The following is a 55877-nucleotide window of genomic DNA, read 5'->3' on the forward strand; positions in this document are numbered from 1 at the left end:
GCCCAATGCGGCTCACCTGAGTTCATTCACGATTGGCCCGCAGTCGCGCATAAGAAGAAGTCCTTCCTCAATCTATATCTGTCTTCCAGGGTAGGTTCGACGCAAGCGACGATGCTGGACCTGCTTGACGATCACGAACTCACCCTCTGTCCAGCCTGTGGAGAGGCGGGACGCCCCAACACACTGGATCACTATCTTCCAAAGGGACGCTACCCGCACTTTTGCGTCACGCCGTTGAACCTCTTTCCCATGTGCGATGCATGCCAGAAGGAGAAGCTTGAGAAAACCGGAGATGCGAACTCCCCCCGCTTCTTTGTTCATCCCTATTTCGATGTCTTCGTCGCGCAGCGTGTCCTGGAACTAAGCATCCACCGTCCCTACGACAAACCAACGTTTGCATTGTCCGTACGTCCGGGCTTGACTGTGGCGCAGACCGCGCTCATAACCAGCCATGTTCGCGAACTCGCCATCGAGCAGAGGTATGCACACTTCTTTCGAGGGCAACATCGAAGGCTACTGAGGCTGGTGAACGAGATGCGATCAAACGACCAGAATGTGCAAATGAATCTAGCTGCATTCAGGGATAGTTACTCGGACCCTAGTGAAAACTCTTGGGAACACGTTTTCTATTGTGCTGTGCTGGCGGACGCAAACCTCCTCGACTACCTTGAAAACTCGCAACTGCCAGACTATCCCTAGCTGACCGTCTAGTTGTTACTTGCCGGCCTACAGAAACCGAATTGATCCGCCTGCAAGAACTCTGGTCAAAGCTTCTAACTTTTGACTGCGCTTTGGTCTTTATGCAATCACCAACCATCCTTGCCCTATCGGACCTATTTGCTGGCGACGTACTGCTTTGCTACTCCGGCCAGATGAATGAAGAACACATTGAGATTCGCGGCTATTCACATGTAGCGATCTGCTTGTCAAGCCACAGGGTTTTGGAAGCAGACTCCGGCGGCGTGAGAGTATCTATGGCCAACAACCTGTTGCACTCCTTCGATCACATTGCGGTCCTGCGCGACGATCGTCTTTGGGATGCGAGCCGAATTACTTCGCTTGAGAACTTCGCTAAAGATTGCGTTGGAAAGCCATTCGACATGCGCGGAATGAGGCGGGTACCAGAAAGGAAAGAAGCGCACAGAGACGACGTTATGCGGGAGGTCGAAGACTACTTTGCGGGCATGAAGAAGCCCAGGAACATGGCCTCATTCTTCTGTTCGCAACTGATCGCCGAATCATTCATTCACGTTGGAATTATTGATGAGTCGGCGGCTGTGGTCTTGGCGCCTGCAATCACATCTCCGAGAACCATTTCGGAAGACAGGATCTACGGCCAATTCATCGGCTATCTCGTATCGCATGCCGGATACAAGGTCCCCCACGAGGATCGGTTCAGGTGCCCATAGTCCCCTCTACCAACTTGGAATTTGTTGCGAGTTGTCGCGTGCGTTTCCTAATGCAATGCCCAAGCGAAAAGTGGCTGATCTGGATCGCCCTTTCAAAGGGCTCTTCTACATCTAAGCACAGCGCAACTTGGCTGCCAGTTACCCGTCATTGGCGCAGGTCGGCAACTGGCCCGAACCGACCCATGAATAGAAGGCGAGACCTGCCGGTATCGCTGCAATCCAGTCATCCGTCTGCATTTCTCAGAGTCCAGAAATCTGAATTGCAGCTCGCCGCCATCTATCCATATTCCCAACTCATCTAAGCAATTTCTTATCTGATTTGATTCGTTTTCATCACAAGGCCGCGTGAATAAAGTCACTCCATCGCATAAACATGGAGTGAGTGATGAACCGACGAATTGCCCTTGGGGCGTTGACTTTGGCCCTGTTGGGGGCCGCTGTGGTGCAGGCAGAAGTTGCCAAATCAGAGGGGCCTGCCGTGATCCGCATTGGCGTGGCCACCGGGGGCGTGGGCAACCCCATTCGACATGGCGGCACCAGCACTGCGCTGGCTTATGCCGACAAGGCGATTGAAGAGGAGTTCCGCAAGGACAGCATCAAGGTCGAGTGGATTTTCTTCAAGGGTGCAGGCCCCGCTGTGAACGAGGCGCTGGTCAACAAGCAGTTGGACTTTGCATGGCAGGGCGATTTGCCTTCCATCGTGCACCGCGTGGCGGGCGTCAAGACCAAGATCATCTTGGGCAGTGGCGTGCGCACGGGCTTGTATCTGGGCGTGGTGCCGGGCTCGGGCATTCAACGCATTGAAGATTTGCGGGGAAAAAAGGTGGCGGTGTTCAAGGGTACCAATTTGCATTTGGCGGCGGTGCGAGCGCTGGCCGATCACGGACTGAAAGAAAAAGACGTCAAGCTGATCAACCTGGATTTTGCGGCCACCAATGCGGCGCTGGCTTCGCGTGACATCGATGCCGCGTTTTCGTATGTGGGTTTGTTTGATCTGCGCGATCGGGGGCTCACGCAGATCGTCTGGTCGGCGCACGAAGACAACTTCAAGTACACCCGCCAGACGGCGCTGCTGGTCACCGATGACTTTGCTGCCAAATACCCCAAGGCCGTGGGCCGCGTGGTCAAGGTGGTGGTCAAAACCGCGCACCAATATTCGGATGAAAACCGCCGCAACGAACTTTTTGAGGCCTGGGGCAAAACCGAGTACCCCGAGAAAATCTGGCGCGAAGACTTCATTGGCCAGCCGCTGCGCGTGCGCCAGTCGCCGTTGCTTGATCCGTTTTTGGTGGCCCGTTACAAAGATGCGGCCAACGAGGCCTTTGACCTGAAGCTGACCCGGGGCAAGCCCGAAATCGACAGCTGGTTTGACCGCAACTACCTAAACGCCGCGCTCAAAGAGTTGAAGCTTGAAGGTTACTGGCCCGCCTATGCGGCCAATGGCCAGCAGGTCGGTCGTTGAGCGGGGTGGTTCATGCCTGCTGTTTTGAATCTGGTGCTGTCGGCGACTTTGCCTGCGCCCTTGGCCCCGTCGCCTGAGCTGGCTCAGACACACAAGCCTGCGCGCAAACAGCCTCATCCTCGTGGCGCTGTTGCATGGCAGGGTCTGCTGTCCTGGGCTGCCGACTGGCTCCTGGCTTGGGTGGTTCCCTTGCTCTTGCTGGCTTTGTGGGCGCTGAGCAGCCATTACGAATGGATTGCCTTGCAGGTGCTGCCCAGCCCGCAGCAAGTGTGGACCACGCTGGTAGACCTGACCCTTTCGGGCGAGTTGTTGGACAACCTGCAGATCAGCGCGGTGCGCGTGCTGTATGGCTTTGGCATTGGCGCGTCGGTGGGTTTGGCGCTGGGCGTGGGGCTGGGTTTGTCGCGCAGCTTCAACGCCTATGTGTTCCCGCTGTTCAAAGCCATCAGCCAGGTGCCGGTGATGGGATGGTTGCCGCTGCTCATGCTGCTGGTGGGCATTGACGAGGCGCTCAAGTTTTTGCTGATCGCCAAGGCGGCGCTGGTGCCGGTGGCGGTCAACACCTGCCAGGGCATTCAGGGCGTGGCCAACGCGCATGTGGAGGTGGCCAGGGTGTTTCGCTTCACGCGCTGGCAGTTGCTGAGCAAGGTGGTGTTCCCGGCCGCCACAGCGCAAATCTGGAACGGTCTGCGCTACGGCTTCACGCATGCCTGGCTGGCCCTGGTGGTGGTGGAGTTGCTGGCCTCGTCCGAGGGCATCGGTTTCATGATCGTCTATGGCCGCCAGTTGTTCCAGCTCGACATCGTGTTGGCCGCCGTGGTGGTGGTGGGTGTGTTGGGCTACCTGATCGACAAGCTGCTGGGCGCGGCTGAGTCGTACCTGCTGCGCTGGCGTAAGCCGGGTTTGTGAGGCATGGTCATGTCTGTTTTGAAATCAACTTCTTGGTCATTGGGCCGTGGGCGTGGGGCCGTGCTGCCGCTGCTCTTGCTGGGTGTGTGGTGGCTGGCGGTGGACCGCCAATGGTCCACATCGCCAATCCTGGTGTCGCCATTGGCGGTGTGGGACCGCGCTGTGCTGCAGGTCAGCAGCGGCGAGCTGTGGGACGCGCTGTCGGCCAGCTTGTGGCGCAACGCGCAGGGCTTTGTGATCGGCACGCTGGCGGGTCTGTTGTTTGGCTCACTGCTGGGTGGCTCGCGCTGGTTTGAAAAGCTGCTGGGCCCGAGCTTTCACACACTAAAACAGATTTCTCTGTTCGCGTGGATTCCGCTTTTGTCGGTGTGGTTTGGCCTGGGCGACAGCGCCAAGATCGCTTTCATCGCGCTGGCGGCGTTCTTTCCGGTGGTGCTCAACACCTTTGAGGGTTTTCGCAGCGTGCCGCGTGAGCTGATCGAGGTGGCGCGGGTGTTTGCCTTCACGCCGCTGCAACTCTGGCGGCGCGTGGTCTTGCCTGCGGCGGCGCCGTCCATCTTCACCGGCATTCACCTGTCGCTGATCTACACCTGGCTGGCCACGCTGGGGGCCGAATACCTGCTGGTGTCGGGCAAGGGCATTGGCAACACCCTGATCGACGGGCGCGAGCACTTCTGGATGGACCTGGTGTTGTTTGGTGTGCTGGTGATCGGCGCGGTGGGCTATGTGCTCAACCACGCGCTGTCGCTGATTGAAAAACGTTTGTTGGCATGGCGTCAAAAGACCATTGCCCAGTATTGAAGAAAGACGATCCATGGCACACGCCGGAACTTTGGCCATTGAAGGCCTTTACAAAAACTACCAGGTCAAGGGCGAAACCCTGCCCGTGTTGCAAGACATCAACCTGAGCATCGCGCCGGGCGAGTTTGTCAGCATTGTGGGCACCAGCGGCTGCGGCAAGAGCACGCTGCTGCGCCTGATCATCGGGCTCGAAGAAGGCTACGACGGCCAGATTGCCCTCGACGGTCAGCGCGTCAAAGGCACCAGCTTGCAGCGCGGCATCGTGTTCCAGGAGCACCGCCTGTTCCCCTGGCTCACGGTGGAAGAAAACATTGGTCTGGGCCTGCTGAACTCTGACCTGGCCGAGGGCCAGCGCCACCAGGCCGTGCGTGAACACATCGCGCTGGTGGGCTTGCAGGGCTTTGAAAAAGCCTACCCCTACCAGCTGTCGGGCGGCATGTCGCAGCGCGTGGCGATTGCGCGTGCGCTGGTCAATCGGCCCGAAATCCTGTTGCTCGATGAGCCTTTTGGCGCACTGGACGCGATGACACGCGCCCACCTGCAGCAAGAGCTCAAGCGCATTTGGCAGAGCGAGGGCATCACCATGATTTTGGTGACGCACGACGTGGAAGAAGCCGTGTACCTGGGCGACCGTGTGGTGGTGATGGAGCCGCGCCCCGGGCGCATCCGCCGCACCATCCCGGTAAAGCTGCCACACCCCCGTGACCGCGCCAGTTATGCCTTTGCGCAAGTCAAAGACCGCGTGCTGGCCGAGTTTGCCGAGCACACGAGCGCCGAACTGGCCGAGTCGCCGCTGCGCGAGCCCTTGCCCGAGCAGACCGCCATCCATGCGTGGCAGTTCGCTGTTTGATTGGTGTGCCCGGTAGGTCGGCACCTTCAGGTCCGACGTTGTGGGCTTGGCGCAGGTCCATGTCGGGGCTGAAGCCGCTGACCTACCAATGCCTTTTGCGCTGGTCGGGCCTTCTGGTCCGACATGGGCGAGATCGGCGCTAGATTGTTCGGGCGGAAGGCACCGGTCCATCTCACATCTGCCCCGTCTTCAAATACCGGCTGTGCCAGCTCAGTGCTTCGTCCAGCAGGTGTGGTGTGTGCAGGCCCGCGCCGCTGTGCTTGGCTCGGTCCATGTAGTCCCGCAGTTGCGGCCTGAAGCTGGGGTGGGCACAGCGTTCCACGATCAGCTGTGCGCGTTGCGTGGGGGCCAGGCCGCGCAGGTCGGCCAAGCCTTGTTCGGTCACGATGACTTGCACATCGTGTTCGGTGTGGTCGTGGTGCGAGACCATGGGCACGATGCTGGAAATTTGGCCGCCCTTGGCCACGGAAGGGCTCATGAAAATCGACAGGTAGGCATTGCGCGCAAAGTCGCCCGAGCCGCCAATGCCGTTCATGATGCCCGAGCCCATGGTGTGGGTGGAGTTGACGTTGCCGTAGAGGTCGGCCTCGATCATGGCGTTCATGGCGATCAAGCCCAGGCGGCGAATCAGCTCGGGGTGGTTGCTGATTTCTTCCGGGCGCAGCACGATGCGCTGGCGGTAAAAGTCGATGTTCGCGTTGAACTCGGCCAAGGCAGCCGGGCTGAGCGACAAGGCCGTGGCCGATGCAAAGACCAGCTTGCCCGAGCGCAGCATGTCCAGCATGCCGTCTTGCAGCACTTCGGTGTAAGCGGTGAGGTTTTTGAATGGGCCTTTGTTGAGCCCGGCCAGCACCGCGTTGGCCGTGTTGCCCACCCCCGATTGCAGCGGCAGCAACTCTGGCGGCAGGCGACCAGCTTTGACTTCGTGTTGCAGAAAGTCAATCAGGTGCCCGGCGATTTGGGCCGACACCTCATTGGGGGCATCAAAGGGCGAGTTGCGGTCCGGGTGATCGGTGATGACCACAGCAACCACCTTGGACACATCGCAGTGCAGGTAGGGCGTGCCGATGCGGTCACTGGGGTGGGTCAGGGCAATCGGCTGGCGGTGCGGCGGCATGGCCGTGTCGCGCTCAATGTCGTGCATGCCTTCGAGTGCCGGGTTCTGGTGCAGGTTGACTTCCAAAATGATGCGCTGGGCCTGGTCCAGCCAAGTTGGGTTGTTGCCCACCGAGGTGGACGGGATCAAACGCCCATCGGGCAGGATGCCGACCACTTCGACCACGGCCACATCCAGTGGGCCCAGAAAGCCCGCTCGGGCCATGGGCGCCACATGCGAGAGGTGCATGTCGGTGTAGCGCATTTGCCCGGCATTGATCAGCTGACGGCACGCAGGGTCGGACTGGTAGGGCAGCCGCATCTGGATGCCATGCGCCTTGGCCAGAACGCCGTCCAATTCGGGGGCGGTCGAGGCGCCGGTCCACAAGTTGATGCTGGCCTGGGTTTGCCCCGCTGCGTGCAGGGCCGCCAGGCGCTCGGCCAGGGCTTGCGGCACGGCTTTGGGGTAGCCCGCGCCGGTGAAGCCGCTCATGCCCACATTGACCCCGATCGGAATCAGCCGGGCCGCTTCGGCGGCAGACATGACCAAGGCGTGGAGGGCGGCAAGCTGGATGCGGTCAAGAAAGCTCATGAGGATTCCGAAGATGGTTGCGTGGCCAAGCTTGGCCAGCACCCTGGTGCTCAGTTTGAACAGGCCACAAAGTCTATCAGTCGCCTGACAAATCAACGGGTTAACCCTTGGTTTTGCGGCGTCTGGCGTGAGTGCCACTGCACAGGGCGGCGCAAGGCGTGTGGGGTGATGTTTTCTTTATGTTGAATAACGAATAAGCAAACTACAAATGATTCGTTTGTGATTGAACGCAATCCACCCACAATCGCGCCCTATGTCTTCACAACCCACCATCGTCATCGTGCCCGGTTGGCGCGATTCGGGCCCCGGCCACTGGCAAAGCCTGTGGGCCGATGCCCTGCCGGGCGCGGTGCGTGTGGTCCAGGACGACTGGATCACGCCGGTGCGCACCGCCTGGGTGGCGTCGATTGCCCGCACCATCCTGGCCCAGCCAGGGCCGGTGGTGGTCGTGGCGCACAGCCTGGGCTGCATTGCCACCACCCATTTGCCGCCCGAGGCGGCCCAACGCATTCAAGGCGCTTTGCTGGTGGCCCCGGCCGACCCCGAGCGCCGGGGGGTGTTGGCGGACTTTGCGCCCGTGCCTTACCAGCCTTTGCCCTACCGCAGCATCGTGGTGGCCAGCAGCAACGACCCGTTTTGCCCCGTGCGCACTGCAGGCGCCTATGCCCGGTCTTGGGGCAGCGAGGTGGTGCGGCTGCAAAACGCAGGGCACATCAACATCGAGTCGGGCTTTGGCGAATGGCCTTTGGGCCTGGCGCTTTTGCAATCCTTGACCGCATCGCTCTCGTGGAGCGGTACCCCTGAATCTCAATTGGAAACAGCATGAAAAAACTCACACACATCGCATTGGCCACCACCTTGGCCCTGTCGGGCCTGAGCGCCAGCGCCCAGACCTTGCTCAATGCCTCTTATGACGTGGCGCGTGAGTTCTACAAGGACTACAACGCGGCCTTTGTGGCGAACTACAAAAAGACCACCGGCAAAGACATCAAGATCGACCAGGCCCACGGCGGCTCCAGTGCGCAAGCGCGTGCCGTCAACGATGGTTTGGATGCCGATGTGGTGACCATGAACACCACCACCGATGTGGACTTTTTGGCCAGCACCGGTGTGGTGGCCAAGGATTGGCAAAAGCGTTTTTCCAACAACGCCTCGCCCACCACATCGACCATGCTGTTCCTCACGCGCAACGGCAACCCCAAAAACATCAAGGACTGGGACGACCTTACCAAGCCCGGCATCCAGGTGATCGTGGTCAACCCCAAGACCGGCGGCAATGGCCGCATGGCGTATTTGGCCGCTTGGGGCTACGCCAAGAAGAAGGGCGCCAGCGATGCGCAAGCCGCCGAGTTTGTGGGCAAGCTCTACAAGAACGTGCCGGTGCTGGCCAAGGGCGGGCGTGACGCGACCACCATCTTCTTGCAGCGCAACATCGGCGATGTGCTGGTGACGTTTGAGTCGGAAGTGGTCTCGGTGGACAACGAATTTGGCGCGGGCAAGGTCGATGCGGTGCACCCCTCGATCAGCATCGTGGCCGAAAACCCCGTGGCGGTGGTGGAGCGCACCGTGGCCAAAAAAGGCACGGCCGATCTGGCCAAGGCTTACTTGAACTACCTGTACTCGGACGAAGCGCAGGAGATCGCCGCCAAGCATGCCTTGCGTCCGCGCAACCCGGCCATCTTGAAAAAGTACGCCAGCACCTTCAAGCCGATCCAGCTGTTCACCGTGCAAGAGTTGTTTGGCTCTTTGGGCGAAGCGCAAAAAGTCCACTTCAACGATGGCGGTCAGTTCGACAAGCTGTACACCGTCAAATAAGTCTTTCCATCCATGACCGCATTGCCCATTGCGGCGCCTGCCAAACGGCGAGCGCCAGCCAAAGTGTTGCCCGGGTTCAACTTGACCCTGGGTTTCACGATTTTTTATTTGAGTTTGATTGTGCTGATCCCTTTGTCGGCGCTGTTTTTCAAAACCTTCACCCTGACATGGGACCAGTTCTGGGCCGCTGTGACCGGCCCGCGTGTGATGGCGTCTTACCGCCTGACCTTTGGCGCCTCGCTGATCGCGGCCCTGGTCAATGTGGTCTTTGGCCTCTTGGTGGCTTGGGTGCTTGTGCGCTACAACTTCTTTGGCAAAAAGATTGTGGACGCGCTGGTGGACTTGCCTTTTGCACTGCCCACCGCAGTGGCCGGCATTTCGCTCACGGCGCTGCTGGCGGGCAACGGCTGGGTGGGCCAGTACCTGGAGCCCTTGGGCATTCAGCTGGCCTTCAACCCCAACGGCGTGGTCATTGCGCTGATTTTCATTGGCCTGCCTTTCGTGGTGCGCACGGTGCAGCCGGTGCTGGAAGACGCTGAAAAAGAACTCGAGGAAGCGGCGACCTGCTTGGGCGCCACGCGCTGGCAGACCTTCACCAAGGTGATTTTTCCATCCATCGCGCCTGCGCTGCTCACCGGATTTGCCATGGCCTTTGCGCGAGCGATTGGTGAATACGGCTCGGTGATTTTCATCGCGGGCAACATGCCCATGATTTCCGAGATCACGCCGCTGATCATCATCGGCAAGCTGGAGCAATACGACTATGCCGGTGCCACCGCCGTGGCCTTGGTGATGCTGGTGTTTTCGTTCATCTTGCTGCTCATCATCAATGCCTTGCAGGCTTGGCAACGCCGCCACACAGGAGCCCCCGCATGAGCGCCGCTGCTTTGAAACCTTCTGCTCGCCGTGCCCAGGCCGGCACCACCGAGCCCGCATGGGTGCGCTACACGCTGATTGGCGTGGCGCTGACCTTCATGTTCCTGTTTCTGGTCTTGCCCTTGGCGGCGGTGTTCACCGAAGCCTTGCGCAAGGGCTTGGGCGCTTACCTGGAAGCTTTGCAAGAGCCCGATGCCTGGTCGGCGATTCGCCTGACCTTGATCACGGCCGCGATTGCGGTGCCGCTGAACCTGGTGTTTGGCGTGTGCGCTGCTTGGGCGATTGCCAAATACGAATTCAAAGGCAAGGCCTTTTTGACCACGCTGGTGGACTTGCCGTTTTCGGTCTCGCCCGTGGTGGCGGGTTTGATTTATGTGCTCATGTTTGGCGCACAAGGCTGGTTTGGCCCTTGGCTGCAGGCACACGACATCAAGATCGTGTTCGCCGTGCCGGGCATCGTGCTGGCCACGGTGTTTGTGACTTTTCCGTTCATTGCCCGTGAGCTGATCCCGCTCATGCAGGCGCAGGGCAACGACGAAGAGCAAGCCGCCATCGTGCTAGGCGCCACCGGCTGGCAGACCTTTTGGTACGTCACGCTGCCCAACATCAAGTGGGGTTTGATCTACGGCGTGATCTTGTGCAATGCGCGGGCCATGGGCGAGTTTGGCGCGGTGTCGGTGGTGTCGGGCCACATCCGTGGCCAGACCAACACCATGCCGCTGCATGTGGAAATTTTGTACAACGAGTACCAATCGGCTGCCGCTTTTGCCGTGGCCTCTTTGCTGGCACTGCTGGCCCTGGTCACCTTGGTGATCAAGTCGGTGATTGAGTGGAGGCACGAGCAAGAGCTGAAAGCCGCTGCCGACATCCCGCCTGAGCGTCCAGTCACGCCGACCCCTGACGCCCTCGTCTGAATCCGACGGAAAGCATTTGAACCATGAGCATCGAAATTCGCAACGTCCACAAACAATTCGGCGACTTCACCGCGCTGAACAACGTCAGCCTCGACATCGAGTCGGGTGAACTCGTCGCTTTGCTGGGGCCATCAGGCTGCGGCAAGACCACGCTGCTGCGCATCATCGCGGGGCTGGAGACGGCCGACAGCGGCACCATTGGCTTCAGCGGCGAAGACACCACGCATGTGCATGTGCGCGAGCGCCAGGTGGGCTTTGTGTTCCAACACTACGCGCTGTTCCGCCACATGACGGTGTTCGAGAACGTGGCCTTTGGCCTGCGCGTCAAACCGCGCAAAGAGCGGCCCAGCGAATCCGAAATCAAACGCAAGGTGCACGAGTTGCTGGGCTTGGTGCAGCTCGATTGGCTGGCCGACCGTTACCCCTCGCAGTTGTCGGGCGGTCAGCGCCAACGCATCGCGCTGGCCCGTGCGCTGGCGGTCGAGCCCAAAGTCTTGTTGCTGGACGAGCCCTTTGGTGCGTTGGACGCCAAGGTGCGCAAGGAGCTGCGCCGCTGGTTGCGCCGCCTGCACGACGAGCTGCATGTGACCAGCATTTTTGTGACGCACGACCAGGAAGAAGCCTTGGAAGTGGCCGACCGCGTGGTGCTGATGAACAAGGGCAACATCGAGCAGATTGGCTCGCCGCAAGACGTGTGGGACCACCCGGCCAGCCCCTTTGTGTATGGCTTTTTGGGCGATGTGAACCTGTTCCATGGCCGCGCCCACGAAGGCGAAATGCTGATCGGTGCCGACCAGCACGCCGTGCGCCTGGACAGCCCCGAGCACGGCTTGGTGCAGGACGCCAAGGCCTTTGCTTATGTGCGCCCGCACGACCTGGATGTGGCCCGCTACACGCCCGGTGGCGTGAATGCCGGCATCGTGGCCAAGCTGACCCGCGCCATTGTGGTGGGGCCGGTGGCACGGCTGGAGCTGGAACCGGTGGAGAGCCACTTTGGCAAGGACGCCATCATCGAAGCGCAGCTGTCGGCCTCGCAATACCGCCAGCAAGACTTCAAGGAAGGCGAGACGCTGGTGCTGACGCCGCGCAAGGCGAGGGTGTTTGTGGAGGGCTGAATGAGCCCAAGCGCCGTGCCGCTGCAGCGCATGAAGCGCCGCAGACGGCAGACCCTCAAGGCCGGGCCAGCACGCGACCCGGGTTGAGCAGGTTCTGTGGGTCCAGCGCTTGTTTGACGGCGCGCATCATGGCCAGGGCCGTGGGGTCTTTGTAGTCGGGCAGTTTGCCCACTTTGAGCTCGCCCACACCATGCTCGGCGCTGATCGAGCCGTCGAATTTGAGCACCTGGTCAAACACCAGGGTGTTCACGCGCTCTTCGTTGTCACGCAAAAAGGCCTTGCCATCCACGCCTTCGGGGGCTTGCACGTTGTAGTGCAGGTTGCCGTCGCCCAGGTGGCCAAAGTCCACCATGCGCACGCCGGGCACTTCACGCGCCAGCAGCGCATCGGTCTCGGCCACAAAGGCCGGGATGCGCGAGACCGGGATGCTGATGTCGTGCTTGATGTTCAGGCCCTCGGTGGCCTGCGCCAAGGTGATGCTTTCGCGGATGTGCCACAGGCCTCGGGCTTGGGTCAGGTTCTCGGCCACCACGGCGTCGCTCACGCAGCCTGCCTCCAGCGCGGCTTCGAGCAAGGCTTCGAACTGAGCACGCGCATGGGCTTCGTTTTCGCTGTCGGAGTTTTCCAGCAGCACGCACCAGGGGGTGTCTTTCCACAGCGGCACGCGCAGTTGCGGGTAATGCTTGTCCACCAAGCCCAGCGCAAACTGGCCCATGACCTCAAAGCCTGTCAGGCCCGGGCCCAGGCGCTGGTGGGCCAGGCCCAGCAGCTGCACGGCCGCTTCCATGCTCGGCACGGCGGCCCAGGCGGTCAGCTGCGCAGCGGGCAGGGGGTAGAGCTTCATGGTGGCGGCGCAGATGATGCCCAGCGTGCCTTCGCTGCCGATCATCAGGTTGCGCAGGTCATAACCGGTGTTGTCTTTGCGAAGGCCGGTCAGGCCGTTCCAAATTTCGCCTTGGGCGGTGACCACTTCCAGGCCCAGGCAAAGCTCGCGGGTGTTGCCGTAGCGCACGACTTGCGTGCCACCGGCGTTGGTGCCCAAATTGCCGCCAATCGTGCAGCTGCCCTCGGCGCCCAGGCTCAGGGGAAATAAAAATCCGGCGTTTTCGGCAGCGGCTTGCAGGTTTTGCAGCACGCAACCGGCTTCTACCGTGATGGTCAGGTTGGCCGGGTCGATGCCGCGCACCGCGTTCATGCGCGTCATGCTCAGCACGATCTGCGTGCCCGAATCGTCCGGCACGCCGCCCACCACCAGCCCGGTGTTGCCGCCTTGGGGCACGATGGGGGTGCCCGCTGCTGCGCAGGCCTTGACCACGGCGGCGACTTCCGGCGTGCTGCCGGGGCGCACCACGGCCAGGGCACGGCCTTTGACGCGTTTGCGCCAGTCTTGCTCCCAAGGGCTCAGGTCGGCACCGGGGTCGTCATGCGTGATGACGTTGGCTGTGCCGCAGATCTGGCGCAGTTGAGCGATGAGGGCTTGGCGGGGCAGGTCGTTCATGTTCAGGTCAGCCCGTGGCTGCAGCAGAGAAAACTCAATCTTTGGGCACGGGCACAAAATTGCCCGTCGCCTTGGCGGCTTGGATGCGGATGCGCACATGCAGGGCGCAGGCCACAAACAGGCTGGAACACAGCAGCACTTGCAGCAGGGCCAGGCCGTTGGACGGCCATTTGTCGCCCCAAGCCCGCACAGCGCCTTCGGTGAAATACAGCCACACCAGCAGGCTCACCCAGCGGTAGGTGTACATGCGGTGCTTGAGCAAACCCGCCAGCGGCAGGCACAAAGGCAGCACCTTGATGGCCCACCAAGAGCCGCCCGGGCGCAGCGGCGCGAGCCACAACTCCCAGGCCAGGCCCACCAAAATCAGGCCGAGCAAACTGCCCACGGCAAGCCAGCGCGTGAAATTCACGCCAGAGGGGATGTTGTCAGTATTTGTGTTCATGGCGGTGGCATCATACCGGTCATGAAATCCCTTCCTCCCGTGCTGACATGGCGCGAACATTTCCGCGCTTGGTGGCAAGAGCTGAGCGAGTTGCCCTGGCGTCAGATGTTGAGCGTGTTGGCCCAGCGTTTTCGCGATGCGCGCCTGGGCGTGAGCGCCAGTTCGCTGACCTTCACGACCGTGCTGGCCTTGGTGCCTTTGTTTGTGGTGGGTCTGTCGGTGTTTGCCGCCTTCCCGATGTTTGGCAAGTTCCAGGACACCATCCAGCGTTGGCTGATCGACAGCCTGGTGCCCGAAAGCATTTCTCGGCAGGTGCTCAGTTACCTGACACAGTTTTCGCGCAAAGCCAGCCGACTCGGTGCGGTCGGTCTGGTGGCGGTGCTCATGTCTGCGGTCGCTTTGATGGTCACGATCGAGCGCACGCTGGGGCAGATCTGGCGCATCGACCGGCAGCGCCCCTTGGCGCAGCGGGTCTTGCTGTACTGGGCGGCCATCACCTTGGGCCCCTTGTTTCTGGGCGCCAGTCTGGCCATCACTTCGTATGTGGTCACGGCCTCGCAAGACGTGGTGAACGTCTTGCCCGGCATCGTGCGCGGCTTGCTCGACGGTGTGGAGTTCTTCTTGCTGGTCGCTTGCGTGAGTGGCTTGTATTTTTATGTGCCCAACACCCGGGTGCAGTGGCGCCATGCGCTGACGGCCGGTTTTTTGGTGGCCGGCGGGATTGAGGTGGCCAAGAAATTGCTGGCGGTTTACCTGACGCAGTTTCCGACCTATTCGGTGATCTATGGCGCATTTGCGGCGGTGCCGATTTTGCTGGTCTGGATTTATGTGACGTGGCTCATCGTGCTGCTGGGGGCGGTGATTGCCGCCAGCATGCCTGAGGTGCGCAGGCAACATTTGCGCCAGCCCGATGGGGCGGGCTGGGCTTTTCGCGTGGCGCTGGAGGTGATTTCGGCGTTGAACGCCACCCGCCAAAGTGCGCCGCACGGCATGACGGCCGAGGCCTTGAGCGTTCAATTGCGTTTGGATGCACGGGAAGTGGCCTCGGTGCTGGAAGTCTTGCGGGGTCTGGATTGGCTGGGTCTGCTGCGCGACGATGGCGGCCCGCAAGCATCGCGCTATGTCTTGCTCATCAATCCGGCGCTGACGCCATCGGGGCCTTTGGCCAACCGTTTGCTGGTCTTGCGCGAAGCGGCGTCTTACCCGTTCTGGATGGCGACAGGGCTGGACCAGATGACTTTGTCTTCACTGCTGCCGGTGCCGTCGAGCGTGCAGAACTGAGGGGGCATGTCGGGGCTGAAGCCACCGACCTGCGGAAGCCGCTTGTAGGTCGGCGGCTTCAGCCCCGACAGCATGGAGCCGTCTTCAGAACGGGATGCGCCCCGTCCAGATGTCCTTGTACATGACCCAGTCGCCCATGAAGCTGTAGAGCGGCCGCTTGAAGCTGGCGGGTTTGTTCTTCTCGAACACGAAGTGCCCGACCCAGGCGCAGCCGTAGCCGCACAGCAAGCCGTATAAAAAGTACTGCGGCTTGCCGGTGATCGCGAGCATGGCCAGGCACAGCAAGGACAGCGTGCTGCCCACAAAGTGCAGGCGGCGGCAGGTGCGGTTGTTGTGCTCGCTCAAATAGAACGGGTAGAACTCGGCAAAGCTGTTGTGGGTCATGGGGGGTCTCCGGGGTGTTTTTTTATCGGGTGCTGAAGGGCGCGCTCAAGAACCCGCGAAAGCGGGCGCGGCCACCGCGTTCGGGATCGCTTTGGAGCCGGTACTCGGGAAAACGGCGCAAAAACCGGCCAATCGCAATGCGGCCTTCCAGCCGCGCCAGGCTCAGGCCCGCGCACTGGTGCACACCAAAGCCAAAGGCCAGGTGTTTGTTGCCGGTGCGGCGCAGGTCCAGTTGCTCGGGGTTCTCGTACACGGCCGGGTCGCGGTTGGCCGCGCCGATGCACAGCGTGACCAGCGCGCCTTCGGGCAGGTCCACGCCGTTAACTTGGGTGGCCTGCAAGGCGCGGCGGTTGCCCAGTTGGTTGGACGATTCAAAGCGCAAAAACTCGTCCACCGCCAAACCCAGGATGTGTTCTTCGGCTGCTTCGTCGGGCGCTTGCTGCAGGTCCGACAAGAGGCGCATGCGTTGCTCGGGCCACTCTTGCAGGCTGATGAGCGCGTTGCCGATCAGGTTGGTGGTGGTCTCGTGCCCCGCGTTGAGCAGGAAGACGCAGTTTTGCAAGAGTTCAACTTCGCTCAGGGCGTCGCCATTTTCCTCACCCTGGATCAAGCGCGTCAGCACGTCGTGCTCGGGATCGCCCGGGTGCTGGCGGCGCTGGGCCACCAAGTCACGCAGATAAGCCAAAAACTCGTTCACGCTGCGGTTGCCCAGCGCTTCTTGTTCAGGTGTCAGAGACGGCTCCAGCGCACCCAAAATGGCCAGCGACCAGCCGCGCAAGGGTTCGCGGTCTGCATGCGGCACATCCAGCAGGTTGCCGATGATCTCGACCGGAATGGCTGAGGCAAAGTCTTCGATCAAATCGCCGCCACCTTGGGCCTCGATCTTGTCCAGCAGGCTGTCCACCAAGGTCACGAGGCCGGGCTCCATGGCCTCGATGGCGCGGCGGGTGAGGGCGCCCATGATCAGGCGGCGCACCCGCGTGTGCAGGGGCGGGTCGTTGAAGACCAGGCTGTTCGTGTGGTGCTCGAACAGCGGCGCCACACCGCCCGCCGTCGTGTAGGGCGGCGTGTTGTAGGGCGCGTGGTTGTATTTGGGGCCGAACTCGACTTGTTTGTCGGAGCTGAACAGCTTGGCGTCTCGGTAAACGGCCACCAGGTCGGCGTGGCGCGTGAGGAAGTACGACCCATCAGGCATGCGCTTGAAAGGCTCGGCCTCGCGCAGTGCGGCATACACCGGGTAGGGGTTGTCCAGAAAATCGCGGGGCAGGGCACGCAGGTCCAGCGTGCGGGCGATCTCTTGCGCCCGTTCGGGCGACAGCGGTGGGGTGATGCTCATGGCTTGAGGAAATCTTTCAGGGCTTGCAACACGCCTTCGGGTGCTTCGGTCATCAGCGAGTGGCCCGCAGGCAGATGCGCCACGGTGGGTTTGGCGCACAGCTGGATCAGGCTTTGCGCGGCTTTGGGCGGTGTCATTTGGTCGGCGCTGCCCAGTACAAACAAGGTGGGGCAATTCACTTGGGGCATGGCCGCTTCGGCGCCGTTGTAGCTGTCGCAGGCCTTGAAGCCGGTGTGGAACACGTTGACTTGCGTGTTGCTGGCCAGCACGCGGCGCATGAGCGCTTTGCTGCCGCCATACAACCAAGTGCCCGGGCCCAGTGCCGAAGGCGGCGGGGCCAGCGTGGAGTGCGAAAACGCATTGACCATGTCGATGGCCTTGAACGGTGCGCTGACCGACAAGTCGAGCAGGGCGGGCGAGACGCGCATCGGGTAGGCCGTGCCGACCATCACCAAGTGGCTCACGCGGCCAGGCGATTTTTGTGCATCGCGTGCGGTGGCTTCCAGCGCGATCAGTGAGCCAAAGCTGTGGCCAATCAGCGCGGCTTTTTCAATTTTCAACGCGTCCAGCAAAGCGATGACGGTGTCGGCCGCTTCTTCGACGCTTTGCGGCGGTGTGCCTGCGCTTTTGCAGTGGCCCGGCAGGTCGATCGCCAGCACGTTCCAGCCGTGGTGGGCCATGTAGCGGGTTTGCAAGATCCAGACGCTGTGGTCATTGAGCACGCCGTGGATGAACACGGCAGTGGGTTGTGCGGGGTTGAAGTCTTTGCCGCCGGTGTAGGCGTAGAGCGTGTGTGTGGGTAAAGAGATGATCATGACTTGCCGTCCAAGCGATGAAAACATTTGTTTGGGAGCATTTCCCCGCTCAGGCTGTCACCCCGGACTTGATCCGGGGTCCATGGATTCCCGCGTTCGCGAGAATGACACTTAGGGGTGTTGTAGGTGTGACCAATCGCGGTGAAACCGCCATGATTTGGAGCGATGGTCATGCGGCTTTCTCCGCAGCCTTCAAGGCTTTTTTCAGGTCGTCGATCAAATCGTCGGGGTCTTCCAGGCCAATCGACAGGCGGATGGTGCCGGGGCCGATGCCGCTGGCCGCCAGCGCCTCGTCGCTCATGCGGAAGTGCGTGGTGCTGGCTGGGTGGATCACCAGGCTGCGGCAGTCGCCCACATTGGCCAGGTGGCTGAAGACCTTGAGGGTTTCGATGAACTTTTGGCCTTGGGCGCGACTGCCTTGGATGTCGAAGCTGAACACCGAACCAGCGCCGCGTGGCAGCAGTTGCTGGGCCAGCTTGTGCGAGGGGTGGCTTTCCAGCATGGGGTGACCCACGCGGCTGACCAGCGGGTGTGCGGCCAAGAACTCGACCACTTTTTCTGTGTTGCCCATGTGGCGCGCCATGCGCAAGGGCAGGGTTTCGATGCCTTGCAAAATCAGCCAGGCGGTGTGCGGGCTCATGCAGGCGCCAAAGTCGCGCAGGCCTTCGCGGCGGGCGCGCAGCAAAAAGGCGCCCACGGTGCTTTCTTCGCTGAAGACCATGTTGTGAAAGCCTTCGTAGGCCTGGCTCAGCTCGGCAAATTTCCCCGATTTGTCCCAGTCAAAACTGCCGCCATCGACCACCACGCCGCCCACCACCGTGCCGTGGCCCGACAAAAACTTGGTGGCCGAGTGGTAAACCAGATCGGCGCCGTGGTCGAAGGGCTTGATCAACCAAGGCGAGGTCAGGGTGGAGTCCACCAGCAGTGGCACGCCCGCTTCGTGCGCGATGGCGCTGATGGCCGGGATGTCCAGCACGTCCAGGCCGGGGTTGCCCACGGTCTCGCCAAAAAACAGCTTGGTGTTGGGCTGCACGGCGGCTTTCCAGGCGTCCAGATCGCCAGGTTTGACGAAGGTGGTGCTGATGCCGAATCGGCTCAGGGTGTAGTGCAGCAGGTTGTGTGAGCCGCCATACAAAGCGGTGGAGGCCACGATGTGTGAACCCGCGCCCATGAGGGTGGCGATGCTAAGGTGCAAAGCCGCCTGGCCGCTGGCCGTGGTGATGGCGCCAATGCCGCCTTCAAGCGCCGAAATGCGTTGCTCCAGCACCGCGTTGGTGGGGTTGCTGATGCGGCTGTATACGTGGCCCGGGCGCTCCAGATTGAACAGGGCCGCCGCCTGGTCGCTCGACTCGAACACGAAGGAGGTGGTCAGGTGGATCGGCACGGCGCGAGCGCCGGTGGCCGGGTCGGGTGCGGCGCCTGCGTGCAGGGCAAGAGTGTCAAATCCGGGGTCGCTGTAACCAGCCATGAAAAGTCTCCGAAAAAGAAAGTGCGCGGCAAGCTTGTTTCGCTACGCTTTGCATCCATTGTGGGCTATATTGATACTCAAATTCACCTCGGTTCGACCCTCAGGAGACACACCATGAAAGTCAGCGACATCCTCCGCGTCAAAGGCAACACCTTGTTCACCGTCAACCCGGATGAACCTCTGGGCACCGCCATGAGTTTCATGGCCGAAAAGGACATTGGCTCCTTGGTCGTGATGGACAAGGGGGCCCTGGCCGGCATGCTGACTTTCCGTGAGGTGATCCAGCGCATCGTCAAAAACGGCGGCCAAGTGGGCAACACCACCGTCAACGACGCCATGGACAGCACGCCCATGACCTGCACCAGCGAAACCGATTTGGACGATGTGCGCCGCATGATGCTCGACCGCCACGCCCGCTACATGCCCGTTATGGACGAGCGCATGCTGATGGGCGTGATCAGCTTCTACGACGTGGCCAAGGCCGTGGTCGATGGCCAGAACTTCGAAAATAAGATGCTCAAGGCCTACATCCGCGACTGGCCCGATGAAGCCAATGCCGAGCCGGGCGTGAAAATCTGAGCCGCCAAGCCGTTCAAAGGGGCCTGATGCCGTCGTGGTGTCAGGCCCCTTGTCTTTGGGGCGCTGCCATTCGGGGATAATCACACGCATGAGCGGCAATACCTTCGGAACCTTATTCAACGTCACCAACTTTGGTGAATCCCACGGCCCGGCCATTGGCTGCGTGATCGACGGCTGCCCCCCGGGCTTGCCGCTGAGCGAGGCCGATATCCAGCCCGACCTGGACCGCCGCCGCCCCGGCACCAGCAAATTCGTCACCCAGCGCAACGAGCCCGATGCGGTGCAGATTGTCTCGGGCGTGTACCAGGGCCTGACGACCGGCACCCCGATTTGCCTGCTGATCCAGAACACCGACCAGCGCAGCAAGGACTACGGCGACATCTTGCAGACCTTCCGCCCCGGGCACGCCGATTACAGCTACTGGCGCAAATACGGACTGCGCGATCCGCGCGGCGGTGGCCGCTCGTCAGCCCGCCTGACCGCGCCCATGGTGGCCGCTGGGGCCGTGGCCAAGAAGTGGCTCAAGGAAAAATTGGGCACCACCTTTGTGGGCTGCATGACGCAAATCGGCGATGTGCCGATCGGCTTTGAGAGCTGGGACCACGTACCCAACAACCCGTTTTTTGCCCCGGTGGCCGATGTGTCGGCACTCGAGGACTACATGAACGCGCTGCGCAAGTCGGGCGATTCCTGCGGTGCGCGTTTGCGTGTGGTGGCCCGTGGCGTGCCTGTGGGCCTGGGCCAGCCGCTGTTTGACAAGATGGACGCCGACATCGCTTACGCCATGATGGGCATCAACGCCGTCAAAGGCGTGGAGATTGGCGCTGGCTTTGGCTGCGTCACCCAAAAGGGCAGCACCGCCGGTGACGCGCTCACGCCAGAGGGCTTTGTGGGCAACAACGCCGGTGGCGTGTTGGGCGGCATCACCACCGGGCAAGACCTGGAGGTGTCGATCGCGGTCAAGCCCACCAGCTCGATCTTGATTGCGCGTGATTCGATTGACGCGAACGGCCAGCCGACCGAAGTGATGACCAAAGGCCGCCATGACCCCTGCGTGGGCATCCGCGCCACACCGATCGCCGAGGCCATGCTGGCGCTGGTGGTCATGGACCATGTCTTGCAAAACCGCGCCCAATGCGGTGATGTGGCGCACGACGTGGCGCCTATTGCTGCCGTCAAACCCTGATGCCCGACAGCCGCAAGCAGCTGCTGCCCTTTGCGGCCATGTCGGCCGCGTATTTCGCGCACATCGGTTTTTTCAACCCCTACCTGCCGCTGTGGCTCAAAGAGATGGGCATGGGCCTGCTGGCCATCAGCGTGCTCACCTCGGTGCAGGCGGCCACCCGCTTGTTTGCGCCCTATGCCTGGGGTGCCTTGAGCGACCGCACGGGCGAGCGGGTCAAGCTGCTGCGCCTGGGGGCGGTGGTGGCTTTTGCTTCGGCCTGCCTGCTGTGGCTCGATTGGGGTCCGGTGGGGCTGGGCCTGGTCTTGCTGGTCATGTTCACCCACACGAGTTCCATGATGCCCATGAGCGAAGCGGCCATGGCCCACCTGGTCAGCCAGGGTGGGGGCTTTGACGCCAAGCGCTATGGGCGCGTGCGCCTGTGGGGCTCGCTCGGTTTTCTGGTCACCGTGTTTGTCGCCGGGGCCTGGTTCGAGGCGTTCGGCATGCACCACTTTCCGGGCTGGACGGTGTTCAGCCTGGGCGCTGTGTTGCTCAGTGCTTTTTGGTTGCCCGACCTGAAAGAAGCGGCGCATGCCGAGCATGCGCACCTGCCGGTTTGGCCCGTGCTGGGGCAAAAACCGGTGCTCTGGTTTTTTGCGGCGGCGTTTTTCCATGTGCTCTCGCACATCGGCATTTATGTGTTTTTCTCGCTGTACCTCGATGCGCTGGGCTACAGCAAAACCATGATCGGCGTGCTCTGGGCGGTGTCGGTGGCGGTCGAGATCGTGTGGTTTTTCACCCAATCGCGTTGGCTGCCGCGCCTGCCTTTGACGGGCTGGCTGGTGGTGTGCTCGGCGGCCATGGTGCTGCGCATGGTGCTCACCACGGTGTGGGCCGATGTGCTGTGGGTCTTGTTGTTGGCGCAAGCCATCCATGCGCTGACCTTTGCGGCGCACCACACCGCTTGCATCGCCTTGTTGTCGCACCATTTTCCGGGCCGCTTGCGTGGGCGCGGGCAGGCGCTGTACACCGTGATCGCTTATGGTTTTCCTGGCGTTCTGGGGGGCTTGTTGGGCGGTGTGCTCAGTGAGCGCTGGGGCTTGCAGTCGGTCTTTTTGGCCAGCGTGCTGACCAGCGGGGTGGCCACGGCTGCGGCGTACAAGGTGTGGCGTTTGCAGCATCCAAAAACGGCATGGATGCCGACTTGAGCATGGGTCTTTTGCCTGAATTTTTACCCGCTGATTTGGAGCACGCACTGGCGGGTGTGCAGCGCCATGTCACGCACTGCGACGGTGCCCAGACGGTTTGGCATGCCTGGGGTGATGCGGATCGGCCGGTGGTGGTTTTGCTGCACGGCGGCAGCGGCAGCTGGACGCATTGGGTGCGCAACATCGCACCTTTGCAGGACGCAGGCTGGCGTGTGCTGGTGCCCGATTTGCCGGGCTTTGGCGACTCCGATTTGCCGACAGGCTGCAGCGATGTCGATGGCTTGCCCGTGCATTTGCACGCGGGCTTGCAGCAGCTGCAACCCGCTGGCCCCGTGGCTTTGGTGGGATTTTCTTTTGGCGGCATGACGGCGGCTTTGTGGCTGGCGGCTTATCCGCAAGATGCGCAGCAGCTGGTGCTGGTGGGCGCGCCGGGCATGGGCTTCGCGGTGCCTGAGCGCATCCCGCTCAAGGGCTGGCGGCATTTGCCCACGCCTGAGGCGCAAGCCCAAGTGCACCGGCACAACCTGATGGCCTTGATGCTGCAAACGCCCGAGGCCCTGGACGATCTGGCGTTGAGCTTGCACACGGCCAATGTGCAGCGCGACCGCATGCCGCGCAGGCGTTTGTCATCGACCGACATCGTGGCGCAAACCTTGCCGAAGTTACAAGCCCGAGTCAGCGCCATTTATGGCGAACACGACGCCTTGTACCGCGGCCGTTTGCCCGAGCTGCAGGCGGCCATGCAGGGCTGCTCACCCCATTGGGGGCAGTGGCACACCGTGGCCGGGGCCGGGCATTGGGTGCAGTACGAGGCGGCAGAGCGCTTTGATCGGGCCTTGCGGGCCATCTTGGGCGCGTCGACAGTCTGAAGCGACGGGGCTGCAGGTGTCCCCTGGCGGCATTGGGCTATTGGCGGTGGCTGAGCCTGCCGTTCGCGTGGGCGTTCAAAATAGCGGTCTTGTCCTTCTCGCACTGCATTCGGAAAAGCCCACCATGACCACCACTTTGAAAATTGATTTCGTCTCTGACATCGCCTGCCCCTGGTGCGCTGTGGGTTTGGGTTCGCTCGAAAAAGCGCTGGAGCGCTTGCAAGGCGAAGTCAAGGCCGAGCTGCATTTTCAGCCGTTTGAATTGAACCCCCAGATGCCCCCCGGTGGCCAGGACCTGGGCGAGCACTTGACCGAGAAATACGGCTCCACGCCCGAGCAGCAGGCGCAGATCCGCCAGACCATCGCCGCTCGCGGTGCCGAGGTGGGCTTTGAATTCCATCCTGGTGGCCGTGGCCGCGTGTACAACACCTTCGAGGCGCACCGCTTGCTGCACTGGGCTGAGGGCCAAGGAGATGGCCGCCAGCACGCTCTGAAGAAAGCCTTGCTGCGCGCCTACCAAGGTCGCGCTGAATGTGTCGAAGACCCGGAAGTTTTGTTGGCCGCCGTGGCCGAGGCGGGTCTGGATGTGGAGGCTGCGCGGGCCGTTCTGGCCAGCCAGGAGAACGCTTTGGCCGTGCGCGAGCGTGAGCAGTTTTACACCCAAGCTGGCATCCGTTCGGTGCCTGCGGTCATCATCAACGACCGCCATTTGATTTCCGGTGGTCAACCCGTCGAGGTGTTTGAACAAGCCTTGCGCCAGATCGCTGCAGGCCAGGTGTCCTGAGCAAGGCATTCACAAAGTGAAGGCCATGCCCCGCACTCCGGTTTTGTTTGTTTCGCATGGCTCACCCATGTTTGCGCTCGACCCCGGCACCACAGGGCCTGCTTTGACCGCTTGGGTCCAGGCCCATGCGCCAGCCCAAGCCTTGAAGGGCATCGTGATCATGTCGCCGCACTGGATGACGCAGGGCATCGGCGTCATGACGACACCCGAACCCCAAACTTGGCACGACTTTGGCGGTTTCCCAGATCCGCTGTACCAGCTGCAATACCCGGCCAAGGGCGATCCCGCCTTGGCACGCCAGGTGCTGGATTTGCTACAGGCCGCCGACTTGCCCTGCGGCGAAGACCCCGAGCGCCCTTATGACCACGGCGCCTGGATTCCCTTGCGCCAGATGTACCCCGAGGCCGGTGTGCCCGTGGTGCAGGTGTCTTTGCCCGCCTATGTGCCCACCTCGGAGATTTATGCCATCGGTCAGGCCCTGGCGCCGCTGCGTGAGCAAGGCATTTTGCTGATCGGTTCGGGTAGCATGACGCACAACCTGCGCGAGCTGCGGCGCGAGGAGGGGCCAACCGAGCCATATGTCACCGACTTTTGCGCTTGGGTGGAGCGCACGTTGCAAAGCAGCGATCTGAGCGCCATGCTGGACTACCGCGCCCGTGCGCCGGGTGCTGCGCGTGCGCACCCCACGGACGAACACTTCCTGCCGATCTACTTTGCTTTGGGGGCTGCGGGCTGGGGGCAAAGCCCCGAGGTCTTGCCGCGGTACATCAGCCACGAGGTGATTTACGGATCGCTGTCGATGGATGCTTTCAGTCTGGAGGAATCGCATGCTTGACCGTCGTCAATGGCTGCAGTGGGCCGCAGGTGGCGCTGCCACGGTGTCTACCAGCTGGGCAGCTGCCCAGACGCCACCTTCTGATCTTGCCGAGCTTTGGCGCCGGTCACGCGGGGTGGTGATGCTCCGCCACGCCAGCACCGAGCCCGGTGTTGGCGATCCGCCGGGTTTCACTTTGGGGCAGTGCAGCACCCAGCGCAACCTGAGCGCGCAGGGGCGTGCGCAGTCGCAGGCCATGGGCCTCTGGATGGTGCAGCAGCAACTGCGCCCGGATGCTGTGCTCAGCAGCCAGTGGTGCCGCTGCCGGGACACGGCACAGCTGGCGTTCGGGCGGGCCGAAGATTGGCCTGCGTTGAATTCCACTTTTGCTGGGCAGGGTGAAGCGGCCGCTCAGGAAGAGGCCATGCGGACGCGGCTGCGCCAGATGCCCGATTCCCGCATGGAGGTCTGGGTGACCCACCAAGTCAACATGACCGCCTTGACCGGGGCCTATCCCGACTTGGGAGAAGCCTTTTTGCTGGACCGGCAAGGCCGTTTGCTGGCGCGTGGGCGGATGGCGGCATGAACGATCAGCCCAGTTGTTTGACGGTGTATTTCGATGGCTCATGCCCGCTGTGTCGGCGCGAGATCGCCATGTACCGCCGCTTGCCCGAGGCCACGGCCATCGCTTGGGTGGACGTGAGTGCCGGACAAGACCTGGGCGGCGCGCTCAGCTGCGAGGCGGCCATGGCCCGCTTTCATGTGCGTGATGCGCAGGGGCGTTTGTTCAGCGGTGCAGCCGCGTTCTCGCGCATGTGGCGGGTCTTCCCGGGCTGGCGATGGCTGGGCTATGTGTCGGCTTGGCCACCCATGTCCTGGCTTTTCGAGCTGGCTTACCGTTTGTTCTTGCCTTTGCGCCCGAGCTTGCAAAAGTGGGTTCGGCAATGGTCGGGGGAGGGGCGTTTGTGAGCTGCAGCAACCGTTTTTCCAAAGTGGGCACCCTGGTCGCTCTTGCCGCTTTGTGGTTCATGCACACCGCACTGGCGCAGGCCCAAGTGGACGACAAGGTGGTGCTGCCATTTTTGACCATTGACCGCACGGAGGTCACCATCGCTCAGTTCGAGCGTTATGTGCGGGCCACGGGCACCGTCACACGGGCCGAAAAAGAAGGCGGTGGGTTTGAATACGGTGCAGGTTGGGAGCGCCGCCCGGGCTGGTCATGGCGCAAGCCAGATGGTGTGCCAGCGCGCAGCGACATGCCCGCTGTGCATTTGGATTTTGCCGAGGCCCAGGCTTATTGCCGTTGGGCGGGGGGCCGATTGCCGACGGGCGCTGAATGGCAAAAAGCCGGTTTCACCGAGTCACGCGATGCGCCGCCTGCGCCTTGGCTCCAGGGCCGCACTTACCCTTGGACCACGGGTGACAGCCCGCAAGGGGCCAACACCAGTGACACTGACCCGTGGCCCCGCGCAGCGCCTGCGGGCGCCACGCGCGCAGGGGTCAACGGTTTGTTCGACATGGGCGCCAATGTTTGGGAGTGGACCACCGACACGCAGGGCACCGCCCGCAGAACGGTGGGTGGCTCCTGGTGGTATGGGGCTTTCAACATGAAGGCCGATGTGGTGGCGTTCAAGCCGGCAGATTTTTACGCGGTGTACATCGGCTTTCGCTGTGTGTACGACCACCAAGCTCCAGCGCCCGCCAAGGGCAAGGTGCAGCCATGATGGAGTCTTTGCCTCAAGGCTACAGGGCCCTGGTGTTGGGGGCGAGCGGTGCCATCGGGGAGGCCTTGGTGAACCAGCTGGGCGCCGATCCGCGTTGCCAACAGGTGCATGCGCTGTCTCGGCAAAGCGATCCGGCATTCGATCTGTTGCACGAGCAGAGCATGGCGGTTTGTGCGGCCGCGCTGGCGCACTTGGGGCCGTTTCATTTGGTCATCGATGCCACGGGTGCTTTGATGATCGATGGCCGGGGGCCTGAAAAACGCTTGGACGAGCTGAATGCAGATCATCTGCTGCGGGCCATGCAGCTCAATGCGGTGGGCCCGGCTTTGTTGCTCAAGCATTTCAGTCCCTTGCTGGCTTCGGGCGAACGTGTCATCTGGGCCAAGCTGTCGGCGCGTGTGGGCAGCATCGAAGACAACCGCAAGGGCGGATGGTACGGCTACCGCGCAGCCAAGGCGGCACTGAACATGCTGCTGCAAACGGCGGCCATCGAGATCAGCCGTCGCAGGCCTTTGGCTGTGGTGGCCGCTTTGCAGCCTGGCACGGTGCGTTCGACCTTGAGCCAGCCCTTTGTGGGTGACGATGCGCTGGCCCCGCAGATATCTGCCCAGGGCCTGCTGCAGGCCTTGGACGCGGCCCCAGCGACAGGCCGTGCGGTGTTTCTGGACCACAAGGGGCAGTGCATCCCCTGGTGATGCCGTGCGCTCAGCTTCGCTTGGCGTTCACGTGCTCAGGGCACACAACTGCGTACGGCATTGGCCAGCTGGGCATGAGAGAGCGCTTGTGTCGTCACGATGGTGCAAGCCTGCTGAACTTGAAGAAAAACACAGCCCTGTTGGGGCAGTTGCAGCATGCGTTGGCCCCATGGCGACTGCTTGATCTGGCACAGACTCAGCGCATCGGAGCGCTGTGACCAGCGGACTTGTCCCGGCAATTTTTGACGCCAGCCCGGATCCAGCTCGACCTGTGCTGCACCGTTGTCGGAGCAGTCTTCGGGGCCGGTTCTCACGGGGGGGATGAAACGGACATCACCGGTCTGCTCATCCACTTCCAGGTTGCGGTATTCGCACAGCGACTCGGTGGGTACGGTGGCCAGCGCGGGCAGTGGTGACAAAAGGCACAGCCAAAGCCATGTTGTCCGTGCGAGATGCGCCAAGCGTGGGGCTCGCATTGTTTCAACGGCTTCGACGCGCATGTTCCAGTACTTTCCTGCTGAGCAAAACACGGTCAAAAGGCTTGACCATCGACTCGTTCATGCCGACCAGCAGACAACGCTCGTGTTCGCGGGCATCGTTGTTGGCTGTCAGTGCAATGATGGGGGTGTTGTTCTGAGGCTCAGGCAGCTCGTTGCGGACTTTGCGGGCTGTCTCAAAGCCATCCATGCCCGGCATCAACAAGTCCAGCAAGACCACATCGTAATGACCGTCACGGATCATGTCGAAGGCTTGTTGCCCCCCTTCGGCTTGGTCGATTTCTGCCTCCAGCAGTTGGCGTCGCAACTGCAGTGATGCGATTTGCCTGTTCAGCGGGTTGTCATCGACGATGAGGATTCGGATGGGGCCTTGCTCTTGCAGAGGTGTTTCGCTGGAGATGCGCGTTTGCACGGCGTTCGTGCTTTGGCAGGGCAGGCTGATGTAGAAGCGGCTGCCTTCTCCCGAGACACTGTCCACGCCGATTTTTCCACCCATGGCCTCGACCAGATTGCGTGTGATGGACAGACCCAAACCGTTGCCGCCAAAACGCCGGGCAATGCTGGCATCGCCCTGCACGAAACGCTCAAAAAGTTGTGGCAAATTTTCAGGCGAAATGCCAATGCCACTGTCACGCACTTCAATGTGCAAGATGCCGTGTTGTGCATCTTCGAGGCTTTCCTCGTAGTGGCAGTTCATGCTGACGAATCCTTCGCTGGTGAACTTGACCGCATTGCCCAGCAGGTTGACCAGGACTTGTGTGAGCCGGTGTGCATCGCCCAATATCCAGCGGGGAACATCCTGCCCTTGCTGGAGTGTGTAACGGATCGGTTTGGTGTGGGCCCTTGGCTCCAGGATGGCGAAGGCGGTCCGCAGTGTGTCGTGCAAGTCAAACGGCTCATGCACGATGCGCAGGGCACCGGCTGAAATCTGGGAGTAGTCGAGCAGGTCGTTGATGATGGTCAGCAGGTGTTCGGACGACTTCTGAATGTTCTCGACTTTGACTTTGACGTCTTCGGGCAAACGTTTGTCGTGCTGGATCAGGTCGGCCAGGCCCAGTATCGCGTTCATGGGTGTTCGCAATTCATGGCTGACCGATGCGACAAAAATATCCTTTTGCTTTTGGGCATGAATCAGGTCATCGCGCGTGCGGTGCAGCAGGCGCGTGTGGCGATGCAGGCGTTCCAGACGCTGGAGGCGCAATCGCTGAAAGCGGTGCAGCAGTGCCATCTGCAAGGCCAAAATCAAGAGTGCCACCATCAGATGCCAGTGCACCAGCATCTGGGGTTCTACACCCAGGGCGATTTCGCCACCCCAAAGTGCATAGAGGTACAAGGCCAGGATGATCCCTGCGGTGCCAATGATCCATGCATGGCCATGGCGCATGGAGCGCTCGACCACCGCAGGCAGACAAGCCCAGGCCAGCCAGCCCAACATGGGTGAAAAAATACCGCCGCTGGTCCAGGCCAGCGCCAGGGCCTGCAGCAGCAATGTCCATTGCGTGAACTTCACCAAGCCATCCAAGGCGTGTCCGCGCCAGCGCAGTGCCACCACCAGGGCATTGATCAGGAGTCCCAACACATGCAGCACAGCACCTTCTGTGTAGGCCACGCTCCAGGACATGAGTGCAAACGCTGTATTGGCCAGAGCCAGCACGCCCAGGTAGGTGAGGAACAATTGGTTGCGTTCACCCCTCAAGGCGGTGGGCAACCAGGCCCGCTTGGGCAAGCTCAGTTCTTCGGTCGCGTCGGGCTGAGCCAATGGGTGAGGGGGCATAGTGATCCTTGAATTGAATTCACTATTATCAATATATTTAGATTAATGATTTCTTAAATATTTATCAATGACCTCGAGATCCGATCGCGTTTGACGGTCGGTTTGGGGCAAATGCCTCGTGGAAGATCAAACCATTCGCGCGTGTCCTGATCGAGTCCCACGCCGTGCATGAAGTTGTAAATGGCTTTTTTGAGGCCTTGGCCCAGCAGGTCGTGGTCTACGCCCGCAGGCATGGGGGTCGGGTCCACAAAGCCCACATCGTTTTTGGCAAACGTGCCTTCGGGCAGGGGCAAGAGCGTTACGCCATAGTCCTCGGGGTTTTGGCCCACGGGAGAATGCACGGTGCAGACAAAGCGGTGGAAAAAGCCGCTGTGGATGCAGCCGTTTTCAAACAGTTGGCGCACGTATTCGAGCGCGTCCACCGTGTCCTGCACGGTCTGCGTCGGAAAGCCGTACATCAGGTAGGCATGCACCAGCACGCCCGCGTCGGCAAAGCCTTTGGTCACTTGCGCCACCTGCTCGACCGAGACGCCTTTTTTCATGAGCTGAAGCAAACGGTCGGACGCGACTTCGAGCCCGCCCGACATGGCAATGCAGCCGCTTTGCGCCAGCAGTTCGCACAGCTCGGGCGTGAAGGTTTTTTCAAAACGGATGTTGCCCCACCACGAGATTTGCACGCCCCGGCGCAGCAGCTCTTCGGCCAGGGCCTTGAGGGCTTTGGGTGGTGCGGCTTCGTCCACAAAGTGAAAACCCGTCTGGCCGGTTTCGGCCACGATCTGCTCGATGCGGTCCACCAGGGTGCTGGCCTGCGCGGTTTCGTAGCGGCTGATGTAGTCCAGGCTCACGTCGCAAAAGCTGCACTTTTTCCAGTAGCAGCCGTGGGCCACGGTGAGTTTGTTCCAGCGCCCGTCGCTCCACAGCCGGTTCATGGGGTTGAGCATGTCGAGCAGCGACAGGTATTGGTGCAGCGGCAAGCCGTCCCAGGTGGGTGTGCCCACCTCTTCAAACGCGATGTCGGGCTCTTGCAGGTTGATGTACTGCACCTGGCCTGCGTCGCTCTTGATGAAGGTGCGTTGCAGTCGTTGCAAGCTGCGCTGGCCTTGCAGGTGTTCGATCAGGCTGAGCAGCGGGCGCTCGCCGCCGTCCAGCGTGACGAAGTCCACATGGTCGAAGACACGGGCGTCTTTCAGCTCGCGCAGCTCGGTGTTGACAAAGCCGCCGCCCAGACCGATGCGGATGGCTGGGTGAAAACGTTTGATGCACAGGGCGATGCGAAAAGCCGCATAGACCGAGCCGGGGAAGGGTACCGACAGCAGCACCAGGGTAGGCTGATGGCGCTCAATGGCTTGCAAGGCCAAGCGCTCCAGGGTGGTGTCGATCAAATTGGGCGGCTGGGCCAGTGCCTCGGCCAGCGCGTCAAAGCTCGGTTGACTCGCGGCCAGGCGTTCGGCGTAACGCACGAATTCAAAGCCTTCGTCCACCGCGTCGCGCAGCACATCGGCCAAATCGTTCAGGTACAGCGTGGCCAAGTGCCGGGCGCGGTCGGTTTGGCCCAGTGCACCAAAGGCCCAGCCAATCGGGTCGCCCGTGCCATCGTCTTCGTAAGCATCGAGTGCTGCAAAGCGCGGACCTTCGGGCAAAAAGCCCCGGCCCGCAATGCGGTGGCTGAGCGTGCTGTCGCGGCCCTGCAAAAAAGCGATCACCGGGTCGATGCTGACGGCGTAATCGTTGAAGTGGTCGAGGAAAAAATTCACCGGCCCCGAACGCTCTTCGATGGGCAAAGCCAGCGCCGCGTCGCGCAGCGCGGTCAGGCCTTGGCGGTTGAGCAAGGTCAGCACAGTGGCCAGGGCCAGGTCTTCCTGCACCGCATCAAAGCCCCGCGAACGCAAAAAACCCGTCAGGTAAGCGGTGGACGGGTAGGGCGTGTTGAGCTGCGTCATCGGTGGGATGAGGCTCAGCACTTTGAACGGGGTGGAGCTGGACATGAACAGGCTTGGGCGAATCGGATGGCTGATTATCGGTGCTCAGGCTTGAGGCCTTAACATCGGGGCCATTCAATGCGGGCACGAAAGCGCCTTGCCAAGCCCCAGTCCGTGATGTGAGTTCCCCTTGACTGAATCCTCTGCCCCCAATGCTTTGCCTCTGACCGATTTTTCGGGTTTGGCCCTGCGTGCGCCTGACCATGCCAGGCTCAGCCCGGCCCAAAAACGCTTCAACGAACTGCTGGCCAGGATCGAAGTCCTGACCCATCAGGTGCAGCGCCTTCAGGCTTGGTCGGATCGGCACCGGCATGCGCATGTGCAGGCCTTGTACACCGCCGCGCAGCAGGCGCGTGAGTTGCGAAAAAGTTTGCTGCTGTTTTTGCACGAGCAACTGCACAGCGCCGATCTGACCGCTCAGCAGCAACGCATGGCCCGCAACAAGCTGCGCAGCTTGCTGGACCTGTTGTCACCGTTGGCCGACCCGCAAGTGCAGGCACTGGCCGATTTGTATGCCGACGACGAAGTCGATCAGGAAGAAGCGCAGGAGTTGGCCGAGGCCGCTGAGCGTGTGCGAGCCAAGATCGAGGCGGCGCTGGGTCAGCCCATCGACAACCCCAGCCAATACCGCACGCCCGAAGCCATGGTGGCCGCGGGCATGCGCCAGTGGCAGCGCCAACAAGAAGCCGACGACGATCGCAAGGCCGCCAAGCGTGCTGCGCGCAAAGCCAAAAACAAACCGGGGGCCGAAAAAGCCGAGGTGCAGCAAACCGATGCCAAAACCGCTTTGCGCACCATATATCGGCAGTTGGCCAGTGCCTTGCACCCGGACCGTGAGCCCGACGAACAAGAGCGCCAACGCAAAACCAGTTGGATGAGCGAGGTCAATGCCGCGTATGAAAAAGCCGACCTGAGCACCTTGATGCGTTTGCAAATGCAGGTCACGCAGGTGGACCCACAGGCCAGTGCGCGCATGGCCGATGACAAGCTCCAGGCCATGTGCCTTTTGCTCAAGGAGCAGGTGTCGGCTTTGGAGGACGATTTGGACCAGATGCAGTTTCGTCTGTCACGCGAGCTGTGTATTCCGGTGCGTGCCGATGCCGATGAGGCCGCGATGACCCAGGCGCTGCAGCGCATGCAAGCCGATCAACGTCACGAAGTGGAAAGTCTGCAATCCGATTTGAGGCGGATTGCCCACGAAGCCGAGCTCAAACGCTGGCTCAAAGAGCAGGCGCAGCTGGCCAAAGAAAAAGCCCGCCAGGAACCTGCGGGCTGGTGGGATTGAGCGACGGCCCAGGCATCGCCTTGGGCGCGCCTGATCAGATGATTTTTTGGTAAGCCGCTTCGTCCAGCAGGCTGTCCAGATCGACCAAGTTGGTCAGGCGGGCCTTGAAGAACCACCCTTGGCCCAGTGGATCCGAGTTGGCCAGCGAAGGATCGGCGCGCAAGGCCTCGTTGACCTCGATGATTTCGCCGCCAGCGGGCATGTGCACATCGGCCGCGGCCTTGACCGACTCGACCACACCAGCCACGGCCTTGGCGTCAAAAGTGGCACCGATGGCTGGCAGGTCCACGAAAACAATGTCCCCCAGAGTGTCTTGCGCATGGACGGTGATGCCCATGACGGCGATGTCGCCCTCGCGTTTCAACCAGGTGTGTTCGTCTGAAAAAAGGAATGACATGAGCGACTCGAATGGGGCTTGAAATCAAGAAACGCCCCGAAGGGCGTTTCGTTTTTTTCGATTATAGGCAGTCTTACTTGAAGCCCATCACATGCGGCAACCAATTGGACAAGGCAGGCACAAAGGTCAGCAAGACCAGCACAACGCCATGCGCCCAGAGGAAGGGCTTGAGCTCGCGGGTCAGGTCATTCAGGGGCACCTTGGACACATTGGAGGTGACAAAGAGCAAGCCCCCCACAGGCGGGGTGATCATGCCCAGCGTGAGGTTGTAGATCACCACCATCGCGAAGTGGATCGGATCAATGCCCAGCTTGGCCGCCACGGGCGCCAAGATGGGCACCAGCACCATCACGCCCGGCAGGGGTTCGATGAAGATGCCAAAGATCAGCAGAAAGATGTTGATGACGATCAGGAAGCCCCAGACGCTCAGGTTCATGCCGGAGATCCAATTGGCCACGGTTTGCGGCATGCCTTCGATGGTCAAGATCCAGGCAAACGAGGCCGATGTGCCAATGATCAACAGCACCGATGCGGTCAAAAGCGCAGAGCGCGACAGAATGTCCGGCACAGCCTTCCACTCCAGCGTGCGGTACACGTATTTGCCGCAGATCAGCGCATAGAACACGGCCACCACCGATGCTTCTGTGGGGGTGAACCAGCCGGCGCGCATGCCGCCCAAAATCAGCACGGGCAGCAAGATGGCGGGCAGAGCCTTCCAGGTGGTCGCCAAAATCTCAGCCCCTGTGGGCAATTGGCCGTCACCCTTGTAATTGCGTTGCTTGGAAACGTAAAAGTTGACAAGGCACATGGCTGCTGCGATCAGCAAGCCTGGAATCAAACCCGCAATGAACAGGGCGCCCACCGAGACGTTGTCGTCGGCCAGGGCGTAAATGATCATGATGATCGATGGCGGGATGATCGGGCCCACGATGGCGGTGGACGCCGTGAGTGCGGCGGCGTAGGGGCGCCCATAGCCAGCCTTGTCCATCATGCGGATCAGCATGGAGCCCGGGCCTGCAGCGTCGGCCAATGCCGAGCCTGAAATGCCCGAGAAGAAGGTCAGCGAAACCACGTTGGTGTAACCCAGTCCGCCGCGCTTGTGACCTACAAACTGGCCGGCGAACTTGAGCAGCACCTCGGTCAGAGAGCCGCCGCTCATCAGCTCGGCAGCCAGAATGAAGAAGGGCACCGCCATGAGTGGGAAACTGTCGACACCGGTGAAAGTTTCTTTCAGCAAGGCCAGCATGGGATAAGCATCGGACAGCACCAGCGCGGTCACGGTGGACAGGCCCAGCGCAAAGGCCACTGGCACACCAATGGCCAGGTAAATGCAGGCGGAAATCAAGAGGATCAGGCTGGCGCTCATAGGGATGCACTCGCGGTGGCGTCAAAGTGGGCATCGCTCGCAAATTCGCGGCGGGCGATGTAGCTGCGCACGATCAGCAGCCAATGGATCAAGGTCATGCCCATGCCCAGTGGCAGGGCCAGGTAAACCCAGGCAAAAGAGATCTGCGTGGCAGGGGTGATTTGGTATTGGGTGCGGTCCATGTATTGGATACCGAACCAGATGGAAAACACGCAAAAAGCGGTCACCAGCAAAGCGATCAGCACGCGCAGCATTTGCGCAGCTTTGGTCGGCATGCCGTCTTGCAAGTTGTCGATGGCGATGTGACCGCCGTAACGCAAGACCGGGCCGCAGCCGATGAAGGTCAACCAGATCATCATGTGACGGGCTACTTCTTCGGCCCATTCAATCGACTGGCTGGTGGTGTAGCGCAGCACAACGTTGGTGAAAATGATCACCGACATGGCTGCCAGAATCAGGATCAGTGCCCAGCGGTTGATCGCCAGAAAATAGTCTTCGAATTTTTTCATCACGTACCGGCCTTTCAAAGACCATCACCCATCAAAAAGGCCTGTGCCACCTTTGGCAGCACAGGCCCAAATACCCGCAGGAGTTTGTTCAGCGAATTTCCTGGATCTTGCGGATGTTATCAGCACCAAACTCTTTCGAGTATGAGGCATAAGCAGGCACCAGAGCATCGCGGAAGGCTTGGCCGTCCACTTTGCGCACAACAGTCATGCCGTCTTTTTCCAGCTGGGCGATGCCGTTGTTTTCATCTTCGTTGACTTTCTTGCGTTGGGCCACTTTGGCTTTTTGCGCTGCGTCGTAGAAGACCTTTTTGTCTGCATCGCTGAGCTTGTTCATCAAGCGGGGCGATGTGATCAAGAGGCCTGGCGAGTACACGTGCCCTGTCAAGGAGAGGTGTTTTTGCACTTGTGAGAATTTGGAAGCCAGGATCACGGGGATGGGGTTTTCCTGACCATCTACGGTACCTTGCTGCAAAGCGCCGAACACTTCAGGGAAGGCCATGGGCGTTGGCTGGATACCGAAGGTTTTGTAGCCGTCCATGTGCACCTTGTTTTCCATGGTGCGCATCTTCAGGCCCGATGCATCAGCGGGCTTGACGATGGGGCGCTTGCTGTTGGTCATGTGGCGAAAACCATTTTCGGTCCAGGCCAGAGCGATCAAGCCTTTGGAGGGGAACTTGGTCAGGATGTCCTGGCCAATGGGGCCGTCCATGACTTTGCGGGCGTGGTCATAGTCACGGAACAGGAAGGGGATGTCCACGATCTTGACTTCGGGCACGAAGTTGCCGACAGGGCCGGTGGAGGTATTGACCAGATCCAGTGTGCCCAGTTGGACAGCTTCGATCATTTCACGCTCGCCACCCAGCGAACCGCTGGGGAATTGCTGGCACTTGTAGCGACCTTGCGTGCCTTTTTCAATGTCGTCGCAAAAGACCGTGGAGCCCACGGCATAGTGGGACGTTGCCGATGTGGCATAGCCCAGTTTGAGGACTGTTTGTGCAGAAGCAGCGCTCATCAGACCGAGAGCCATGCCCATGCCGATGGCCAATTTGTTCAGTTTCATTGAATGTCTCCAGTTGAAGGGGTGATGCAGTCGAGAAAACTCAACTTGTCATACAACTTTGATTATGGCGACAAGCGGGACAAGGCCAATAAGGGTTTTCTCTTGGTGTGATGCCAAGGTGACGCCCAAGTGGCCCTGCAGGCAAAAAAAAGGAGGCCACGAGGGCCTCCTGGGTTCAATCGAGCCGCATCACATGCCCGAATAGTTCGGTCCGCCGCCACCTTCAGGTGTCACCCACACAATGTTTTGCGTGGGGTCCTTGATGTCGCAAGTCTTGCAGTGCACGCAGTTTTGCGCGTTGATCTGCAGGCGGTCGCTGTTGTCTTCGTTCTTGACGAATTCGTAGACGCCGGCCGGGCAGTAGCGGCTCTCTGGGCCACCGAACTTGGCCAGGTTGATGCTCACGGGCACCGAGGCGTCTTTGAGCGTGAGGTGCGCAGGCTGGTTTTCTTCGTGGTTGGTGTTGCTGATGAACACGCTGGAGAGGCGGTCAAAAGTCAGCTTGCCATCCGGCTTGGGGTAGTCGATCTTGGGGCAATCGGCCGCAGGCTTCAGGTAGGTGTGGTCGGCCTTGTCGCGGCGCAGCGTCCACGGAATGTGGCCGCGCAGCACGAACTGCTCAAAGCCGTTCATCAGGGTGGCGACTGTCAGGCCCTTCTTGAACCAGCTCTTGAAGTTGCGCGACTTGTTGAGTTCGGTGTGCAACCAGCTGGCTTCAAAGGCCTCGGGGTAGGCGGCCAACTCGTCGTGCTGACGGCCCGCCACGATGGCGCCATAAGCCGCTTCGGCGGCCTGCATGCCAGTCTTGATGGCAGCGTGGCTGCCCTTGATGCGGCTGACGTTCAGGTAACCGGCGTCACAACCGACCAGCGCTCCGCCCGGGAACACCGTCTTGGGCAGGCTCATCAGGCCGCCTGCGGTGATGGCGCGTGCGCCGTAGCCGATGCGCTTGGCGTTGACTTCGCCCTTGTCGTTGGTGAAGTACCACTTGATGTTGTTGTGGGTCTTCCAGCGCTGGAACTCTTCAAAGGGGCTGAGCCAGGGGTTGGCATAGTCCAGACCCACCACGTAACCGATGGCGATCTTGTTGTCTTCCATGTGGTACATGAACGCGCCGCCGTAGGTGTCGTTGTTCATGGGCCAGCCGGCGGTGTGCATCACAAAGCCAGGGGTGTGACGAGAGGGATCGATTTCCCAGACTTCCTTGATGCCGATGCCGTAGGTTTGCGGGTCGCGGCCTTCGTCCAGTTTGTACTTGGCGATCAGTTGCTTGCCCAGGTGACCGCGCGCGCCTTCGGCGAACACGGTGTACTTGCCGTGCAGTTCCATGCCCAGCTGGAAGTTTTCGGTCGGCTCGCCGTCTTTGCCCACACCCATGTTGCCGGTGGCCACGCCTTTGACGGAACCGTCTGCGTTGTAGAGCACTTCGGCGGCGGTGAAGCCAGGGAAGATTTCAACGCCGAGGTTCTCCGCTTGCTGGGCCAGCCAGCGCGTGAAGTTGCTCAGGCTGATGATGTAGTTGCCGTGGTTTTGCGCGCATTCGGGCAAGAAGATGCCAGGGGTGCGCGTGGCGCCGGTCTCGGACAAGAAGCTCCAGGCGTCGTCGGTCACGGGCTGGTTGAGTGGTGCGCCCAGTTCTTTCCAGTTGGGAAAGAGTTCGGTCAGGGCCTTGGGGTCCATGATGGCGCCGCTCAGGATATGCGCACCCGGTTCGCCGCCTTTTTCCAGGACCACCACCGAGACGTCCTGGCCTTTTTCGGCGGCCAGTTGTTTCAGTCGAATGGCCGTCGACAGGCCGCCAGGGCCGCCGCCGACCACGACCACGTCGTATTCCATGGATTCGCGGGGACCATAAGTGCTCAAAATCTCTTCGGGGCTCATGAACGTCTCTTGATGAAGTTGTGAATGCAGATGCCCGACGGTCTGTCGGACGAGTGACTCATTTTATGCGGCTACAGCGCCGTTCCCCCGCACAATGGCGTCACTTGTGGTTTCCACTGAATTGTGCACATTGAAGGAGTTGTCATGGCGTATGAAATCGATTTGTCCGGCCGCGTGGCCTTGGTGACGGGCGCATCCAGCGGTTTGGGCGCCCAGTTTGCCAAAACCCTGGCTGCAGCCGGTGCGGGCGTGGTGCTGGCCAGCCGCCGGGTGGACAAGCTCAAGGACTTGCGCGCCGAGATCGAGGCCGCAGGCGGCAACGCCCATGTGGTGGCGATGGACGTGACTGACAAACACAGCATTGCCGCCGCTGTGGCGTATGCCGAGACCGAGATGGGCAGCATCGACATTCTCGTCAACAACTCGGGCGTGAGCACGACCCAGCGCATTCAGGATGTGAGCGAGGAAGATTACGACTTCGTCATGGACACCAATGTGCGCGGTGCGTTCTTTGTGGCGCAAGAGGTGGGTAAACGCATGCTGGCCCGCGCCAAAGGCGCAGCGCCGGGCAGCTTCACGGGCGGGCGCGTCATCAACATCGCCTCGATGGCGGGCCTCAAGGTCTTGCCGCAAATCGGCGTGTACTGCATGAGCAAGGCGGCCGTGATCCAGATGACCAAGGCCTTTGCGGTGGAGTGGGGCCGTTTTGGCATCAACGTCAACGCAATTTGCCCCGGTTACATCGACACCGAGATCAACCACCACCACTGGGAAACCGAACAGGGTCAAAAGCTGATCAGCATGCTGCCGCGCAAACGCGTGGGCCAACCGCAAGACCTGGATGCCTTGCTGGTGATGTTGGCCAGCGACCAGAGCCATTTCATCAACGGCGCCGTGATCTCGGCCGATGATGGCTTCGCGGTCTGAGGAGTCGCGCCATGAAATTTGAATTGCCAGAGCACAAAAAACTTGTGCACCAGATGGTGATCCCCATCCGCTGGGGCGACATGGACGCGATGGGTCATGTCAACAACACGGTGTATTTCCGCTACCTGGAAACCATCCGCATCGACTGGTTTGAGGCGATCGGCTGTCAGGTCAACCCGCAAGGGCAGGGGCCCGTGATCGTGAACGCGTTTTGCAATTTCTACAAACAGTTCGAGTACCCTGGCGACATCCTGGCCAAGATGTACGTGAGCGACCCCGGTCGCACCACCTTTGAAAGCTGGTGCACTTTGGAGCGCACCGATCAAGCGGGCGTGGTGTTTGCGGCAGGCGGGGCCACCACGATCTGGGTGGATTTCCCCCAGCAAAAATCGGTGACTTTGCCCGACTGGGTCAAGGCCTTGGTCACGCCTTGAGGCCCTGATGGCTCAGGCTTTGGCGCCCACGGCGGTCCACTGGCTGGCGTGCTGGTTCAGCCAGTCGCTGGCCTGGGTGGGGTGACCCAACTGCATCGGGTGAAAGTCTTTGCGGGTGTATTCCCACACAGGCTTGGCGACACGCCAGACCATGCCGCGCCGACCGAACAGGAACTTGCTGGCAGACCACCATGTAGAGGGTTTGAACAGCGTTTTGTCGTGCCACAGGTTGTTGACCGTTTGGCGAAACACATCGGTGCTGAACTGGATCGTGACGTACCAGAACCAGCGCATGCGCCAAGCGTGGTTGCCGCCCAGACGTTGGTACAGGTCGAAAGCCACGCATTTGTGCTCGGATTCTTCGGCCGCGTGCCAGCGCCACAGGGTTTTGAGGGGTTCTTCGGCGCCCGCAAACCAGTCGCCCGGTTGGTCCAGGTTTTCCAGGGTCAGGTCGCCAAAAATCGATGTGAAGTGCTCAAAGGCAGCCGTGATGGCCAATTCATGCAGGTGACCCTTGGCGCTTTTGCTGAAGAACTCTTCCCGGCCTTTTTTCAGGCGGCGCTCTGCGCGAGGTCCCCAGTGGTTGACCAAGCCTTGCTTTTCAAGGTGGGCGTTGTACAGGCCGTGCAGATGGCGGTGCGTGGCCTCCTGGCCGATGAAGCCTTTGGCGACACTTTTGAGGTCCTCATTTTCGGGGGTGTCGGGCAAGGCTTTGGCGCCGTTTTTCACCGCATCAATGAAGGACTGTTCGCCCACCGGGAAGCTCATCGACAGGGCATTGGTGTACGCCGTCAAAAACGCGTCGCCGCCATTCCAATGGCGCGAAAAGCCTTTGGACAGGTCCACGGAAAGTCTGCGGACGGTCAAGTCGGTGGGGGCCTGTGCGGTGTTTGGTTTGGCTTGCATGGTGTGGTTTCCGTGATCGAGCAGAATATGAGCATTATTCAGCTTTTCGGGCGCTGCACAACTCGCAATCCGCTCAGATATTCTCAAGGCCATTGCCATGCCATCTTCCAGACACGCCAGCAAGCCACAAGCACCGCCCGCCGGGCGTCGCCAGCCGACGCAGGCGCGAGCGCAGCAGACGATTCAAACCCTTTTTAAAGCCGCTGCTCAGATTTTGGACAAGGAGGGCGAGGCCGGTTTGACCACCAACAAGGTGGCTGCCGTCGCCGGTTTTTCGATTGGCACGCTTTACCAGTACTTTCCCAGCAAGGAAATGCTGGTGCGCGCCATGTCCGCGCGCGGGCAAGATCTGGTGTTGCAAGAGCTGGAGGGGTATTTGCGCGAACTGGAAACCTGTGCCGATGTTCAGCACATGGATGGCCGTGAACTGTTGGGCAAAGCCATCCACATCTTGTTGCAGGGTTTTGCCAAGGGCAAAGGCCTGAGCCAGACCCTGATCCGACTGGGCTGGACACTGGAGCAACCCGACGAAACCGCCAACGCGGTGCGCCAAGTGGCAGACCGCTTGGCGATCTTTTTCGAACGGATTGCCCACCCCGCGCTGCAAACCCCCAGCGCCGCGCAGATGTTTGTGCTGACGCGCTCGGTGATCGGGACTTTGCGCAGCGCCAGCCTCGAAAAGTCACCGCTGCTGGGCAGCCCTGCGTTTGAAGATGCACTCACCCAAATGGCCTGGGCCTTGCTGGCAAGCCAGGCATGGACCCCCGATCAAGTCGGGGGTGACAAGCTTTCAACGCCATGCCCGGTTTGACGGGGTATCCACGCACGCACAAGCGCCCCTTCGATGTCATACCCGGCTTGACCGGGTATCCATGTCAGTCAAAGGCCATGCTCGCCGATCTAGTCGCGGGTGACAACAGGCCCTTCAAGCCGCAGGCTTGGCCTTGGGGGCACGACCCATCAAATAAAACTCGGGGTTGGGCATCATGCCGCTGAAGCTGGCCATGCGGTTAGACAGACCAAAGAAAGCGGTGATGGCTGCGATGTCCCAGATGTCCTCGTCGTTGAAGCCGTGTGCGTGCAGGGCGGCAAAGTCGGCGTCTTCCACCTCATCGGAGTGGTTGCAGACCTTGAGCGCAAAGTCGAGCATGGCGCGTTGGCGCGGGCTGATGTCGGCCTTGCGGTGGTTGATGGCCACCTGGTCAGCCACCAAGGGTTTCTTTTCGTAAATGCGCAAGATGGCCCCATGCGCCACCACGCAATACAGGCAGTGGTTGGCGGCGCTGGTGGTGGTCACGATCATCTCGCGCTCGCCCTTGGTCAGGCCACTCTCGCGCCCCACCGACTCGGGCACCATCAGGGCGTCGTGGTAGGCAAAGAAAGCGCGCCACTCGGCCGGGCGGCGGGCAAACGCCAAAAACACATTGGGCACAAAACCGGCTTTTTCCTGGACTTCGAGCACTTTGGCTTTGATGTCTTCGGGCAAATCATTGATTTCGGGGGCGGGGTAGCGTGTTGTCATGGGTGTGCTCGTCAAGGGTTTCAAAATGTTTATGCTTGACTCATTTTCCACCAAATGGAGTTTCACCATGACCGATTTGAACACCCCAGCTGCCCATTCAGCGCCGCTTGAATGGCCAACCGATGCCGATTTCCAAAACGGCTTGGCCACCCGCAGCCAAGTCGTGGGCACCGATTACGTCGAACGTGCCCTGGGCGGCGCGACCGAGTTCACCCAGCCCATGCAAGAGTTCATCACGCGCAACGCCTGGGGCAATGTCTGGCAGCGTCCGGGGCTTGACCTCAAAACCCGCAGCCTGATCACCGTGGCCATGCTCACTGCCCAAGGCAAACAGCAAGAACTCAAAGCCCACATTCGCGGCGCGTTGACCAACGGTGCCACCCCGGAGGAAATCCGCGAACTCATGCTGCACGCCACCGTGTACTGTGGGTTTCCGACAGCGATTGACGCGTTCCGCTGCGCCACAGAGGTTATCGAGCCCAAGTCTTGATGGCTTGAGTAACCTAGGCATCACGCTTGCATTGACGGTTCAGTGCTTTTCCCTCATCTTCGGATGAGGAGACAATGCATGGAATTCTCAGAACTCATCAAGGCCCGCAAAAGCGTTCGCGGTTACCAACAAAAACCCGTTCCTCGCGAGGTGATCGAAGACATCCTCGCGGTGGCCAAATGGTCACCCTCGTCGATGAACACACAGCCCTGGCATGTGCATGTGGTCACCGGTGAGCCACTCGAGCGCATCCGCCGGGGCAACACCGAAAACATGGTCAAGGGCGTGCCGCCCAAGCGCGACTTTCCGATGAAAGAGGCCTACGAGGGCATCCACCGCAAGCGCCAGGTCGACATCGCGATTCAATTGTTTGACGCCATGGGCATTGCCCGTGATGACAAAGAACGCCGCACCGATTGGGTGATGCGCGGTTTCCGCCAGTTCGACGCGCCTGTGTCGCTGGTGCTGACCTACGACAAATACCTCGAACCTGCGGCCATCAGCCAGTTTGACCTGGGGGCTTTGTCGCACGCCATCGTGCTGGCCGCCTGGGAGCGGGGCCTGGGCACCGTGATCAACGGGCAGGGCATCATGCAGTCGGCCGTGGTGCGCGAGCATGCGGGCATTCCGGACGACCAGAACATCATGATCTGCATCGCTTTGGGCTACCCGGACGAAGACTTTGTGGCCAACACCGTCAAGTCGGTGCGCGAAGACGAAGCCAACTTTGTGCGTTACGTCGGTTTCTGATCGTTTTTATCCAGTTGCCATCGTGCGATGGCGACTGACTCTTTGAGTGAACACCCCATGAACTTGAGCAAAGAAGAGCTGGCTTTTCGCGACGAGGTGCGCGCCTTTTTGGCCGCTGAGCTGACCGACGATATCCGCTTGGGCGGGCGTCGCACCTCGGGCATTTTTTCGGACTACGAAGCCGGCATTCCGTGGCAGCGTATTTTGGCCAAGCGCGGCTGGGCTGCGCCGCACTGGCCGGTGGAGTGGGGTGGCTGCGGCTGGACACCGAGGCAACACGACATTTTTGCCAGCGAGATGGCGGCGGCCGATGCCCCCAAGGTCTCGCCCCTGGGGCTCGTCATGGCCGCGCCCGTGCTGGTGGCGTTTGGCACGCAGGCCCAAAAAGAGCGCTGGCTGCCCGACTTGCGCAACGGCGTGAGCTACTGGTGCCAAGGCTACAGCGAGCCGGGCTCCGGCTCCGACCTGGCCTCGCTGCAATGCCGTGCCCGCCGCGAAGGGAACGAATGGGTGATCAACGGCTCCAAAATTTGGACCACCCACGCCCACCGCGCCACGCACATGTTTTGCTTGGTGCGCACCGACAGCAGCGGCAAACCGCAGCAAGGCATCAGCTTCCTGATGTTCGAGCTGAACAACCCGGGCATCCAGATCAGGCCGATCATCAGCATCTCGGGCGACCACGAGTTCAACCAGGTCTTTTTTGACGAAGCCCGCGTGCCCGCTGACGCGCTGATTGGCGAAGAAAACCAAGGCTGGACGATTGCCAAATTCTTGTTGGAGCATGAGCGGGGTGGCTCGTCTGCGCCGTTCTTGCGGGGGCGGTTGGCCCGGCTGCACGAGTCCTTGCGCGAGGCGTTTGCATCAGGACACGCAGACTCCGAGCAAGAAGACATTGCCTTGACCTTGGCCAATGCGCAGTGCCATATCGACGCCTTGCACGCTTGGGAACAACAGGTGCTCACGGCGCGCATCGGCGGCGGCGCGCCGCCTTTCTGGCTGCCGGCTGCGCCGTCCATGGGCAAGGTGCTGGCCACCGAGCTCAAGCAACACCTGACCGAGTTGGGACTGGACATTGCAGGCCCTTACGGCGCCACCAGCCTCACTATTGAGGAGGCCAGCGCCCACGGGCTGCCAGTGCCCGAAGAGTCGGTGTTCGCCACCCGTGCGTATTTGAACGACCGCGCGGCCTCGATTTATGGCGGTACCAACGAAGTTCAGCGCAACTTGATCGCCCGCCACATTTTGGGCGCTGAGGTGGTGGAGCCAGTGGTGCCCACCGACGAAACGCAGGCCATGCTGCTGGCCAGTTTGCAAGGCTGGCTGCAAGACAAATTGCCCTTCGACAAACGTGCACAGATGATCGCCACACCTGAGGCGATTGCGCCGCTGTGGCAAGGCCTCACCCGTGAGCTGGGCCTTTTGGGCGCGGCACTGCCCGAACACTTGGGCGGCATGGGCGGTGGTTTGCCCGAGCAGATGCTGATCTGCCAGGCCCTGGGCGCGGCCTTGGTGGCCGAACCCTACAGCAGCACCGCTGTGCTGGGCGCGACCTTGCTCCAAGCGCTGTGCGACCCGGCAGCCGATGCTTTGCTCCAAGGCCTGGCCGACGGCCAAGTGCGCTTGGCCGTGGCGGCACTGGAGCCTACAGGGCGGACTGACTTGAGCCGGGTGCAGACCCGCTTGCACAACGCGAACGGCCAGATGCACATCAGCGGGCACAAAGCTTTGGTGCGCGGCGCAAGCGGGGCCACAAATTGGCTGGTGAGCGCGAAAGACGAAGCGGGCCATTTGCGCATCTGCTTGATCGACCCCGCAGCGAGTGCCGTGCAGCGGCGCGATCTGCGTCTGATCGACGGTGCTTGGGCGGCAGAGTTGGCCTTTGACCAATCGCCCGTGCAGGCCGTCTTGGGCCAGGGCGATGCGCTGTCCGCACTCATGCAAGCTTGGGACACGGCCACGCTGGCCGCAGGTGCCGAGGCCGTGGGCGTGATGCAGGCCTTGATGCGCGACACGCTCAACTACACCAGCCAGCGCAAACAGTTTGGCCAGCCCTTGGCTGCCTTTCAAGCTTTGCAACACCGTATGGCCGACATGTACATGGCCTTGGTGCAAGCCGCTGCTGCAGTAGGGGCTTGTGCCGATGTGGCGGGTGACAGCCCGGAGCACCGCGCCGAGCGGGTGTCATCGGCCCATGTGACGGTGCTGCGTGCGGCCCGCCTGGTGGGGCAGGGCGCGGTGCAGTTGCACGGCGGCATGGGCATGACCGACGAGTTGGCTGTGGGCCACGGCTTCAAGCGGCTCACGGTGATCGAACAGCAGTTTGGCGGGGTGGCGCAGCATCTGCGGCGGGTGGCGGGTTTGTCCCGTGCCTGAGCATTTAAATGTTCACCCCCGCATTAGCTTCTGAATCAAATCCGCAGCCCCTGAGGCCTCGTATTTGCGCATCAGCTTGACGCGGTAAATCTCCACTGTGCGGTGGCTGATCCCAAGAGCTCGACCGATCTCTTTGCTGGTCAGGCCGTCCATCAGGTGGGCGGCGACTTCGCGTTCGCGGGCGGTGAGTTCGGCCTTGACGGGTTTGCGCTCCGACAGGTCTTCAAAAGTCCAGATGCCCGCTTCGTGCGGGGCGTCTCGGTTGAGCGCTCGTCCGGTCACATGGCACCAAAAAGTCTCGCCTTTGAAGCGGCCGTCCACGCGCTTCATCACGCGGTCGTCGGCGTATACGCCCTTGGTATTCAGAATGGGACTGATGCGCTGGCCGGTGCGCTCGTACTCGTCGGCGCTGGGGTAGAGCAGCTGAAAGGTCTGGCCAATCAGTTGTTCTCGCGGCACGCCAAACATCTCGCACACGCGCTGGTTGCAGTCGACGATGGTGCGGTTGCGCGAAAGCACCATGCCGATGGGGGCCAAGTCAAAGGCGAGGCGGTAATCGATGTCGTTGGCAGTGGTGGAGGTATTGGGCATCAGGGCACACCATTACGAAAAACTACGTAATTGATTACGTAGTATCGTAGCGTTTTCATCCTCTACTGGAGACTGGTGTGAACAAGATTTTTCCTTCCGCAGCCGAGGCCTTGAAGGGCATCGTGGCTGACGGGCAACTCATTGGTGTGGGCGGTTTTGGCTTGTGCGGCATCCCCGAAGCCCTGATCGCTGCGCTCAAGGACAGCGGCGTGCAGAACCTGACCGCGATTTCCAACAACGCGGGCGTGGACGACTTTGGTCTGGGCATCTTGCTGCAGACCCGCCAGATCAAGAAGATGATTTCTTCTTATGTGGGCGAAAACAAAGAGTTCGAGCGTCAGTATTTGGCTGGCGAACTGGCTCTGGAGTTCACACCCCAAGGCACGCTGGCCGAGAAGCTGCGTGCGGGCGGCGCGGGCATCCCGGCTTTCTTCACCAAGACCGGTGTGGGCACATTGGTGGCCGAAGGCAAAGAGCTGCGCGAGTTTGACGGCGAGACCTATGTGATGGAGCGCTCTTTGGTGCCCGACGTGTCGTTGGTCAAGGCGCACCGCGCCGACAAGTCTGGCAACCTGCAGTTCCGCTACACCTCGCGCAACTTCAACCCGGCTGTGGCCATGGCGGGCAAGATCTGCGTGGTCGAGGTCGAAGAGATCGTCGAAACCGGCGAGATGCACCCCGACAGCGTGCACCTGCCGGGCATTTATGTGCACCGCATTGTGCTGAACCAGCACCCCGAAAAGCGCATCGAAAAACGCACGATCACCGAGAAAGCAGGAGTCTGATATGAGCTGGAGTCAAGACCAAATGGCCGCCCGTGCGGCCCACGAACTGGAAGACGGTTTCTATGTGAACCTGGGCATCGGCATCCCTACGCTGGTGGCCAACTTTGTGCCTGCAGACAAAGAAGTTTGGCTGCAAAGTGAAAACGGCATGCTGGGCATTGGCCCTTTCCCGAACGAAGACGAGGTCGATGCCGACCTGATCAACGCGGGCAAGCAAACGGTGACGACCATCAAGGGCTCATCGATTTTTGGCAGCGAGCAGTCGTTTGCCATGATCCGTGGCGGCAAGATCAACCTGTCGATCCTGGGCGCGATGCAGGTGAGCGAAAAGGGCGATCTGGCCAACTGGATGATCCCCGGCAAGATGGTCAAGGGCATGGGCGGCGCGATGGACCTGGTGGCAGGTGTCAAGCGCGTGATCATCTTGATGGAACACGTTGCCAAGAAAAAAGACGGCACCGAAGACCTGAAGATTTTGCCCAGCTGCACCTTGCCTTTGACGGGCGTGGGCGTGGTCGACCGCATCATCACCGACTTGGCTGTGATGGACGTGACCGATGCCGGCCTGAAGGTGGTTGAGTTGGCACCGGGCGTGACGCCCGAGTTGCTGCAAAGCAAGACGGGTGTGAAGCTGATGTTCTGACCTGCCGTTTGTTTTGATTTGACAAAAGCCGCGTATATCGCGGCTTTTTTCATGGTTCCAATGCATTAAATGATTAATAAATACCCATTGAAATATTTTTATATATCGTTTATATTAAAATATTAAGCAATCATGATTTATTGAGTCAACTTCTTGGTATGAATAACCCATCTTCTGATCGGTCGCGGGGCGACTTGCTGCGCAGCCTGCGAGAGGCTCAGAACTTGGATGTCGCAGAAGTGGCTAGGCTTGTTAATTTGTCATCTGGGCAAGTGTTTGAGTTGGAGTCCGGTGAATTGACCCTTGGCGGACGCTCCTTGTTTTACACCGTAGCCATCAAGGAAAAAGCAGCATCCAAACTTGCGCAAGTGTTGGGTGCAGATGCCAAAACGCTCTGGGGTAATCAGGCGCTGCCTGCAAAGCATTCCAAGGGAGGGTTGCCAGATTTACAGATACTGGACGATTTGGCTGACTTACTGAAGAAGCAATCGCAAGCCAGAGAACTATCGTCTGGTGAGCGTTTCTTCTCGTGGAAATGGGCTACTGCCCTTTTTGCTGCTTTGTGGCTTGCGGGTGCCGTTGGTTTTTATGGTCAAGCCGTTACAGCTTGGTTCCAATCTCAAAAAATCTTTGAAACGTTCTCTGCTCCGGCACCAACACCCGTAGCTGTAGACGCCAAGTCACCGGATTCGACCCCATCAGAAGTGCCACCAGCCCATGTGGTGTCACAGACCACAGAAATGGCCGCATCTGTCGCAGAAACATTGTGTGACAGCCAAGTGTCGCAGACCACAGTCACCCCAAGTCAACCGTCCAAAGCGGGAAACAGTGTTCATTTTGTGGCTTTGGAAGACTTGTCGATGTGCATCATCGATGGTGCAGGCAACAAAACACCCCTGACGCTCAAGGCTCAAGAATCAAAAACTATTTTGGGGAAATCCCCTTGGCATTTGCACATCGACAAGATCGTGTCCATGCAGATGTTCTTTCAAGGCCAAAAGATTTATTGGCCAGATGGTGAGCCCCGAGCCTTGCTGCTCAAGGAAGTTCCCGGAGAATATTGAAACCCGGAGATTGCAAGACAAATTAAAGGCCCCAATGATGGGGCCTTTTAAATTGTTCGCGCTCAATGCCTGAGTTGGGCTTGTAGTTGTGCGACCAGTTGGCGCAGTTGATGGTTTTCGGCCCTCAAGGCTATCACCTGTTCTTGAAGGCCATGGATGGATGGGGCTTCAGTTGTTGCACTTGGCTCAGCCTCGGACAGCACGGGTATGGCCATGGCATTGGCCCGTTTGACATCGCGCACGCGCTTGGCCACTTGTTTGAGATTGTCCTTGCCGGCCAACGCTGCATTTTTTTGTTCCTCAAGAGGCAACGTGGCCACTGCTGCGGCAGCATTGATGGAAATGTCGCCTGCTTTGACTGCTGCAACCACTTCAGGCGCGGCTTGCTTTTGGATCTTTTCGATTTGCATGACCTGCATGCTGCTCAGGCGTGCGACTTTGGCGATGTCGGTGCGGTTCTTCAACGCTTCCACGTCAGTGGATTCAGACAAGCTGTCTCGGACAAAAGCGCCATTTTCAGCAACCACTGCAGCTCGGCGCTCTTCGAGGATTTCGCGTTTGCGCAAAGCCAGCACGCCGCGCTGGAAGTCAGAGACACTGCGCCGTCCCAGGTGCTGGTCAATCATCCACAGATGCACATCCTCCATGGATCTGAACTTTGTGTGCTGCACCGTCTGAAAGGGCAGGCCGTACTTTTTGCAGATGCCGTACCGGTTGTGCCCATCCACCAGCACATCACCCCACAAAACAAGGGCATCTCGGCAACCCTCTGCCAGGATGCTGCGCTCCAGTGCTTTGTGCTCATCGGGCGTCAAGGGGTCGATGTAGGCCTTGAGTTCTTCGTTGACGATGATGTTCATGGTGAGGGCGTTGTCTGTTTCGGAAATGCCGAAGGCCCCTTGCGGGGCCTTCATGGAACTTGAGCGGGTGATGGGAATCGAACCCACGTTATTTGCTTGGGAAGCAAGAGTCCTACCATTGAACGACACCCGCGATTGCTCGATTGTACGTTGTCCCCAAGTGCCTGGTTTGTGCGCGGAACAGTCTCACGTGTGACGAATTTCAAGCGATGTGCAGGCTTACCCGGTGGACGTCCGCTTGTACTTCGCGTAACTTGGACTTTTCTGCACAACCGAAGTTTTTGAACATGACCATTGATCTCCAGACCCTGAACAAAACTACCGATGCACAACGGCGTAAAGCCTTGCAAGGCATGGCCGGCATCTTGGCTGGCATGAGTGCTCCTGCGCTGATCAGCGCGCCAGCTTGGGCACAAGACAAATTCCCCAGCAAAGCCATCACCCTGATTGCACCCTGGCCGCCCGGTGGCAGCAGTGATGCGGTCATGCGTGCTTTTGCCGAGAGTGCCTCGCGCGTCCTGGGCGTGTCGGTCATCGTGGACAACCGGCCCGGTGCTGGCGGTACCTTGGGCGCTACGGCCATGGTCAACGCCCGGCCTGATGGCTACACCCTCACGCAGCTGCCGCTGGGCGTGTACCGATTGCCTCACATGCAAAAGATGCCGTTTGATCCGGTCAAGGACCTGACGCACATCGCTTGCCTGACGGGCTACACCTTTGGCTTGGTGGCCACCATGGATGCGCCGTTCAAGACCCTCAAGGAAATGGTGGCGTATGCCAAGGCCAACCCGGGCAAAGTCGAGTACGGCAGCACCGGCACCGGCACCACGCCTCACTTGGCCATTGAAGAGTTCTCGCAAAAGGCGGGCATTGAACTCAACCACATCCCCTACAAAGGTTCCGCTGAATTGATGCAAGCCATTTTGGGCGGGCACATCCGCGTCATGAGCGGCACCACCGAATTCGCGCCGCTGGTCAAAGAGGGCAAGTTGCGCTTGCTGGCCACTTTGGGGCGCAACCGCACCAAGGCCTTTCCGGACATTCCCACAGTCAAGGAAAGCGGCTGGGACACCATCACCGAGTCGCCCTTTGGCATTGGCGGCCCCAAGGGCATGGACCCTGCCGTGGTGCGTGTGCTGCACGATGCCTTCAAGAAAACACTGGAAGACCCCAAGGTGCTCGACACGCTGGACCGCTTCTTCCAGCCGGTGATTTACATGGGCACCGAGGAATACACCCGCTACGGTGCGCGCACTTTCGAGGCCGAGCGCGCCACCATCGAGCGCTTGGGTTTGTCCAAGAAGTCATGAAAAAAGGCACCCTTGGGTGCCTTGGATCTCATGCATCAAAAGCCGTCCGTCTTGCGGGCGGCTTTTGTCTTTTCAGACGATCATTTCAGGATGTCGCCCATGCAGAGGTATTTGATCTCCACATAGTCGTCGATGCCGTGGTGTGAACCTTCGCGGCCCAGGCCGGACTGCTTGACGCCGCCAAAAGGCACATGCTCGGTGGCCAAAATGCCCACGTTGATGCCGACCATGCCGTATTCAAGCGCTTCGCTCACGCGGAAGATGCGGCCCACGTCGCGGCTGTAGAAGTAGCTGGCCAGGCCAAACTCGGTGTTGTTGGCCGCGTCAATGGCTTCTTGTTCGGTCTTGAACTTGAAGATGGGTGCAAACGGGCCGAAGGTTTCTTCCTTGGCGCAGACCATGTCGGCCGTGGCATCGGCGATCACCGTGGGTTCAAAGAACTGGCCGCTCAGGCGTTTGCCTCCGGTCAGCACGCGGCCGCCTTTGGCAATCGCGTCTTTCACATGGCGCTCGACCTTGTCGAGTGCGGCAGGCTCGATCAGCGGACCCTGGTTCACGCCGTCCTCAAAGCCGTTTCCGACCTTGGCAGTTTGGACCTTGGCCGCGAACTTGGTGGCGAACTCTTCGTACACCGCTTCTTGCACATAGATGCGGTTAGAGCACACGCAGGTTTGGCCCGCGTTGCGGTACTTGCTTGCAAATGCGCCTTCCACGGCGCTGTCGATGTCGGCGTCTTCAAACACGATGAAAGGCGCGTTGCCGCCCAGCTCCAGCGACATTTTTTTCACCGTGGGGGCCGATTGCGCCATCAGGATGCGGCCCACTTCGGTGGAGCCGGTGAAGCTGATGTGGCGCACCACGTCGCTCGCGCACAGCACCTTGCCCACGGCAATCGAGTTGTCGCTGTCGGCCGTGATCATGTTCAGCACCCCGGCTGGGATGCCTGCACGGATGGCCAACTCGGCCGCGGCCAAGGCGGTGAGCGGTGTCAGCTCAGCGGGCTTGATGATGACCGGGCAGCCCGCAGCCAGAGCTGGGGCCACCTTGCGGGTGATCATGGCCAGCGGGAAGTTCCAGGGCGTGATGGCCGCGCACACGCCAATCGGTTGCTTGAGCACCAGCAGGCGGCGGTTGTTGTCGAACTGGGGCAGGGTCTCACCGTTGATGCGCTTGGCTTCTTCTGCAAACCACTCGACAAAGCTGGCACCGTAGGCCACTTCGCCTTTGGCCTCGGGCAGGGGCTTGCCTTGCTCGGCGGTCATGATGCGGCCCAAGTCGTCTTGGTTTGCCATCAGCAGGTCGTACCACTTGCGCAAGATGATGCTGCGCTCTTTGGCGGTTTTGGCTTTCCAGGCGGGCCAGGCAGCGTTGGCTGCGGCAATGGCTTGCTCGGCCTCGGCAGGGCCCAGATTGGCCACGTCGGCCAAGTGCGCGCCTGTGGCCGGGTCGGTCACGGCAAAACGGCTGCTGCCCGCGACCCATTGGCCGTTGATCAGGGCGTCTGTCTTGAGCAGGCTGGGGTCGTTGAGTTGGGCGAGGGGGGATGTCTTCACGTGCATGGGGTCTCCGGTTTATTTAACTTGTTAAGTAAATTGTGCCATGGGTGCCAGCTTAGCGCAGCTGGGCCGAGGACACTGTCGCAAAGACTACGGGCCTCAGGCGAAGGTGCGGGGACATTCGGGCGCAAACTTATAATCGCCGGTTGCACTTGAAAGCTGTAAAGACCATGAGCCAACCCGTTATTTCTGTCGCCGACATCCGCAAGACCTTTTTGGACTTTTTTGAGTCCAAGGGCCACACCGTGGTGGCGTCAAGCCCTCTGGTGCCCGGCAACGACCCCACCTTGATGTTCACGAACTCGGGCATGGTCCAGTTCAAGGACGTGTTTCTGGGCTCTGACAAGCGCTCTTATGTGCGCGCCGCGTCCGTGCAAGCTTGCCTGCGCGCCGGTGGCAAGCACAACGACCTGGAAAACGTGGGCTACACCGCCCGCCATCACACCTTTTTTGAGATGCTGGGCAACTGGTCGTTTGGCGACTATTTCAAGCGCGAGTCGCTGGAGTGGGCTTGGGAGCTGCTGACCCAGGTCTACAAGCTGCCCGCCGACAAGCTGTACGCCACCGTCTACATGGAAGACGACGAGGCCCATGGCATCTGGGAAGGCATTTTTGTCAAAGCAGGCTGGACGCCTGAGCGCATCCAATCAGAAAACCGCATCATCCGCATCGGTGACAACAAGGGCGGTCGCTACAAGTCTGACAACTTCTGGATGATGGCCGACACCGGCCCATGCGGTCCTTGCTCCGAAATCTTTTACGACCACGGTGCACACATTCCCGGCGGCCCACCCGGCAGCCCCGACGAAGACGGCGACCGCTTCATCGAAATCTGGAACAACGTGTTCATGCAGTTCAACATGGACGAAACCGGTGCCGTCACGCCGCTGCCCGCACCTTGTGTGGACACCGGCATGGGCTTGGAGCGCTTGGCCGCCATCTTGCAGCACGTTCACAGCAACTACGAGATCGACATTTTTGACGCGCTGATCAAAGCCGCATCGCGCGAAACCGGCTGCACCGACCTGAACAACAAGTCGCTGCGCGTGATTGCGGACCACATCCGCGCCACGTCGTTCTTGGTGAGCGATGGCGTGGTGCCCAGCAACGAAGGTCGGGGCTATGTGCAGCGCCGCATCATCCGCCGCGCCATTCGCCACGGGTATTTGTTGGGCCAAAAGACCCCGTTCTTCCACAAGCTGGTACCCGATCTGGTCAAGCTCATGGGCGCGGCCTACCCCAACATGGCCGATCAGGCCGAGCGCATTGCCGACGTTTTGCGTGTGGAAGAAGAGCGCTTCTTCGAGACCTTGCAAAGCGGCATGCAGATTCTGGATGCGGCCCTCGACGGTGGCGTGAAAGTGTTGCCCGGCGAAGTCGCCTTCAAGCTGCACGACACCTATGGCTTCCCGCTCGACTTGTCGGCCGATGTTTGCCGTGAGCGTGGCCTGAGCGTGGATGAAGCGGGTTTTGCCACCGCCATGGAAAAGCAAAAGGCCCAGGCCCGCGCGGCTGGCAAGTTCAAGATGGACAAGGCGCTGGATTACACCGGCGCTGGCAACGACTTTGTGGGCTACGAGGGCCTGACGGCCAACGCCAAAGTGTTGGCTTTGTACGCCGACGGCAATGCTGTGAATGAACTGAAAGTTGGCCAAGCCGGCGTGGTGGTGCTCGACACGACACCTTTCTACGCTGAGTCGGGCGGCCAGGTTGGCGACCAGGGCATGGTCCACAACGCGGGCGGCCAGTTCAACGTGTTGGATACGCTCAAGATCAAGGCCGATGTGTTTGGCCACCACGGTGAAGTGAAGTCTGGCAGCCTGAAAGTGGGCGACGCGGTGCAAGCCCATGTGGACTTGGGCCTGCGTGCCGCCACCGTGCGCAACCACAGCGCCACGCACTTGATGCACAAAGCTTTGCGCGAAGTGCTGGGCAGCCATGTGCAGCAAAAAGGCAGCTTGGTCAATGCCGAGCGCACCCGTTTTGACTTTGCGCACAACGCGCCCGTGACCGATGCCGAAATCCGTCAGATCGAAGCCCAAGTCAACGCTGAAATTTTGGCCAACGCCGCTGCGCAAGCGCGAGTGATGGACATCGAAAGCGCTCAAAAGACCGGTGCCATGATGTTGTTTGGCGAGAAGTACGGCGAGACTGTGCGCGTGCTCGACATCGGCTCCAGCCGAGAACTGTGCGGCGGTACCCACGTCAAAGCCACAGGCGACATTGGCCTGTTCAAGATCGTGAGCGAAGGAGGCGTGGCCGCAGGCGTGCGCCGCATCGAAGCGGTCACCGGCGCCAATGCTTTGGCCTATCTGCAGTCGCTCGAAGACACCGTCACGCAAGCCGCAGGCACGCTCAAGGCCCAACCAGCCGAATTGAACGCACGCATCCAACAGGTGCTGGACCAGGTCAAGGCGCTGGAAAAAGAATTGTCCGCTGCCAAAGGCAAGCTGGCTTCTGCCCAAGGCGACGAGCTGCTGACCCAAGCGGTGGATGTCAAAGGCATCAAGCTCTTGGTGGCCAAGTTGGAAGGGGCCGACGCCAAGACCCTGCGCGACACCATGGACAAGCTCAAGGACAAGATGAAAAGCGCCGTGATCGTGCTCACGGCCGTGGACGGTGAGAAGGTGCAGATTGCTGCGGGCGTGACCGCCGACACCGTGGGCAAAGTCAAAGCCGGTGAGCTGGCCAGCTTTGTGGCGGCGCAAGTGGGCGGCAAAGGCGGCGGCAAGCCCGACATGGCCATGGCCGGTGGCACCAACCCAGCAGCTTTGCCTGATGCCATGGCCAGTGTGCAGGCTTGGGTGACTGAACGGCTCTGACCGGGGTCCGGCTTGAAACTCTTTTTCAAGCTACAGGCGGCGTCATGTTGAAAAACGGACGCCGCTTTTTCTTGCGCCTGTGCCTGGCTGTGCTGGCTTGGTTTGGGCAGGGCTTGGCGCATGCCCAGTTTGACAAAACCCCCTGGCCACGAACGCAGGCCACGCCTGCCATCGACATGGTCGACCTTCATGGCCATCGCTGGACCAGCGCTGGGCTGAAAGGCCGGGTGGTGGTGCTCAACTTCTGGGCCACCTGGTGCGGTCCATGCAAAGAGGAAATGCCCTCTTTGCAGGCCTTGCACAAAGACCCAAACCAAGGCCCAAGCGACGCGAGTCCAGCGGTCGTGATCGGTATCAATGTCAAAGAAATGCCCAGTACGGTACGCCGATTCTTGGCGGCGCAGCACCTGGATTTGCCGGTGGTGCTGGACCCTCAAGGCGATTTGACGCGGCAGTGGGGTGTGCGCATTTACCCGACCACGGTCTTGATCGGGCCCGATGGCCGGGCGCGTTGGCGTGTGGTGGGCGACCTGGATTGGAATGGTCCCATCGCTCGGGCTTGGTTGAAGGAGTTGCAAGCCCTGCCCGCGACACCCAAGTCGGGCTCCAAGTAAACCTCTGGTGCCCGTACCCGTTTAAACAGGCCGACGCGGTCGGTCATAATCGCCGGGCCCGCACGCCTTGTGCCGGGCGACCTGCCTTCGGGGCATTGGCGCTGTTCAGCGCCTTGTGTGTGCCGACAGGTCTCATCCCAATTTCGGAGTTCTTTTCCATGACCACCGCTCGCCGCTCTTTGCTCAAAGGAGGCGCCGCTCTGGGCGCCATGATCGCTGCACCCACTTGGTTGCACGCCCAAACCACGGCCCCGGCTGAACGCCGTTTTGCCCCCGAAGTGGGCACCTGGCGCACCTTTGATGTGACCACCCGTGTCGAAATCGCCGACCCCCAGGGGGCCACTCGCGTTTGGCTGCCCGTGCCAAGCGTCAACACCGACTGGCAGCATTCGCTGGACACCCGTTTCAGCAGCAACGGCAACACCCGCATGGGCAGCGACTTGGTTGAAGGCGCGCGCTTTGTGACGGCCGAGTTCGCCGCTGGTGTGCGTCCGGTGATCGAGATCACCAGCCGCGTGCAAACCCAAAACCGCGCGGCCGAGTTGACCCCGGGCCGCAGCTTTACCGTTGAGGCGGCCG

The 55877-nt window shown here is 60.7% G+C and carries 56 protein-coding genes and 1 tRNA gene (2 of these 57 cut by a window edge); 36 read left to right on the forward strand and 21 right to left on the reverse strand.

From position 1 onward, the window contains the following. From B9Z43_RS01990 to B9Z43_RS02015, 6 genes are all read left to right on the forward strand, one after another. Positions 1-699, forward strand: partial view of a hypothetical protein gene (locus tag B9Z43_RS01990; RefSeq protein ID WP_108322471.1) — the 3' portion only. 141 nt of this gene lie to the left of the window's left edge; the window shows 699 of its 840 coding nt (coding positions 142-840); its start codon lies off the left edge, out of view; it ends in the stop codon at positions 697-699. Positions 700-740: 41 nt separating this feature from the next. Next, on the forward strand, positions 741-1409 hold the full coding sequence (locus B9Z43_RS01995) for a YiiX/YebB-like N1pC/P60 family cysteine hydrolase (RefSeq protein ID WP_146183901.1): 669 nt from the start codon (positions 741-743) through the stop codon (positions 1407-1409). A 385-nt stretch (positions 1410-1794) separates the two neighbouring features. After that, the gene (locus B9Z43_RS02000; protein WP_108322473.1) at positions 1795-2871 is read left to right on the forward strand and encodes an ABC transporter substrate-binding protein; all 1077 of its coding nucleotides are present in this window, start codon (positions 1795-1797) and stop codon (positions 2869-2871) included. 30 nt (positions 2872-2901) lie between these two features. Next, entirely contained in the window at positions 2902-3780 is an 879-nt protein-coding gene (locus tag B9Z43_RS02005) for an ABC transporter permease (RefSeq protein WP_369910057.1), read from the forward strand. Between the two features lie 9 nt (positions 3781-3789). Continuing rightward, positions 3790-4581: an ABC transporter permease gene (locus B9Z43_RS02010; protein WP_108323141.1), complete on the forward strand. Its 792-nt coding sequence runs from the start codon at positions 3790-3792 to the stop codon at positions 4579-4581. Between the two features lie 13 nt (positions 4582-4594). Continuing rightward, positions 4595-5431 carry an ABC transporter ATP-binding protein gene (locus B9Z43_RS02015; RefSeq protein WP_108322475.1) on the forward strand — a complete coding sequence of 279 codons (837 nt, stop codon included), beginning with the start codon at positions 4595-4597 and terminating at the stop codon, positions 5429-5431. Between the two features lie 172 nt (positions 5432-5603). On the opposite strand, the gene B9Z43_RS02020 is transcribed toward B9Z43_RS02015, so the two are convergent. Continuing rightward, positions 5604-7118: an acetyl-CoA hydrolase/transferase family protein gene (locus tag B9Z43_RS02020; protein WP_108323143.1), complete on the reverse strand. Its 1515-nt coding sequence runs from the start codon at positions 7116-7118 to the stop codon at positions 5604-5606. Positions 7119-7371: 253 nt separating this feature from the next. Here B9Z43_RS02020 and B9Z43_RS02025 point away from each other — a divergent pair, with 253 nt between their 5' ends. Genes B9Z43_RS02025 through B9Z43_RS02045 form a run of 5 tightly spaced genes read left to right on the forward strand, consistent with a single transcriptional unit; the run spans position 7372 to position 11838 of the window. After that, entirely contained in the window at positions 7372-7944 is a 573-nt protein-coding gene (locus tag B9Z43_RS02025) for an alpha/beta hydrolase (protein ID WP_108322476.1), read from the forward strand. Then, the gene (locus B9Z43_RS02030) at positions 7941-8933 is read left to right on the forward strand and encodes a sulfate ABC transporter substrate-binding protein (protein ID WP_108322477.1); all 993 of its coding nucleotides are present in this window, start codon (positions 7941-7943) and stop codon (positions 8931-8933) included. Before B9Z43_RS02025 ends, B9Z43_RS02030 begins: the two co-directional genes overlap by 4 nt. A 12-nt stretch (positions 8934-8945) precedes the next feature. Then, positions 8946-9809 (forward strand): sulfate ABC transporter permease subunit CysT, encoded by an 864-nt coding sequence (gene cysT, locus B9Z43_RS02035; RefSeq protein WP_108322478.1) that lies wholly within the window; start codon positions 8946-8948, stop codon positions 9807-9809. Beyond that, positions 9806-10723 (forward strand): sulfate ABC transporter permease subunit CysW, encoded by a 918-nt coding sequence (gene cysW / locus B9Z43_RS02040; RefSeq protein WP_108322479.1) that lies wholly within the window; start codon positions 9806-9808, stop codon positions 10721-10723. Before cysT ends, cysW begins: the two co-directional genes overlap by 4 nt. 23 nt (positions 10724-10746) lie before the next feature. Further along, positions 10747-11838, forward strand: coding sequence for a sulfate/molybdate ABC transporter ATP-binding protein (locus tag B9Z43_RS02045; RefSeq protein ID WP_108322480.1), 1092 nt, complete (start codon positions 10747-10749; stop codon positions 11836-11838). A gap of 55 nt (positions 11839-11893) precedes the next feature. On the opposite strand, the gene B9Z43_RS02050 is transcribed toward B9Z43_RS02045, so the two are convergent. Both B9Z43_RS02050 and B9Z43_RS02055 read right to left on the reverse strand, forming a co-directional pair. Continuing rightward, complete coding sequence (locus tag B9Z43_RS02050) at positions 11894-13336, reverse strand: FAD-binding oxidoreductase (RefSeq protein WP_108322481.1); 1443 nt, start codon at positions 13334-13336, stop codon at positions 11894-11896. A 34-nt stretch (positions 13337-13370) separates the two neighbouring features. After that, positions 13371-13778 (reverse strand): DUF2069 domain-containing protein, encoded by a 408-nt coding sequence (locus B9Z43_RS02055; RefSeq protein ID WP_108322482.1) that lies wholly within the window; start codon positions 13776-13778, stop codon positions 13371-13373. Positions 13779-13799: 21 nt separating this feature from the next. Between B9Z43_RS02055 and B9Z43_RS02060 the strand changes: the two genes are divergently transcribed. Continuing rightward, positions 13800-15059 (forward strand): YihY family inner membrane protein, encoded by a 1260-nt coding sequence (locus B9Z43_RS02060; protein WP_108322483.1) that lies wholly within the window; start codon positions 13800-13802, stop codon positions 15057-15059. A gap of 84 nt (positions 15060-15143) precedes the next feature. Here B9Z43_RS02060 and B9Z43_RS02065 read toward each other — a convergent pair whose 3' ends face one another. The 4 genes from B9Z43_RS02065 to B9Z43_RS02080 form a co-directional block, all read right to left on the reverse strand. Next, a complete protein-coding gene (locus B9Z43_RS02065; RefSeq protein ID WP_108322484.1) occupies positions 15144-15443 on the reverse strand; it encodes a DUF962 domain-containing protein in 300 nt (99 codons plus the stop codon). A gap of 22 nt (positions 15444-15465) precedes the next feature. After that, on the reverse strand, positions 15466-16779 hold the full coding sequence (locus B9Z43_RS02070; RefSeq protein WP_108322485.1) for a cytochrome P450: 1314 nt from the start codon (positions 16777-16779) through the stop codon (positions 15466-15468). After that, the gene (locus tag B9Z43_RS02075) at positions 16776-17594 is read right to left on the reverse strand and encodes an alpha/beta fold hydrolase (RefSeq protein ID WP_108322486.1); all 819 of its coding nucleotides are present in this window, start codon (positions 17592-17594) and stop codon (positions 16776-16778) included. Before B9Z43_RS02075 ends, B9Z43_RS02070 begins: the two co-directional genes overlap by 4 nt. A 169-nt stretch (positions 17595-17763) precedes the next feature. Then, positions 17764-19062 (reverse strand): O-acetylhomoserine aminocarboxypropyltransferase, encoded by a 1299-nt coding sequence (locus B9Z43_RS02080; protein WP_108322487.1) that lies wholly within the window; start codon positions 19060-19062, stop codon positions 17764-17766. Positions 19063-19176: 114 nt separating this feature from the next. On the opposite strand from B9Z43_RS02080, the gene B9Z43_RS02085 reads away from it, so the two are divergent. The 10 genes from B9Z43_RS02085 to B9Z43_RS02130 all read left to right on the forward strand — a co-directional run bounded on the left by B9Z43_RS02085 (position 19177) and on the right by B9Z43_RS02130 (position 26900). Then, the gene (locus tag B9Z43_RS02085; RefSeq protein ID WP_108322488.1) at positions 19177-19641 is read left to right on the forward strand and encodes a CBS domain-containing protein; all 465 of its coding nucleotides are present in this window, start codon (positions 19177-19179) and stop codon (positions 19639-19641) included. An 88-nt stretch (positions 19642-19729) separates the two neighbouring features. Then, on the forward strand, positions 19730-20827 hold the full coding sequence (gene aroC, locus B9Z43_RS02090; protein WP_108322489.1) for a chorismate synthase: 1098 nt from the start codon (positions 19730-19732) through the stop codon (positions 20825-20827). After that, positions 20827-22014, forward strand: coding sequence for an MFS transporter (locus tag B9Z43_RS02095; RefSeq protein ID WP_108322490.1), 1188 nt, complete (start codon positions 20827-20829; stop codon positions 22012-22014). Before aroC ends, B9Z43_RS02095 begins: the two co-directional genes overlap by 1 nt. Positions 22015-22016: 2 nt before the next feature. Continuing rightward, positions 22017-22883 carry an alpha/beta fold hydrolase gene (locus B9Z43_RS02100; RefSeq protein WP_108323145.1) on the forward strand — a complete coding sequence of 289 codons (867 nt, stop codon included), beginning with the start codon at positions 22017-22019 and terminating at the stop codon, positions 22881-22883. 124 nt (positions 22884-23007) lie between these two features. Next, a complete protein-coding gene (locus B9Z43_RS02105; protein ID WP_108322491.1) occupies positions 23008-23667 on the forward strand; it encodes a DsbA family oxidoreductase in 660 nt (219 codons plus the stop codon). A gap of 25 nt (positions 23668-23692) precedes the next feature. Continuing rightward, positions 23693-24502: a class III extradiol ring-cleavage dioxygenase gene (locus tag B9Z43_RS02110; RefSeq protein ID WP_108322492.1), complete on the forward strand. Its 810-nt coding sequence runs from the start codon at positions 23693-23695 to the stop codon at positions 24500-24502. Then, a complete protein-coding gene (locus tag B9Z43_RS02115) occupies positions 24495-25067 on the forward strand; it encodes a histidine phosphatase family protein (protein ID WP_108322493.1) in 573 nt (190 codons plus the stop codon). Before B9Z43_RS02110 ends, B9Z43_RS02115 begins: the two co-directional genes overlap by 8 nt. Beyond that, on the forward strand, positions 25064-25450 hold the full coding sequence (locus B9Z43_RS02120; protein ID WP_108322494.1) for a thiol-disulfide oxidoreductase DCC family protein: 387 nt from the start codon (positions 25064-25066) through the stop codon (positions 25448-25450). The genes B9Z43_RS02115 and B9Z43_RS02120 overlap by 4 nt, the downstream gene beginning before the upstream one ends. Then, positions 25447-26205: a formylglycine-generating enzyme family protein gene (locus tag B9Z43_RS02125; protein WP_233249992.1), complete on the forward strand. Its 759-nt coding sequence runs from the start codon at positions 25447-25449 to the stop codon at positions 26203-26205. The genes B9Z43_RS02120 and B9Z43_RS02125 overlap by 4 nt, the downstream gene beginning before the upstream one ends. After that, positions 26202-26900 carry an SDR family NAD(P)-dependent oxidoreductase gene (locus B9Z43_RS02130; protein ID WP_108322495.1) on the forward strand — a complete coding sequence of 233 codons (699 nt, stop codon included), beginning with the start codon at positions 26202-26204 and terminating at the stop codon, positions 26898-26900. Before B9Z43_RS02125 ends, B9Z43_RS02130 begins: the two co-directional genes overlap by 4 nt. Before the next feature lie 35 nt (positions 26901-26935). On the opposite strand, the gene B9Z43_RS02135 is transcribed toward B9Z43_RS02130, so the two are convergent. From B9Z43_RS02135 to B9Z43_RS02145, 3 genes are all read right to left on the reverse strand, one after another. Next, entirely contained in the window at positions 26936-27319 is a 384-nt protein-coding gene (locus tag B9Z43_RS02135) for a hypothetical protein (protein WP_108322496.1), read from the reverse strand. Positions 27320-27380: 61 nt separating this feature from the next. Next, positions 27381-29171, reverse strand: coding sequence for a hybrid sensor histidine kinase/response regulator (locus B9Z43_RS02140; RefSeq protein ID WP_108322497.1), 1791 nt, complete (start codon positions 29169-29171; stop codon positions 27381-27383). 53 nt (positions 29172-29224) lie between these two features. Further along, entirely contained in the window at positions 29225-31156 is a 1932-nt protein-coding gene (locus B9Z43_RS02145; protein WP_108322498.1) for a radical SAM protein, read from the reverse strand. A gap of 124 nt (positions 31157-31280) precedes the next feature. Here B9Z43_RS02145 and B9Z43_RS02150 point away from each other — a divergent pair, with 124 nt between their 5' ends. After that, entirely contained in the window at positions 31281-32435 is a 1155-nt protein-coding gene (locus tag B9Z43_RS02150; protein WP_108322499.1) for a hypothetical protein, read from the forward strand. A gap of 34 nt (positions 32436-32469) precedes the next feature. On the opposite strand, the gene gcvH is transcribed toward B9Z43_RS02150, so the two are convergent. The 5 genes from gcvH to B9Z43_RS02175 all read right to left on the reverse strand — a co-directional run bounded on the left by gcvH (position 32470) and on the right by B9Z43_RS02175 (position 37648). Next, entirely contained in the window at positions 32470-32832 is a 363-nt protein-coding gene (gene gcvH / locus B9Z43_RS02155) for a glycine cleavage system protein GcvH (RefSeq protein ID WP_108322500.1), read from the reverse strand. A 73-nt stretch (positions 32833-32905) separates the two neighbouring features. Further along, positions 32906-34198: a TRAP transporter large permease gene (locus B9Z43_RS02160; RefSeq protein ID WP_108322501.1), complete on the reverse strand. Its 1293-nt coding sequence runs from the start codon at positions 34196-34198 to the stop codon at positions 32906-32908. Continuing rightward, positions 34195-34707, reverse strand: coding sequence for a TRAP transporter small permease (locus B9Z43_RS02165; RefSeq protein WP_108322502.1), 513 nt, complete (start codon positions 34705-34707; stop codon positions 34195-34197). Before B9Z43_RS02165 ends, B9Z43_RS02160 begins: the two co-directional genes overlap by 4 nt. A gap of 88 nt (positions 34708-34795) precedes the next feature. Continuing rightward, on the reverse strand, positions 34796-35767 hold the full coding sequence (locus tag B9Z43_RS02170; protein ID WP_108322503.1) for a TRAP transporter substrate-binding protein: 972 nt from the start codon (positions 35765-35767) through the stop codon (positions 34796-34798). 189 nt (positions 35768-35956) lie between these two features. Next, positions 35957-37648: an electron transfer flavoprotein-ubiquinone oxidoreductase gene (locus tag B9Z43_RS02175; protein WP_108322504.1), complete on the reverse strand. Its 1692-nt coding sequence runs from the start codon at positions 37646-37648 to the stop codon at positions 35957-35959. A 144-nt stretch (positions 37649-37792) separates the two neighbouring features. Here B9Z43_RS02175 and B9Z43_RS02180 point away from each other — a divergent pair, with 144 nt between their 5' ends. After that, positions 37793-38575: an SDR family oxidoreductase gene (locus tag B9Z43_RS02180; protein WP_108322505.1), complete on the forward strand. Its 783-nt coding sequence runs from the start codon at positions 37793-37795 to the stop codon at positions 38573-38575. Positions 38576-38586: 11 nt separating this feature from the next. Continuing rightward, positions 38587-39009, forward strand: a complete 423-nt coding sequence (locus B9Z43_RS02185; RefSeq protein ID WP_108322506.1) for a thioesterase family protein — start codon at positions 38587-38589, stop codon at positions 39007-39009. 12 nt (positions 39010-39021) lie between these two features. On the opposite strand, the gene B9Z43_RS02190 is transcribed toward B9Z43_RS02185, so the two are convergent. Then, entirely contained in the window at positions 39022-39915 is an 894-nt protein-coding gene (locus B9Z43_RS02190; RefSeq protein ID WP_108322507.1) for a metal-dependent hydrolase, read from the reverse strand. Between the two features lie 97 nt (positions 39916-40012). Between B9Z43_RS02190 and B9Z43_RS02195 the strand changes: the two genes are divergently transcribed. Beyond that, a complete protein-coding gene (locus B9Z43_RS02195) occupies positions 40013-40726 on the forward strand; it encodes a TetR/AcrR family transcriptional regulator (RefSeq protein WP_108322508.1) in 714 nt (237 codons plus the stop codon). Between the two features lie 114 nt (positions 40727-40840). Here B9Z43_RS02195 and B9Z43_RS02200 read toward each other — a convergent pair whose 3' ends face one another. Then, positions 40841-41437: a peroxidase-related enzyme gene (locus B9Z43_RS02200; RefSeq protein WP_108322509.1), complete on the reverse strand. Its 597-nt coding sequence runs from the start codon at positions 41435-41437 to the stop codon at positions 40841-40843. Positions 41438-41504: 67 nt separating this feature from the next. Here B9Z43_RS02200 and B9Z43_RS02205 point away from each other — a divergent pair, with 67 nt between their 5' ends. The 3 genes from B9Z43_RS02205 to B9Z43_RS17325 all read left to right on the forward strand — a co-directional run bounded on the left by B9Z43_RS02205 (position 41505) and on the right by B9Z43_RS17325 (position 45053). Next, positions 41505-41927 carry a carboxymuconolactone decarboxylase family protein gene (locus tag B9Z43_RS02205; RefSeq protein ID WP_108323149.1) on the forward strand — a complete coding sequence of 141 codons (423 nt, stop codon included), beginning with the start codon at positions 41505-41507 and terminating at the stop codon, positions 41925-41927. 78 nt (positions 41928-42005) lie between these two features. After that, on the forward strand, positions 42006-42677 hold the full coding sequence (locus B9Z43_RS02210; RefSeq protein ID WP_108322510.1) for a nitroreductase: 672 nt from the start codon (positions 42006-42008) through the stop codon (positions 42675-42677). A 57-nt stretch (positions 42678-42734) separates the two neighbouring features. Further along, positions 42735-45053 carry an acyl-CoA dehydrogenase family protein gene (locus B9Z43_RS17325; RefSeq protein WP_108322511.1) on the forward strand — a complete coding sequence of 773 codons (2319 nt, stop codon included), beginning with the start codon at positions 42735-42737 and terminating at the stop codon, positions 45051-45053. A gap of 12 nt (positions 45054-45065) precedes the next feature. Here B9Z43_RS17325 and B9Z43_RS02220 read toward each other — a convergent pair whose 3' ends face one another. Continuing rightward, the gene (locus tag B9Z43_RS02220) at positions 45066-45644 is read right to left on the reverse strand and encodes a PAS and helix-turn-helix domain-containing protein (RefSeq protein ID WP_108322512.1); all 579 of its coding nucleotides are present in this window, start codon (positions 45642-45644) and stop codon (positions 45066-45068) included. A gap of 77 nt (positions 45645-45721) precedes the next feature. Between B9Z43_RS02220 and B9Z43_RS02225 the strand changes: the two genes are divergently transcribed. The 3 genes from B9Z43_RS02225 (at position 45722) to B9Z43_RS02235 (ending at position 48136) form a co-directional block, all read left to right on the forward strand. Then, positions 45722-46429 carry a CoA transferase subunit A gene (locus B9Z43_RS02225; RefSeq protein WP_108322513.1) on the forward strand — a complete coding sequence of 236 codons (708 nt, stop codon included), beginning with the start codon at positions 45722-45724 and terminating at the stop codon, positions 46427-46429. Between the two features lies 1 nt (position 46430). After that, a complete protein-coding gene (locus tag B9Z43_RS02230) occupies positions 46431-47072 on the forward strand; it encodes a 3-oxoacid CoA-transferase subunit B (RefSeq protein WP_108322514.1) in 642 nt (213 codons plus the stop codon). 224 nt (positions 47073-47296) lie between these two features. Further along, entirely contained in the window at positions 47297-48136 is an 840-nt protein-coding gene (locus B9Z43_RS02235) for a hypothetical protein (protein WP_158270054.1), read from the forward strand. A 62-nt stretch (positions 48137-48198) separates the two neighbouring features. On the opposite strand, the gene B9Z43_RS02240 is transcribed toward B9Z43_RS02235, so the two are convergent. Together B9Z43_RS02240 and B9Z43_RS02245 are read right to left on the reverse strand one after the other, a co-directional pair. Continuing rightward, entirely contained in the window at positions 48199-48996 is a 798-nt protein-coding gene (locus tag B9Z43_RS02240; protein ID WP_108323152.1) for a plasmid replication/partition related protein, read from the reverse strand. Between the two features lie 62 nt (positions 48997-49058). Next, positions 49059-49129, reverse strand: a tRNA-Gly gene (locus B9Z43_RS02245). Positions 49130-49283: 154 nt separating this feature from the next. Here B9Z43_RS02245 and B9Z43_RS02250 point away from each other — a divergent pair. Further along, complete coding sequence (locus B9Z43_RS02250) at positions 49284-50306, forward strand: tripartite tricarboxylate transporter substrate binding protein (RefSeq protein WP_108322516.1); 1023 nt, start codon at positions 49284-49286, stop codon at positions 50304-50306. 80 nt (positions 50307-50386) lie between these two features. Here B9Z43_RS02250 and B9Z43_RS02255 read toward each other — a convergent pair whose 3' ends face one another. After that, on the reverse strand, positions 50387-51865 hold the full coding sequence (locus tag B9Z43_RS02255; protein WP_108322517.1) for an NAD-dependent succinate-semialdehyde dehydrogenase: 1479 nt from the start codon (positions 51863-51865) through the stop codon (positions 50387-50389). A 167-nt stretch (positions 51866-52032) separates the two neighbouring features. On the opposite strand from B9Z43_RS02255, the gene alaS reads away from it, so the two are divergent. The 3 genes from alaS to B9Z43_RS02270 form a co-directional block, all read left to right on the forward strand. After that, a complete protein-coding gene (alaS, locus tag B9Z43_RS02260) occupies positions 52033-54684 on the forward strand; it encodes an alanine--tRNA ligase (protein WP_108322518.1) in 2652 nt (883 codons plus the stop codon). Positions 54685-54728: 44 nt separating this feature from the next. Beyond that, positions 54729-55298 (forward strand): TlpA disulfide reductase family protein, encoded by a 570-nt coding sequence (locus tag B9Z43_RS02265; protein ID WP_108322519.1) that lies wholly within the window; start codon positions 54729-54731, stop codon positions 55296-55298. A 158-nt stretch (positions 55299-55456) separates the two neighbouring features. Then, positions 55457-55877: the 5' end (the start) of a transglutaminase-like domain-containing protein gene (locus B9Z43_RS02270; protein ID WP_108322520.1), read on the forward strand. 695 nt of this gene lie beyond the right edge of the window; 421 of the gene's 1116 nt are visible here — the first part of the coding sequence; the start codon lies at positions 55457-55459; its stop codon lies beyond the right edge, outside the window.

Source organism: Limnohabitans sp. MMS-10A-192, assembly GCF_003063335.1.
In the GTDB taxonomy this organism is placed as follows: Bacteria; Pseudomonadota; Gammaproteobacteria; order Burkholderiales; family Burkholderiaceae_C; genus Limnohabitans_A.

Coding starts and splice junctions, on each gene's coding strand:
- B9Z43_RS02000 (WP_108322473.1), top strand. CDS start 1,795: ATGAACCGACGAATTGCCCTTGGGGCGTTGACTTTGGCCCTGTTGGGG.
- B9Z43_RS02010 (WP_108323141.1), top strand. CDS start 3,790: ATGTCTGTTTTGAAATCAACTTCTTGGTCATTGGGCCGTGGGCGTGGG.
- B9Z43_RS02015 (WP_108322475.1), top strand. CDS start 4,595: ATGGCACACGCCGGAACTTTGGCCATTGAAGGCCTTTACAAAAACTAC.
- B9Z43_RS02020 (WP_108323143.1), bottom strand. CDS start 7,118: ATGAGCTTTCTTGACCGCATCCAGCTTGCCGCCCTCCACGCCTTGGTC.
- B9Z43_RS02025 (WP_108322476.1), top strand. CDS start 7,372: ATGTCTTCACAACCCACCATCGTCATCGTGCCCGGTTGGCGCGATTCG.
- B9Z43_RS02030 (WP_108322477.1), top strand. CDS start 7,941: ATGAAAAAACTCACACACATCGCATTGGCCACCACCTTGGCCCTGTCG.
- cysT (WP_108322478.1), top strand. CDS start 8,946: ATGACCGCATTGCCCATTGCGGCGCCTGCCAAACGGCGAGCGCCAGCC.
- cysW (WP_108322479.1), top strand. CDS start 9,806: ATGAGCGCCGCTGCTTTGAAACCTTCTGCTCGCCGTGCCCAGGCCGGC.
- B9Z43_RS02045 (WP_108322480.1), top strand. CDS start 10,747: ATGAGCATCGAAATTCGCAACGTCCACAAACAATTCGGCGACTTCACC.
- B9Z43_RS02050 (WP_108322481.1), bottom strand. CDS start 13,336: ATGAACGACCTGCCCCGCCAAGCCCTCATCGCTCAACTGCGCCAGATC.
- B9Z43_RS02055 (WP_108322482.1), bottom strand. CDS start 13,778: ATGAACACAAATACTGACAACATCCCCTCTGGCGTGAATTTCACGCGC.
- B9Z43_RS02060 (WP_108322483.1), top strand. CDS start 13,800: ATGAAATCCCTTCCTCCCGTGCTGACATGGCGCGAACATTTCCGCGCT.
- B9Z43_RS02065 (WP_108322484.1), bottom strand. CDS start 15,443: ATGACCCACAACAGCTTTGCCGAGTTCTACCCGTTCTATTTGAGCGAG.
- B9Z43_RS02070 (WP_108322485.1), bottom strand. CDS start 16,779: ATGAGCATCACCCCACCGCTGTCGCCCGAACGGGCGCAAGAGATCGCC.
- B9Z43_RS02075 (WP_108322486.1), bottom strand. CDS start 17,594: ATGATCATCTCTTTACCCACACACACGCTCTACGCCTACACCGGCGGC.
- B9Z43_RS02080 (WP_108322487.1), bottom strand. CDS start 19,062: ATGGCTGGTTACAGCGACCCCGGATTTGACACTCTTGCCCTGCACGCA.
- B9Z43_RS02085 (WP_108322488.1), top strand. CDS start 19,177: ATGAAAGTCAGCGACATCCTCCGCGTCAAAGGCAACACCTTGTTCACC.
- aroC (WP_108322489.1), top strand. CDS start 19,730: ATGAGCGGCAATACCTTCGGAACCTTATTCAACGTCACCAACTTTGGT.
- B9Z43_RS02095 (WP_108322490.1), top strand. CDS start 20,827: ATGCCCGACAGCCGCAAGCAGCTGCTGCCCTTTGCGGCCATGTCGGCC.
- B9Z43_RS02100 (WP_108323145.1), top strand. CDS start 22,017: ATGGGTCTTTTGCCTGAATTTTTACCCGCTGATTTGGAGCACGCACTG.
- B9Z43_RS02105 (WP_108322491.1), top strand. CDS start 23,008: ATGACCACCACTTTGAAAATTGATTTCGTCTCTGACATCGCCTGCCCC.
- B9Z43_RS02110 (WP_108322492.1), top strand. CDS start 23,693: ATGCCCCGCACTCCGGTTTTGTTTGTTTCGCATGGCTCACCCATGTTT.
- B9Z43_RS02115 (WP_108322493.1), top strand. CDS start 24,495: ATGCTTGACCGTCGTCAATGGCTGCAGTGGGCCGCAGGTGGCGCTGCC.
- B9Z43_RS02120 (WP_108322494.1), top strand. CDS start 25,064: ATGAACGATCAGCCCAGTTGTTTGACGGTGTATTTCGATGGCTCATGC.
- B9Z43_RS02130 (WP_108322495.1), top strand. CDS start 26,202: ATGATGGAGTCTTTGCCTCAAGGCTACAGGGCCCTGGTGTTGGGGGCG.
- B9Z43_RS02140 (WP_108322497.1), bottom strand. CDS start 29,171: ATGCCCCCTCACCCATTGGCTCAGCCCGACGCGACCGAAGAACTGAGC.
- B9Z43_RS02145 (WP_108322498.1), bottom strand. CDS start 31,156: ATGTCCAGCTCCACCCCGTTCAAAGTGCTGAGCCTCATCCCACCGATG.
- gcvH (WP_108322500.1), bottom strand. CDS start 32,832: ATGTCATTCCTTTTTTCAGACGAACACACCTGGTTGAAACGCGAGGGC.
- B9Z43_RS02160 (WP_108322501.1), bottom strand. CDS start 34,198: ATGAGCGCCAGCCTGATCCTCTTGATTTCCGCCTGCATTTACCTGGCC.
- B9Z43_RS02165 (WP_108322502.1), bottom strand. CDS start 34,707: ATGAAAAAATTCGAAGACTATTTTCTGGCGATCAACCGCTGGGCACTG.
- B9Z43_RS02170 (WP_108322503.1), bottom strand. CDS start 35,767: ATGAAACTGAACAAATTGGCCATCGGCATGGGCATGGCTCTCGGTCTG.
- B9Z43_RS02175 (WP_108322504.1), bottom strand. CDS start 37,648: ATGAGCCCCGAAGAGATTTTGAGCACTTATGGTCCCCGCGAATCCATG.
- B9Z43_RS02180 (WP_108322505.1), top strand. CDS start 37,793: ATGGCGTATGAAATCGATTTGTCCGGCCGCGTGGCCTTGGTGACGGGC.
- B9Z43_RS02185 (WP_108322506.1), top strand. CDS start 38,587: ATGAAATTTGAATTGCCAGAGCACAAAAAACTTGTGCACCAGATGGTG.
- B9Z43_RS02190 (WP_108322507.1), bottom strand. CDS start 39,915: ATGCAAGCCAAACCAAACACCGCACAGGCCCCCACCGACTTGACCGTC.
- B9Z43_RS02195 (WP_108322508.1), top strand. CDS start 40,013: ATGCCATCTTCCAGACACGCCAGCAAGCCACAAGCACCGCCCGCCGGG.
- B9Z43_RS02200 (WP_108322509.1), bottom strand. CDS start 41,437: ATGACAACACGCTACCCCGCCCCCGAAATCAATGATTTGCCCGAAGAC.
- B9Z43_RS02205 (WP_108323149.1), top strand. CDS start 41,505: ATGACCGATTTGAACACCCCAGCTGCCCATTCAGCGCCGCTTGAATGG.
- B9Z43_RS02210 (WP_108322510.1), top strand. CDS start 42,006: ATGGAATTCTCAGAACTCATCAAGGCCCGCAAAAGCGTTCGCGGTTAC.
- B9Z43_RS17325 (WP_108322511.1), top strand. CDS start 42,735: ATGAACTTGAGCAAAGAAGAGCTGGCTTTTCGCGACGAGGTGCGCGCC.
- B9Z43_RS02220 (WP_108322512.1), bottom strand. CDS start 45,644: ATGCCCAATACCTCCACCACTGCCAACGACATCGATTACCGCCTCGCC.
- B9Z43_RS02230 (WP_108322514.1), top strand. CDS start 46,431: ATGAGCTGGAGTCAAGACCAAATGGCCGCCCGTGCGGCCCACGAACTG.
- B9Z43_RS02240 (WP_108323152.1), bottom strand. CDS start 48,996: ATGAACATCATCGTCAACGAAGAACTCAAGGCCTACATCGACCCCTTG.
- B9Z43_RS02250 (WP_108322516.1), top strand. CDS start 49,284: ATGACCATTGATCTCCAGACCCTGAACAAAACTACCGATGCACAACGG.
- B9Z43_RS02255 (WP_108322517.1), bottom strand. CDS start 51,865: ATGCACGTGAAGACATCCCCCCTCGCCCAACTCAACGACCCCAGCCTG.
- alaS (WP_108322518.1), top strand. CDS start 52,033: ATGAGCCAACCCGTTATTTCTGTCGCCGACATCCGCAAGACCTTTTTG.
- B9Z43_RS02265 (WP_108322519.1), top strand. CDS start 54,729: ATGTTGAAAAACGGACGCCGCTTTTTCTTGCGCCTGTGCCTGGCTGTG.